Source organism: Flavobacteriales bacterium, from assembly GCA_016715895.1.
Lineage (GTDB): Bacteria > Bacteroidota > Bacteroidia > Flavobacteriales_F > PHOS-HE28 > PHOS-HE28.
Window position 1 is genome coordinate 1,607,313 of the sequence record JADJXH010000004.1, and the last position, 57,671, is coordinate 1,664,983.

Annotated in this window: 34 protein-coding genes (2 of these 34 cut by a window edge); 7 read left to right on the forward strand and 27 right to left on the reverse strand. The window is 66.9% G+C overall.

Features of this window, described 5'->3' with window-relative positions; all coding sequences use genetic code 11:
• The 3 genes in view from IPM49_15640 to IPM49_15650 are tightly spaced (at most 41 nt apart) and all read right to left on the reverse strand, a layout consistent with a single transcriptional unit that may run on beyond the window.
• Nucleotides 1–1,373, reverse strand: the 5' portion of a protein-coding gene (locus tag IPM49_15640) for an ATP-binding cassette domain-containing protein (protein ID MBK9275954.1). The gene continues 445 nt to the left of window position 1, outside the view; the window shows 1,373 of its 1,818 coding nt (coding positions 1–1,373); the start codon lies at nucleotides 1,371–1,373; its stop codon lies beyond the left edge, outside the window.
• Nucleotides 1,374–1,395: 22 nt separating this feature from the next.
• Nucleotides 1,396–1,797, reverse strand: a complete 402-nt coding sequence (locus IPM49_15645; GenBank protein ID MBK9275955.1) for a hypothetical protein — start codon at nucleotides 1,795–1,797, stop codon at nucleotides 1,396–1,398.
• Between the two features lie 41 nt (nucleotides 1,798–1,838).
• Nucleotides 1,839–2,492, reverse strand: coding sequence for an orotate phosphoribosyltransferase (locus IPM49_15650; protein MBK9275956.1), 654 nt, complete (start codon nucleotides 2,490–2,492; stop codon nucleotides 1,839–1,841).
• Here IPM49_15650 and IPM49_15655 point away from each other — a divergent pair.
• Complete coding sequence (locus IPM49_15655; protein MBK9275957.1) at nucleotides 2,491–3,132, forward strand: NUDIX domain-containing protein; 642 nt, start codon at nucleotides 2,491–2,493, stop codon at nucleotides 3,130–3,132. The genes IPM49_15650 and IPM49_15655 overlap by 2 nt on opposite strands.
• Here IPM49_15655 and IPM49_15660 read toward each other — a convergent pair.
• Genes IPM49_15660 through IPM49_15675 form a run of 4 tightly spaced genes read right to left on the reverse strand, consistent with a single transcriptional unit; the run spans nucleotide 3,092 to nucleotide 6,406 of the window.
• The gene (locus IPM49_15660; GenBank protein MBK9275958.1) at nucleotides 3,092–4,615 is read right to left on the reverse strand and encodes a redoxin domain-containing protein; all 1,524 of its coding nucleotides are present in this window, start codon (nucleotides 4,613–4,615) and stop codon (nucleotides 3,092–3,094) included. The two genes, IPM49_15655 and IPM49_15660, sit on opposite strands and share 41 nt — an antisense overlap.
• Complete coding sequence (coaD, locus tag IPM49_15665) at nucleotides 4,612–5,070, reverse strand: pantetheine-phosphate adenylyltransferase (GenBank protein ID MBK9275959.1); 459 nt, start codon at nucleotides 5,068–5,070, stop codon at nucleotides 4,612–4,614. Before coaD ends, IPM49_15660 begins: the two co-directional genes overlap by 4 nt.
• The gene (locus tag IPM49_15670) at nucleotides 5,067–5,609 is read right to left on the reverse strand and encodes an RsmD family RNA methyltransferase (protein MBK9275960.1); all 543 of its coding nucleotides are present in this window, start codon (nucleotides 5,607–5,609) and stop codon (nucleotides 5,067–5,069) included. The genes coaD and IPM49_15670 overlap by 4 nt, the downstream gene beginning before the upstream one ends.
• Complete coding sequence (locus IPM49_15675; GenBank protein MBK9275961.1) at nucleotides 5,597–6,406, reverse strand: DUF3822 family protein; 810 nt, start codon at nucleotides 6,404–6,406, stop codon at nucleotides 5,597–5,599. Before IPM49_15675 ends, IPM49_15670 begins: the two co-directional genes overlap by 13 nt.
• Nucleotides 6,407–6,487: 81 nt before the next feature.
• Between IPM49_15675 and IPM49_15680 the strand changes: the two genes are divergently transcribed.
• Nucleotides 6,488–7,903, forward strand: coding sequence for an AAA family ATPase (locus tag IPM49_15680; GenBank protein MBK9275962.1), 1,416 nt, complete (start codon nucleotides 6,488–6,490; stop codon nucleotides 7,901–7,903).
• Here the strand turns inward: IPM49_15680 and IPM49_15685 are convergent.
• The 4 genes from IPM49_15685 to IPM49_15700 all read right to left on the reverse strand — a co-directional run bounded on the left by IPM49_15685 (nucleotide 7,900) and on the right by IPM49_15700 (nucleotide 23,211).
• On the reverse strand, nucleotides 7,900–8,658 hold the full coding sequence (locus tag IPM49_15685) for a 4'-phosphopantetheinyl transferase superfamily protein (protein MBK9275963.1): 759 nt from the start codon (nucleotides 8,656–8,658) through the stop codon (nucleotides 7,900–7,902). The two genes, IPM49_15680 and IPM49_15685, sit on opposite strands and share 4 nt — an antisense overlap.
• A 2-nt stretch (nucleotides 8,659–8,660) precedes the next feature.
• Nucleotides 8,661–12,614 (reverse strand): amino acid adenylation domain-containing protein, encoded by a 3,954-nt coding sequence (locus tag IPM49_15690; GenBank protein ID MBK9275964.1) that lies wholly within the window; start codon nucleotides 12,612–12,614, stop codon nucleotides 8,661–8,663.
• A gap of 134 nt (nucleotides 12,615–12,748) precedes the next feature.
• On the reverse strand, nucleotides 12,749–16,705 hold the full coding sequence (locus tag IPM49_15695) for an amino acid adenylation domain-containing protein (GenBank protein ID MBK9275965.1): 3,957 nt from the start codon (nucleotides 16,703–16,705) through the stop codon (nucleotides 12,749–12,751).
• Between the two features lie 35 nt (nucleotides 16,706–16,740).
• Nucleotides 16,741–23,211 carry an amino acid adenylation domain-containing protein gene (locus IPM49_15700; protein MBK9275966.1) on the reverse strand — a complete coding sequence of 2,157 codons (6,471 nt, stop codon included), beginning with the start codon at nucleotides 23,209–23,211 and terminating at the stop codon, nucleotides 16,741–16,743.
• 361 nt (nucleotides 23,212–23,572) lie between these two features.
• Here IPM49_15700 and IPM49_15705 point away from each other — a divergent pair, with 361 nt between their 5' ends.
• Together IPM49_15705 and IPM49_15710 are read left to right on the forward strand one after the other, a co-directional pair.
• A complete protein-coding gene (locus IPM49_15705; protein ID MBK9275967.1) occupies nucleotides 23,573–29,278 on the forward strand; it encodes a thrombospondin type 3 repeat-containing protein in 5,706 nt (1,901 codons plus the stop codon).
• Nucleotides 29,279–29,680: 402 nt separating this feature from the next.
• Complete coding sequence (locus IPM49_15710) at nucleotides 29,681–37,276, forward strand: fibronectin type III domain-containing protein (protein MBK9275968.1); 7,596 nt, start codon at nucleotides 29,681–29,683, stop codon at nucleotides 37,274–37,276.
• Between the two features lie 46 nt (nucleotides 37,277–37,322).
• Here IPM49_15710 and IPM49_15715 read toward each other — a convergent pair whose 3' ends face one another.
• The 4 genes from IPM49_15715 to IPM49_15730 form a co-directional block, all read right to left on the reverse strand.
• Entirely contained in the window at nucleotides 37,323–38,384 is a 1,062-nt protein-coding gene (locus tag IPM49_15715) for a gliding motility-associated C-terminal domain-containing protein (GenBank protein MBK9275969.1), read from the reverse strand.
• Nucleotides 38,372–41,098: a hypothetical protein gene (locus tag IPM49_15720; protein ID MBK9275970.1), complete on the reverse strand. Its 2,727-nt coding sequence runs from the start codon at nucleotides 41,096–41,098 to the stop codon at nucleotides 38,372–38,374. Before IPM49_15720 ends, IPM49_15715 begins: the two co-directional genes overlap by 13 nt.
• 61 nt (nucleotides 41,099–41,159) lie before the next feature.
• On the reverse strand, nucleotides 41,160–42,380 hold the full coding sequence (locus IPM49_15725; GenBank protein ID MBK9275971.1) for an exo-alpha-sialidase: 1,221 nt from the start codon (nucleotides 42,378–42,380) through the stop codon (nucleotides 41,160–41,162).
• 51 nt (nucleotides 42,381–42,431) lie between these two features.
• Nucleotides 42,432–42,806: a hypothetical protein gene (locus IPM49_15730; protein ID MBK9275972.1), complete on the reverse strand. Its 375-nt coding sequence runs from the start codon at nucleotides 42,804–42,806 to the stop codon at nucleotides 42,432–42,434.
• Between the two features lie 125 nt (nucleotides 42,807–42,931).
• On the opposite strand from IPM49_15730, the gene IPM49_15735 reads away from it, so the two are divergent.
• From IPM49_15735 to IPM49_15745, 3 genes are read left to right on the forward strand one after another with little or no spacing between them, the layout of a single operon-like run.
• The gene (locus IPM49_15735; GenBank protein ID MBK9275973.1) at nucleotides 42,932–43,252 is read left to right on the forward strand and encodes a hypothetical protein; all 321 of its coding nucleotides are present in this window, start codon (nucleotides 42,932–42,934) and stop codon (nucleotides 43,250–43,252) included.
• A gap of 40 nt (nucleotides 43,253–43,292) precedes the next feature.
• Nucleotides 43,293–45,626 carry a TonB-dependent receptor gene (locus IPM49_15740; GenBank protein MBK9275974.1) on the forward strand — a complete coding sequence of 778 codons (2,334 nt, stop codon included), beginning with the start codon at nucleotides 43,293–43,295 and terminating at the stop codon, nucleotides 45,624–45,626.
• A gap of 41 nt (nucleotides 45,627–45,667) precedes the next feature.
• Nucleotides 45,668–46,279, forward strand: coding sequence for a L,D-transpeptidase family protein (locus IPM49_15745; protein MBK9275975.1), 612 nt, complete (start codon nucleotides 45,668–45,670; stop codon nucleotides 46,277–46,279).
• A gap of 3 nt (nucleotides 46,280–46,282) precedes the next feature.
• On the opposite strand, the gene IPM49_15750 is transcribed toward IPM49_15745, so the two are convergent.
• The 12 genes from IPM49_15750 to IPM49_15805 all read right to left on the reverse strand — a co-directional run.
• A complete protein-coding gene (locus tag IPM49_15750) occupies nucleotides 46,283–46,702 on the reverse strand; it encodes a DUF296 domain-containing protein (GenBank protein MBK9275976.1) in 420 nt (139 codons plus the stop codon).
• Nucleotides 46,699–47,202 (reverse strand): 5-(carboxyamino)imidazole ribonucleotide mutase, encoded by a 504-nt coding sequence (purE, locus tag IPM49_15755; protein MBK9275977.1) that lies wholly within the window; start codon nucleotides 47,200–47,202, stop codon nucleotides 46,699–46,701. The genes IPM49_15750 and purE overlap by 4 nt, the downstream gene beginning before the upstream one ends.
• The gene (locus IPM49_15760; GenBank protein MBK9275978.1) at nucleotides 47,199–48,311 is read right to left on the reverse strand and encodes an ATP-grasp domain-containing protein; all 1,113 of its coding nucleotides are present in this window, start codon (nucleotides 48,309–48,311) and stop codon (nucleotides 47,199–47,201) included. Before IPM49_15760 ends, purE begins: the two co-directional genes overlap by 4 nt.
• Before the next feature lie 72 nt (nucleotides 48,312–48,383).
• Entirely contained in the window at nucleotides 48,384–48,992 is a 609-nt protein-coding gene (locus tag IPM49_15765; protein ID MBK9275979.1) for a porin family protein, read from the reverse strand.
• Between the two features lie 118 nt (nucleotides 48,993–49,110).
• A complete protein-coding gene (locus IPM49_15770; protein ID MBK9275980.1) occupies nucleotides 49,111–51,216 on the reverse strand; it encodes a hypothetical protein in 2,106 nt (701 codons plus the stop codon).
• 82 nt (nucleotides 51,217–51,298) lie between these two features.
• Nucleotides 51,299–52,093 carry a class I SAM-dependent methyltransferase gene (locus IPM49_15775; protein MBK9275981.1) on the reverse strand — a complete coding sequence of 265 codons (795 nt, stop codon included), beginning with the start codon at nucleotides 52,091–52,093 and terminating at the stop codon, nucleotides 51,299–51,301.
• Nucleotides 52,094–52,175: 82 nt separating this feature from the next.
• Nucleotides 52,176–52,823: a ribulose-phosphate 3-epimerase gene (locus IPM49_15780; GenBank protein ID MBK9275982.1), complete on the reverse strand. Its 648-nt coding sequence runs from the start codon at nucleotides 52,821–52,823 to the stop codon at nucleotides 52,176–52,178.
• A gap of 101 nt (nucleotides 52,824–52,924) precedes the next feature.
• Nucleotides 52,925–53,791 (reverse strand): RNA polymerase sigma factor RpoD/SigA, encoded by an 867-nt coding sequence (locus tag IPM49_15785; GenBank protein ID MBK9275983.1) that lies wholly within the window; start codon nucleotides 53,789–53,791, stop codon nucleotides 52,925–52,927.
• A gap of 144 nt (nucleotides 53,792–53,935) precedes the next feature.
• Nucleotides 53,936–56,200: a polyribonucleotide nucleotidyltransferase gene (locus tag IPM49_15790; protein ID MBK9275984.1), complete on the reverse strand. Its 2,265-nt coding sequence runs from the start codon at nucleotides 56,198–56,200 to the stop codon at nucleotides 53,936–53,938.
• 136 nt (nucleotides 56,201–56,336) lie between these two features.
• Nucleotides 56,337–56,606 (reverse strand): 30S ribosomal protein S15, encoded by a 270-nt coding sequence (gene rpsO, locus IPM49_15795; GenBank protein ID MBK9275985.1) that lies wholly within the window; start codon nucleotides 56,604–56,606, stop codon nucleotides 56,337–56,339.
• An 80-nt stretch (nucleotides 56,607–56,686) separates the two neighbouring features.
• The gene (locus tag IPM49_15800; GenBank protein MBK9275986.1) at nucleotides 56,687–57,532 is read right to left on the reverse strand and encodes an acetyl-CoA carboxylase carboxyltransferase subunit beta; all 846 of its coding nucleotides are present in this window, start codon (nucleotides 57,530–57,532) and stop codon (nucleotides 56,687–56,689) included.
• A 101-nt stretch (nucleotides 57,533–57,633) separates the two neighbouring features.
• Nucleotides 57,634–57,671 carry the final stretch of a class I fructose-bisphosphate aldolase gene (locus IPM49_15805; protein MBK9275987.1) on the reverse strand. Its footprint extends 1,036 nt past the window's final position, so the window shows 38 of its 1,074 coding nt (coding positions 1,037–1,074); its start codon lies off the right edge, out of view; the stop codon is at nucleotides 57,634–57,636.

Consider the following 57,671-nt stretch of genomic DNA (forward strand, 5'->3'; position numbering starts at 1 on the left):
TCGCGGATGCTGCCGCCGAACAGCAGCACCTCTTGCGGCACGATGGCCATGCGGTCGCGGAGCGCGGTGAGCGGATAGTCGCGTGCGTCGCGGTCGTCGATGCGCACCGTGCCCTGCACCGGGTCGAAGAAGCGCAGCACCAGGGAGGCGACGGTGCTCTTGCCCGCGCCGCTGGGGCCCACGAGCGCGATGCGCTGGCCGGGTTCGGCGGTGAACGACACATCCCGAAGCACCGGCACATCGGCGCGGGTGGCGTAGTGGAAGCTCACGCCCTCGAAGGCGATGCGGCCCCGCAGCTCGATGCGCTGCTTGCGCGCGTCCAGGCTCACCGGCTCGCCGGGCTCGTCGTGCAGGTCCATCAGCCGTTCGGTGGCCCCGATGGCCTTCAGCACGGTGTTCACATGCTCGGGGATGCCGCCGATGCTGGCGCCCACGAACACGCTGTACATGATGAAGGTGACGAGCTCGCCGTTGGTGAGCAGCCCTTCGCGCTGCAGGTTCACCCCGCGCCACACCACCAGGATGATGGCGCCGAACATGCACAGGATGATGAACGAGACGAGGGCCCCGCGCCACCGTGCGCCGCGCATGGCCAGCGCGCGTGCGCTGAGGACGCTGCGGCCGTAGCGCACGCTCTCCCAAGCTTCATTGGCGAAGGCCTTCACGCTCTGGATGCCCTGCAGCGTCTCGTCCACGATCACGTTGGTGTCGGCGATGCGGTCCTGCACCTGGCGGCTGAGGCGGCCGATGAAGCGGCCGAAGAGGACGGCCACGAGCACCACCACCGGCACGGAGGCGAGCATGGTGAGGGTGAGCTCCGGCGACAGGCGCGCCAGGAGCACGATGCCCGCGGCGATGATGATCAGCTGGCGCAGCAGCTCGGCCAGCGTGGTGGTGAAGGTGTCCTGCAGCAGGGCCACATCGGCGCTGAGGCGGCTGTTGAGCTCGCCCACACGCCGCCTGGCGAAGAAGGACATCGGCAGCCGCAGCAGGTGGGCATAGGTGTCGCGCCGCAGGTCGGCCAGCATGTGCTCGGTGACGTGCGCGAAGAGAACGATGCGGAAGAAGCCGAGCACCGCCTGCACGGCGAAGACCAGCAGGAGCAGCAGGAAGATGCTGTCCGTGTTGGTGAGGTCGAACAGCGGCGCGCTGAAGGAGGTCTCGCCCTTGGTGGAGTCGATGAGCTTGCCCATCAACCCCGGGAACACCAGGCTGAGACCGCTGGTGCCGATCAGGAAGAGCAGGCCGGCCGCGAAGGTCCAGCGGTGGGGTCGCAGGTAGCGGAACAGGCGCAGGGCCTTGCGCAGCGTCGCACGGTCCAGCTTGGCCGGCTTCGCATCGTTGTAGCGGGAACGGTGGCGGCGGGAGGCCATGGTCACTGTCGCCGGCGGGTCCTCACCCGTGCAGCGCCACCATCTTGTCGGCGATGTGGTCGAAGAGGTTCCGCAGCGGGGTCTCCACCATCATCTTGATGAAGGGGTTCAGGTCCGCCTCGAAGACCTGCCAGGCGCGCGTGCCGCCATCGGCGGCCTGCAGATGCACGTCCAGCGTGAACGGGAAGGGGCTCCGGTCGGTGGCCTTCATGCGCACCAGCCCCGGTGCTTCGCCACCGGCCAGCTCCAGCCCGATGGTGGCCGCGCCCTGCACCTTGAAGGAGCACGACCGGCCGTCGCTCTTCCAGTCGCTGATGCGGTCCTGCGGCAGCAGCTGCTGGAAGTTGTTCATGTCCTGAAGGAAGGTGTACAGCTCGTCCGGGCCGCGGCCGATCGTCACCTGCTTGCTCTCGATGCGTGTCATGCCCATGGGTTCGTTCCGTCCGCTCGTTCCGTCACGCCCTCTTACGCCTGCACGGCGGCGTTCCAGGTGGCGGGATCCTTGCGCCACGCGTTCAGCGGGGCCAGGTCCTTTTCGGTGATGTAGCCCTCGCGCAGGGCCTGGTCCAGCAGGATGTTGTAGTTGGTGAGCGCGTGCATCTTGACGCGGGCCTCCTCGAAGGCCGCGCGGGCCACGTCGAAGCCATAGGTGAAGATGCTCACCATGCCCTTCACGTCGAGGCCCGCATCGCGCAAGGCGTTCACGGCCTGCAGGCTGCTGCCTCCGGTGCTCACCAAGTCCTCCACCACCACCACATTGCGGCCCACCGAGAGGTCACCCTCCACCTGGTTCCGCAGGCCGTGCTCCTTGGCACTGGTGCGCACATAGATGAAGGGCAGGCCCATGTCGTGGGCCACCAGCATGCCGTGGGCGATGCCGCCCGTGGCCACCCCGGCGATCATGTCCGGCCGCCCGAACTCGCTCTGGATGAGGTGCACGAACTGCTGCCGGATGAAGGTGCGCACCGACGGGTAGGACAGGGTTTTCCGGTTGTCGCAGTAGATCGGGCTCTTCCAGCCGCTGGCCCAGGAGAAGGGCTTTGAGGGGCTCAGCTTCACCGCCTTGATCTGCAGCAGCAATTCGGCAACTTTGAGGGCCGGATCAAGGCGGTCGTTCATGGCGCAAAACTACGAAGTCTCCATCGACGGGCTGGCCGTGGTGCTCACGCAACACGCGCCCGCAGCGGCTCCCCAAGCGGGAGGGCTGGTGGTGCAGGCCGCCGCGGCCGAGGGGGTGGACGCGCTGGTGGAGCGGGCGCGCCGCATCCCCGGCGTCGAGCGCCTCACGTTGGTGGTGCCCGATCCGGCGGCGACCTGGGACCGGTTCCGCAGCACCTGCGTTGTGGTGGAGGCGGCCGGTGGCGCGGTCACCGATGAGCACGGACGCCTGCTCGCCATCCATCGCCTGGGCCGTTGGGACCTGCCGAAGGGGAAGGTGGATCCCGGTGAGTCGCTGCCGGAGGCCGCCGTGCGCGAAGTGAAGGAGGAATGCGGGCTCCGCGAGGTGAGCATCGTGCGACCGCTGTGCGAGACCTGGCACACCTACGAGCGCGGTGGCGAACGTCACCTCAAGCGCACCTCCTGGTTCCTCATGCGCGCTTCCAGCGCGGAACGGCTCGTGCCGCAGCACGAGGAGGACATCCGCGAGGTGGCCTGGATGGACGCCGATGGCGTGCAGCGCGTCAAGGCCGGCACCTACGCCACGGTGCGTGCGGTGATCAGCGCCTGGGAGGAGGCGGTGCCTCGCTCCCGAACTTGATGCGGTCGCGCTCCTCCTGCTGGGTGCGCATCCCATGCAGCACCGCTGCGAGGCCCTGGCTCGGTGCTGGGGCGGGGCTCTGCGCCAGCGTGCGGTCGTTCAGCAGCAGGAAGGCTGGCGCGGTGGGCGCGCGCAGTTGCTCCCGGGCACGCTCCGGGTCGCGCGCCTGCAGCCAGGTCCAGCCTGTGCCGCCGATGCTGCGCGAGAGGCGCACCGCGGCACCCGCGTCGCTGTCGAGGACCAACACCACGTAGCGCACCACATCGCCGAAGCTCTCCTGCAGCTGCGCCAGCGCGCGGAGCTCCTGCTCGCAATAGGTGCAGCCCACCGTGGTGAGGACGAGGCAGACGGGTCCGCTGAACACACTGTCCAGCGGTACGGGCGTGCCCTGCAGGTCGTTCAGCGCCAGGTCGGGCAGGCCCGTGCCGGGACGCATGGCGGTGAGGTCCCACAGCATGTTGGCCGCCAGGGTGCGATGGCCCGGGTATCCGCTGCGTGCGGCCACATCGGCCAGGACGCGCTCGATCCCGCCGCGGTCCAGCACCTTGCCGGGACGGGCCAGGTACACCTGATCGATCAACAGCAGTTCGGCGAGCGCGCGGTCCTGCCGGAAGGGCGGGTGTTCCATCACGAGGGCGATCAGGCTGTCGGTGGCGGCCTGCTTCACCCCGTCCACCAGCCGGCGCTCGTCCGTGCGGAAGGGATGCGTCATCAGGTGGTCCTCGTACAGGCTGCGGAACAGGCGCACGAACTCGGGCTTGTCGATGTCGGGTTCATGACCGGAGAGACAGCGCACATGCAGGGCCTCAGGCTCCTGTTGTGGGCCGAGGTACAGGCCGCACAGCCCCAGCTCCACATTGCGCTGGAACCAGGGGTCGTCCACATCGGCGTAGAAGCGCTTCAGCTTGAAGGCGAAGCTGTCCAACCGGGCCTGCGACCAGCTCGGTGTGTAGAACAGCGTGGCCGGGCGCTTGACGCTGTCCGCCTGCAGGGTGCGGTCGCCCTCGCGGCGCAGCACGTCCACGGCCTGCATGCCGGCGGCCTCGTCGGTGGCCAGGTCCTCCGCCACGAAGCCATCGAGGCGCTCGTAGAGGTCGGTCATCAGCGCGTTGATGTCGAGCGGCGGCAGGTCGATGAACTCCAGCACGATGGGCAGGTGACCCTTCACCGGTCGGGCCCCGGGTGCGGGCGGCAGCGGCCTCACGCGGTAGGTGGCGCCGTCGCGCAGGAAGAGCTCGGCGCGGTGACCGCCCACGATGAGCAGCGCCTTCGTGGTGCCCTGCACCTCGGCCTTCAGCGTCGCACGCCCGTCCGCACCGATCAGCGTGCCGTCCACGCGTGTGGTGCGAAGGGTGAAGAGGTCGTCCATGCGGTGCAGCACCACCTGCTGGCCGGCGCGTTCGGGCGCTTCGATCTGCAGGGTGGCGATCGCCGGCGCGGCGTGCGCCAGCAGGGCGGTGAGGGCGGACAGGAGGGTCCTCATAGCGTGACCCCGGTCGGGAGGAAGGCGCGCACGTCGGCCTGGTTGGCGATCAGTTCGCGCACGATGGTGCTGCTGATGTGCGCGTGTTCGGGAAGGGCGGGCAGAAAGAGGGTCTCCACACCACGCAGCGCATGGTTCATCAGGGCGATGCTGCGCTCATTGCCATGGTCGGTGCTGTTGCGCAGGCCACGGACGATGTAGCTGGCGCCGAGCCGCTGGCAGAGATCCGCGGTGAGGCCCTCGAAGCGGATGATGTTCACCTGGGGCATGTCCTGGAAGGCCTGCCGCAACCAGGCCTCACGCCTGTCCAGGTCGAACATGCCGCGTTTGGTGGTGTTCACGCCCAGGGCCACGTGGATGGTGGCGAACAGCGGAAGGGCACGCTGCACGATGCTCCAGTGGCCGATGGTGACCGGGTCGAACGATCCGGGGAAGACGGCGATCGGGCGGCTCATGGCGGGGTGGGGCTGAAGAAGCTGAAATGTACGGAACCGTAGGTGCGTCGCTTGCGGAACCAGGGGTCGGCGTCAAGGTCGATCCCGCGCGGATGCTCCAGGATGAAGAGGCCGTCCGGGGCCAGCAGCCCACCATCGCGCACCAGCCCGGGCAGCATCTCCGTGCCGGGAAGATGGAAGGGCGGGTCGGCGAACACGATGTCGAAGGGGCCGGTGGCATGCCGCAGGTACTGGAACACGTCGGCGCGCACCTGGGACCAGCCCGCCTCGTTGAGCTCGCGGGCCAGGCGCTGCAGGTGGGCGAACAGGCGTGCGTCCTGTTCCACGCTGATCACCTGCGCGGCGCCGCGCGACAGGAACTCCGCGGAGATGCCACCGGTGCCGGCGAAGAGGTCCAGCACCCGGATGCCCTCGAGCGCGATGGAGTGCTGCAGGATGTTGAAGAGGCCTTCCCGCGCGAAGTCCGTGGTGGGGCGCGCCTCGATGCCCTTGGGCGGATCGATGCGCCGATTGCGGTGCCGGCCTCCTACGATGCGCATGCGGCCTGTTCGAGCAGCGCCCACAAGGACTCCGGTGATGGGGCGTCCAGTCCGACCAGCATCGCGTCCGTGCCGGTCACCGCCGGTGCCGCGTTCGGCAGATAGCGACGCACCAGTTCGGTGTCGGTCGGGGTCCAACCGGGCCCGCACCAGCGCACGGCCGGCACGGCGGGGTCTTGATGCATGGCGTCCAGTAGGTGCAGGAGGTAGTAGAGCGCATCGGTGCCGGTGGCGCAGTGGTAGGCGTTGCTGAGCTTCAGGCCGTCCCGGTCGGCCAGGGCCACGTCCATGCGCTTGCCCACGCGGTGCGCCACCAGCGCGGGTCCCTGGCGGCCCAGGGCGAGCACGGAGCGCACGAGCAGGCTGCGCAGGGCGATGGCGCGCGCTGCGGGGAAGCGCTCGAGCACCTGATGCTCCATGGCTTCGTCGTGCAGGTACACGCACCGGGCGCCGAGGTCTTCCACGGGTTCATCCCGCAGCAGCCCGGTGGGCAGGGGACCATGCACCAGGCTCAAGTGGTCCGCTTCGGTGCCGGGGCGCAGGGTGCTCTCGGGCACCAGCGTGCTCAGCTCGGGCATCGCGCAGAAGCTGACGGTGGCCGGATGGTGGGGCAGCTGCTCCTCCGCAGGCCAGGCGGCGCCCCGGCCCTGGGCCAGCATCAGGCATCGGCCGTCGGCCCGGTCATGCGCGCTCCACGCCAGCCCGTCCGGATGCACCACGATGCCCAGGTGAAGCCCGGCGGCCCCGCGGTCGTAACGCGGCAGGTGGTGTGCATCGGTGTCGGTGGTCCTCGCCATGTCGCGCTCTTCCGGAGAACGGGGTCAAAGGTGGATAATTTCACCCGCCGCCATGGTCCCGTGGCGCCGCCTCGCCACCCCATGCCTCCGCCCGAGCCCGGTCTTTCCGCAGCGCTGCGCGCCGCCCTCGGCCATACGCCCACGGCCGGTCAGGAGCGGGCGATCGCGGCGCTGGACCGCCTGCTGGGCACCACCAAGGAGCGGGCCACCCTCGTGCTGAAGGGCTACGCCGGAACGGGCAAGACCACGCTGGTGGGTGCCCTGGTGCGGGTGCTGCGCGCGCAGGGCCGTCCGGTGGTGCTGCTCGCCCCCACGGGCCGCGCGGCCAAGGTGCTGGGCGCATATGCCGGCGCCGCGGCCGGCACCATCCACCGGCGCATCTATCGGATGGACCCCGGCGGTGAGGGCTTCGCCGGCATGTCGGTGACGCCCAACCGCGATGCGCACGCCCTGTTCATCGTGGACGAGGCGAGCATGATCGGCGGCGAAGGCGGCTTCGGCGACCGCGACCTCCTGGGCGATCTGTTCACCCATGTGTTCTCCGCCCCGGGCACGCGGCTGCTCCTCATCGGCGATCCGGCGCAGCTGCCGCCCGTGGGCAGCGTCCACAGCCCCGCGCTGGACCCCGCCCATCTCCACGAACGCTTCGGGCTCACCGCCGGCGCCGTGGAGCTCACCGATGTGGTGCGGCAGGCCGAGGCCAGCGGCATCCTCGTCAACGCCACCGCCCTGCGGGCCGAGGTCGTGGCCAACGAGCCCGCGCCGCGGTTCATCCTGGGTCACCCTGACGTGGTGCGCATCACCGGCATGGAGCTTCAGGATGAACTGGAGGCCTGCTACGCCCGATACGGCGGCGAGGACGTGTGCCTCATCACACGCAGCAACAAACGGGCATACCAATACAGCCAGCAGGTGCGGGCACGGATCCTGGGCTTTGAGGAGGAGCTGTCGCCGGGCGACCGGCTGATGGTGGTGAAGAACGATTATTACTGGGCGGGGCGCAATGGGAAGGCGGAGCTCATCGCCAATGGCGAGCCCATGGAGGTGCTGCGTCGGCGCGATGTGGAGGAGCGCCACGGGCACCGCTTCTGCTGGATCGAGGCCGCCTGGTGGAGCGGCGACGAGCGGCGCGTGGGCGACTTCCTGGTGATGCTCGATGTGCTGGCCCTCGACGCGCCCTCCCTGCCGATGGCCCGTCGCCGGATGCTGAACGACAACGTGCTCGCCGCGCATGCGGTCACCGGCAAGGGCGCGCGCCTGAGCATCCTGCGGCAGGACCCGTTCGCCAACGCGCTCCAGGTGAAGTACGCCTACGCGGTCACCGCCCACAAGGCGCAGGGTGGACAGTGGCCGGCGGTGTTCGTGGACCAGGGCTACATCACCGAGGAGATGATCGACACCGAGTACGTGCGCTGGCTGTACACCGCCGTCACCCGTGCGAGCGACAGGCTCTACCTGCTCAACTTCCACCCGCGGTTCTTCGGGGAGGAGGATTAGTTGATCGCCATGCACGCGTCGTGCAGGGCGGGTCCGGCGTGCGGCCGCGGGGTGGCCAGGGCGATCAGGTGGTCGGTGCCCACGCTGAAACTGCTCACATGATAGACCGGGGCGGCCTCACGCACGAAGACCTCGTGGCGGATGGTGAGCACCTGCGTGCCGTCCAGTACCCGCAGGGCGTGCAGGTCCTCCATGATGCCCACACCGCTGGCTTTCAGCACGGCCTCCTTCCGGGTCCACAGCGTGAGGAAACGCCGCTTGCCTTCCGCACCACCGGCCTGGATGTGCGACACTTCGTCCGGCGTGAAGTAATGGCCGGCCACCAGCTCATGGTCGGTGCGGCGCTCCACGGTCTCGATGTCCACCCCGAGCTCATCGGTGCCGCCGATCGCCACCACCAGCGCGTCCTTGGTGTCGCTGAGGTTGAAGGCCGGACCTCCGTCGGGCAGATGGGGCTTGCCGTGCGCACCGCGCGCCATGCGGACCGCCTCGGGGGCCACGCCCAGGGCACCGCCCAGCAGCATGCGCAACAGGCCATGACCGGCGATGAAGCGTTCGCGGTCGGGGGCGAAGCGGAACCGCTCGGCACGCTGCCGTTCCTCGTCGTCCAGCACGGCGCCCAACCGATGCAGATGCGGCAGGAGTGCGGTGACGGTGGCGTACCACAGCCTTACGTGTGCGGAGGCCGCGAGCGGTGGTGTGCGCTCCAGCGTGCGCAGAGGCGCGCAATGCACGGTGAGGTCGCGTTCGCGCATGCTCACAGCACGACGGCGGAACCCGAGGTGGCCCGTTCCATCGTGAGGCGAAGTTCGTTCGCCAGGGCGCCCACGTTCGGCTCCTTGATGAGGTCGTAGTGGTCGCCGGGCACCATGCGCACCTCCAGGCCGCCTTTGGCCAGGTGTTCCCAGCCCATCTGCCGGGGGCCCCACGAGCGCTCGGCCTTCATCACGGTGAGCTTTCCCGCATAGGGCCGCGGCACATAGGCCATGGCCGCACGGTCATAGGTGTCGATGATATGGAAGTTCCTGAACCGCTCGGGCACGGTGCCATCGTTGCGCAGGAAGCGGGCCACCAGTGCACGCAGCACGGCCTTCTTGATGGGGTCGTAGAACTTCAGGTCGCTGGCGATGGCCTCGGCATGCAAGGCCGGCGAGTAGGCGTCGATCACGGCCAGGTAGGGCACCTCGTCGCCCATCGCCGTGAGCTGCTGCGCCATCTCGTAGGCCACGATGCCGCCGAAGGAATAGCCGCACAGCAGGTAGGGGCCGTGCGGTCGCGCCTGCTTCAGCTCGGAGATGAAGAAGCGCGCGATGTCCTCCACCGTGGTGTGATGGATGACCCTGCCGTCCTCGCCCTGGTGGAAGAAGGCGTAGAAGGGACGTTCGTTGCCGAGGTACCTGGGCAGGAAGTGGCTCGCCTCGTCGCCATGCACGCAGAACAGCGGCGGGGCCGCGCCTTCCGGTTGGATGAGGGAGAGGTTCTTCCAGTCGTCCACCGCGCCATCACCCCGGAGCAGTTCGGCGAACTGCGCGATGGTGGGCGCCTCGAAGAGCGACTTCAGGGGCAGCGTCCTGTTGAACTGCTGTTCCACGAGCCCGAGCAGCTGGATCCCGATGAGCGAATGGCCGCCGAGGTCGAAGAAGTCGTCGTGGATCCCGATGTCGGTCGCGTGGAGGACCCTGCCCCAGATCCCGGCCAGGGCGCGCTCGAGGTCGTTGCGGGGCGCGGTGCGTTCCTCCTTGCGGGCCCTGGGCTGTTCGGCCGGTGCGGGCAGTGCGCGTCGGTCGATCTTTCCGTTGGCGGTGAGCGGCAGGTCGGCCATCACCACGAACGCGGTCGGCACCATGTAGCCGGGCAGGCGGCCGCGCAGGTGCTCGCGCACGCGGTCGAGCAATGCGGCACGGCGTTCCGGGTCCCCATGGTCCCGGGCATCGGTGGGCACCACGTAGCAGACCAGCTGCTTCTCACCCGGGCCGTCCTGACGGGCCACCACCACCTTGTCCTTCACCGCGGCCACATCGTTGAGGGCGTTCTCGATCTCACCCAGCTCGATGCGAAAGCCGCGGATCTTCACCTGCCCGTCGGCCCGGCCGATGAAGGCGATGCTGCCGTCATCCTGCCAGCGCACGACATCGCCGGTGCGGTACAGTTTGACGCCGCTCCTCCCGCTGAAGGGGTCGTCGATGAACTTCTCCGCGGTGAGGTCGTCGCGCTTCCAGTAGCCCAGGGCCACGCCATCGCCGCCCGTGTACAGCTCGCCCTTTCGGCCCACGGGCACGGGAGCGCCCTGCTCATCGAGCACGTGCACCGTGGTGTTGTTCAGCGGGAAGCCGATGGGTACGCTGTCGGTGATGCCGGCCTCGCTATCAATGGGGAAGCAGCAGGTGAAGGTGGTGTTCTCCGTGGGGCCGTAGCCGTTGATGAGCACGTTCGGGCCGAGCGCCTTCAGGGCCTTCTTCACATGCGGCACGCTCAGCACATCGCCGCCGGTGAGGATGTGCTTCAATCCGCGCAGGCGGTCGAGCTGCTCATCCACCAGCATGTTGAACAGACCCACCGTGAACCACACGCTGGTGACCTTGTGTGCGGTGATGGTGTCGCAGATCTCGGGAAGGGTGGGCTTCTGTTGCGGCTGCAGCACAAGCCGGCCACCGTTCAGCAGCGCGCCCCAGATCTCCAGGGTGCTCGCATCGAAGCTGATGTTCGAGAGCTGCAGCCAGCAGAGGTCGGGGCCGAAGGCGACGAAGTTCTGCCCGCGCACCAGACGGATGATGGCCCGATGCGGCACCACGACGCCTTTCGGTGTGCCGGTGCTTCCGCTGGTGTACATGATGTACGCGGGGGCATCGGGCCGCACGGCCGGCATGACCGCATCCCCCTTCTCCATCACCTCATCCACGAAGATGTCCTTCGCCCGATGGCTGGGCAGGGCGTTCGCGAGATGCCGTTGGGTGAGCATCACCCGCACGTCGGTGTCGCTGAACATGAAGGCGAGGCGGTCGGCGGGATAGGCCGGGTCGAAGGGCACGAAGCAGCCGCCCGCACGCAGGGTGGCGAGCATCGCCACCACCATGTCGAAGCTGCGGTCCATGCACAGGCCCACCGGCTCGCCGGGCTTCACGCCCATGTGGACCAGGGCGCTGCTGAGCGCATGCACACGCCGCTGCAGTTCACGATAGCTGAGCTTCTGGTCGCGCAGTTCCACAGCCGTGCGATCCGCTTGCTTCGTGGCCACCTCGTCGAAGAGGCCGCCGACATCCACCTGCGGGAACGGGGTGGTGCGGCCGTGCCATTCGGGCAGCGGCATCCGCTGCGCATCGGCGATGTCCGCATCGCCCGCGAGTTCCGCGATCGTCGCGTTGGGATGGCCGATCACGCGCTTGATCAGCGTTACGAAGCGGTCCATCCAGCCCAGCACGGTGGCCTTGTCGAAGAGGTCGGTGTTGTAGCTCCACTCGAGCGTCAGGTGCCCCTCGTTCCCCGTGGCGTTCAGGAAGAGCTCGAAGTTCTCGAAGGCGCGCGGGTTCGAGATGAAGCGGTGCTTCAGGCCGTCGAAGGCCACCCCGTCGTCCATGTTCATGTCGATGTTGAACACGACGGGGCACAGCGGGATCCGACCGGGCTCACGCGGCACGTTCAACCGCTGAAGCAGCGTGCCGAAGGTGTATCTCTGGTTGTCGAACGCGTCGAGCACGCCGGTGCGCCGGCTGCGGAGGTGCTCGATGAAGGGCTTCTCCTCGTCGATGCGGCTGCGGAGGGCCAGGAGGTTCACACAGTGCCCCACGAGGTGCTTCATGCCCGTATCGCTCTGTCCGGCGGCGGGCAGGCCCACCACGATGTCGTCCGACCCGGTGACCCGGTGGAGGAGCACCTCGAAGGCGGTCATCAGGGTGGTGACGAAGCTGGCGCCACTGCGCGTGGCCACTTCCTTGAGCCCGCGCACCAGGTCCTGGTGCAAGGGCAGGTCGAGGCGGTCGCTGGTGTAGGTCTTGTGCTTCGGCCGGGGCCTGTCCGAGGGAAGGTCCAGCCGCGGGATGGGCCCCTTGTAGAGGTCGAGCCAGTAGCGCTCCACCGCCGCGTGCTCGGGGCTCGCGGCGAAGTCGATGGTGCCGAGGCTGTAGTCGCTGAAGGCGCTGGGCGGGGGCAGCTGGGGCGCCTCGCCGCTGCGCGCCGCATTGTACAGCGCGCTGATCTCGGCCATCATGATGCCCAGGCTCCAGCCGTCACAGACCACATGGTGGCCGGTGAGGCGCAGCAGGTGCGCATCCGCGGCGGTGCGGATCAGCTGCGCGCGGAACACCGGTCCGTTCCTCAGGTCGAAGGCCGTCGTCATGTCCGTGCGCGCGATGGCGTCCAGCCGCCGCGACCGTTCCGCGTCGGGCAGGTCGGAGAGGTCCGTGAACGGAAGTGCGAGGTGCAGCTCATCGGCGATGAGCATCCGCGTGCCACTGGCGTTCACCGTGGAGCGCAGCGCTTCGTGCCGCCGCACCAGGGCGTTCATGGCGTGCTCCAGCGCCACGCGGTCCATATGCCCCGTGAGCTCCAGGGATACGCTCTCGTTGTAGGCGCAACTGGCCTCCACGCCCATCTCCGCGGCGGCAAGCACCTCGCGTTGCGCCTCCGTGGTGGGGATCGCACGCTCCACCGCCGGCCCCGAGAAGGGGTCGAAGTCCACGGGGATGTACCGCGTCTCTGGAATGAATTTCTCCATGCGTGCGTCGTTGCGACGGGGCGCTCACCAACATCGACCGGTTCCGCCGGACCGTTTTCGCAGGGCGAAGGAACATCGCGTGTGGCACATGATCACGGGCATCCGGGACAGGTTTTCGGGGGCCGCCCTGTTCATTACGCCGCGGCCGTGCCCTGGAGGCTGCCGGCCACGGTGCCCAGCGCGCTGCGGAGCGCTTCGGCCAGGGCGCGCACCTGGGGTTCCTTGATCAGGCCATAGTGGTCGCCGGGAAGGGTCCGCACCTCCGGACCACCCTTCACCAGGGCGCCCCAACCCAGGTCCGCAGGGCCGGGGGAGGCTTGCGCCCGGAGCAGCAGGACGTTGCCCGCGTAAGGGCCGGGGGCATAGGCCCGGGTCGCCTTCCCATAGGTGTCGATGATGTGGAAGTGCCGGAGGGCGGGCGGTATGGTCGTCCCGCGCCGAAGATGGCGGGCGGTCAGGCGGCGCATCACCCAGCGCTTCAGCGGCATGTGCAGGCGCTCCTCGGCGGTGGCGCTGCGCAGGCCGTCCGCCGGGGCATAGGTGTCGAACAGCACCAGCAGGGGAACGGCCACTCCAAGCGCCACCAGCTGCCGGGCCATTTCGTAGGCCACGATGCCGCCGAAGCTGTATCCGCCGAGCACATAGGGCCCGTGGGGCCGTGCCGCACGGAGCTCCTTGAGGTAGGTGGCGGCGATGTCCTCCACGGTGGTGTGCTCGATGGTCTGGCCGTCCTCGCCCTGGTGCCCGAACCCATAGAACGGCTGGTCGTCGCCGAGCAGCTTCGGGAGGAACACATGGGCCTCGTCACCCTGCACGCAGAAAAAGGGGATGCGTGACCCCTCCGGGCGGATGGCCGACAGGTGTTTCCATCCCGTCGGGCCCACGGCCTCGCCGTCCAGGGCGGCGGCCAGTTCGGCGAGCGTTGGCGCCTGAAAGAGCGTGCGGATCGGCAGCCGCCGCCCCGTTCGCTTCTCCAGTTGCGCGAACAGCTGGATGCCCAGGAGCGAATGCCCACCGAGCGAGAAGAAGTTATCGTGCGCACCCACCTGGTCGAGTTTCAGCACGCGGCACCAGAGCTCGGCCAGCAGGCGCTGCGTGGGGCTGCTCGGCGCGGTGAACGAGGCGCGGTGGACCGTCAAGGCCGCCGGTCGGGGAAGGCGCTTGCGGTCGGGCTTGCCGGCCGCCGTCAGCGGCATCCGCGCGATCGGGTTCACGGTCGCAGGCACCAGGGCCTCGGGAAGGCGGGGCCTCACATGGGCGAGGACCTCCGCCGCGAAGGCCGCGCGGCGCGCCTCATCCCCGGCGACGGCTGGATCGCGGGGCACGACGTACAGATGCAGCTGCTTGTCCCCTCCGGGGGCATCAAGGGCCACCACGGTGCGGTCGGTCACGGTCGGCATGTCGTTCACGGCGGCTTCCAGCTCGCCGGGTTCCACCCGCTGCCCGCGCACCTTCACCTGGTCGTCGATCCGGCCCACGAATTCGATCGCGCCATCGGCGCGCCAGCGCACCAGGTCGCCGGTGCGGTACAGCCGCGCGTCCGGCGCGGTGGAGTACGGGTCGGCCACGAAGCGTTCGGCCGTCAGGTCAGGTCGGTTCCAGTATCCGATGGCCACACCGGGACCGCCGAGCCACAGCTCGCCCTTTCGGCCCACGCCTACGGGGCGTTGATACGGGTCGAGCACATGCACGGTGACGTTGCGCAGGGGGCGGCCGATCGGAACGGGAGCGTCCAGTTCGGACCGGTCGGTCACCGTGAACGTGGTGCTCATCACCGATACCTCGGTGGGTCCGTAGCCATTGACCAGCACGCCCGGGCCGACGATGTCGTAGGCGGCACGCGCCTGGGCAAGGGGAAGCACATCGCCGCCCACCATCAGGTGCCGAACGCCGCGCAGGGACCCGGGTTCCTCCTCGACGAGGAGCTTGAACAGCCCCGAGGAGGTGACCAGCGTGTTGACGCCCCGCGTGCGCAGGGCCTCTGCGATCTCCGCGATGCTGGGCCGCTCCGAGGTGCCGATCACCAGCGTGCCCCCATGCAGCAGCGCGCCCATGATGCTGATCTGGCAGGCATCGAACGAGATGCTCAGGTGATGGTGGAACACGAGTTCAGGACCGAACGTGAAGTAGTCCTGATCCGTGACCAGCCGCACGATGCCCCGGTGAGGCACCACCACCCCTTTCGGTGTTCCTGTGGAACCGGAGGTATGGATGAGGTAGATCGGGCCTTCGGGTGTGGTGCGGAACTCCGGTCGCCGATGCCTCACCGGCAGGTCCGCACTTCGCGCGAGGTCGATCACCGGCGGTTCGATCCCCCCCAGGAGGTCCTGTGTCGATGGATCGGCCAGGAGAAGATGCGGCCGCGCATCGTTCAGCAGCAGATGAAGGCGTTCCGCCGGGAGCCCGGGGTCCAGGGGGACGAAGGCGGCGCCGCTGCGCACGATGGCCAGCAGGCCGATGATGAGCTCCGGCGACGATCCGGCGCAGATCCCCACCCGGCCGCCCGGACCGGCGCCGAGCTCGATGAGGTGCGCGGCGAGGGTGTCCACCCGATCGCGCAGCTCGGCATAGGTCAGGCTCCGTTCGCCGTGCACGAGCGCGGTGCGCTGGGCATGGAGCCGTGCGGCCGCATCGAACATCCGGTCCACGGTGAGCGAGGCGTCCAGCGGGTGCGTGCGACCATGCCATTCGACCGGCACCGGTTCACCGGGGGGCTCCAACAGCTGAAGGATGGGTGCGTCGGGGGCGGCACAGGTGCGGTGCATCAGTGCGACGAGGTCATCGCACCACCGGCGGATGGTGGCGTGGTCGAACAGATCGGTGTTGAACGTCCACTCCAACACCAGGTCGTTGCCACCACCGGCCACGTTCAGCGTGAGCTCGAACTGTTCATAGGCGCGTGGTTCGCTGCTGAACCGGTGGCGAAGACCGGCGAACGACACCCCGTCGTCCATGTTCATGTCCACGTTGAAGATGACGGGGACCAGGGGAACGCGGTCGGGCGCTCGAGGCACGCGGAGCTCCTGCAGCAGTTCGCTGAAGGTGAAGCGCTGATGGTCGAAGGCATCGAGCACCTCGCTCCGTCTGCGGTTCACGTGGGCGCTGAAGGGGGCGTTCAGATCGACCCGGGCACGCAGGGGCAGCAGCGACACGCAATGGCCGGCGAGCCTCGTCATGCCCATGTCGCTCTGGCCGGCGGCGGGAAGGCCGACGATCAGGTCTTGCTGTTCGGTGAGCCTTGCGAGGAAGACCTCGAAGGCCGCGAGCAGGGTGGTGACGAAGGTGGCTCCGCATCGCGTGGCCAGCTGCCGGAGCTGATGGGCCAGCGCAGGGTCGAGCGGCACATCGATCCGATCGGCGGTGAAGCTGCGTTCCGGCCTGCGGGGATGATCGGTGGGCAGGTCCACCATGGGTGCACCGTCCGCGTACAGCGTCCTCCAATAGGCTCGTACCGCGTCACCTTCCGGCGAGCGGTGGAAGTCGTTCAGTGCTTCGGCGAAGGTGCTGTAGGCCTCGGCCACCGGGGCGGCCGGCGAAGCCGGGTCCAGGTTCGCATTGTACAACAGGCTCAGGTCGGCCATCAGGACACCCAGGCTCCACCCGTCGCATACGGCATGGTGCCCCACGATCCGCAGACGGTGCAGGTCGTCGCGCAGCCGGAGCAGCACGAAGCGGAACAGTGGGCCGTTCAACAGGTCGAACGGCCGCCTCATCAGGTCGGCGTCCAACCGGTCAAGCCAGGCCGAACGCTCCTGCTCGTCCTGGCCGCGCAGGTCGTGCAGGTCAAAGGGAAGCTGCACCGACTCCAGCACGAGCGCCCGTTGGCCGCTGCTGTCGAACACGGTGCGCAGGGCTTCGTGACGAACGCCCAGCTCGTTGAGCGCCGCGCGCATGGCGGTCTCATCGAGCGCTCCCTGCAGCGTGAGGCTCACGGACTCGTTGTATGCGCAGGAGGCCTCGTCGCCGAGCTGCGAGGCTGTCCATACCTCCCGCTGCGGCCCGGTGGTGGGGTAGGTCAGCAGCACGGACGGCCCGACGAACGGGTCGTGCTCGGTGCTGAGAAGGCGGATCTCGGGAACGAATTTCTCCATGTCATGACGCCGATGCCTCGGCGGGGGTGCTTCGATCAGTCCTCTTCGATCATCAGGTACTTGCCATGTCGCTCAGGGTCCGGCACGAACCACGCCGCATCACCTTTCGGTGTGCGACCCAGTCGGGCTCCGGGTAGCGGCGGCTTCCCGGCCACCTGGAGGCGCTCATGCGCAGGGCGGATCAGTCCGCCCAGCACGCTGTTCACCGTGGGGATCGGATAGGTGCGCTCCGGCATGAAGCCGCTCTCACGCAGCTCCTTGCAGGTCTTCTCCACCGCGTTGATGATGAACTCGATGTCCGCCGTGGTGTGCGCGGTGGTGATGAAGTGCGGGAAGTCCAGCACGTGCACGCCGTGGTAGCGCATCAGCATGAAGAAGAGCTCGGTGTAGTTGACGCTCTCGTCGTACTTCGTCTTGAAGGCGCTGCCGAAGTTCACCCAGCGGTAGGGGAGCTGGTACTGGTCGAAGAGCCCGTTCACGCGGGCCACCATGTCCTCGGTGATGGTGTTGAGGCGCTCCTGCAGAGCCGGGCCTTCGTTCTTCATGTATACCAGCGCGGCCTTCATCGCGGCCAGCGTCAGCGGGTGGCGCACGAAGGTGCCGGCGAAGTAGGTCACACCGGCGGGCGGCACGCTGTCGTCGCCATACTGCCAGTGGCCGCCGTCGAGGGCGTCCATCCATTCGCTCTTGCCGATCATGGCGCCCACGGGCATGCCGCCGCCGATCACCTTGCCGTAGGTGCCGATGTCGGCCTGGATGCCGAAGAGCGCCTGGGTGCCGTTGGGGTGCGTGCGGAAGCCGGTGATCACCTCGTCGAAGATGAGCGCGGTGCCGTTCTCCTGGGTGATGCGGCGCACCTCGCGGAGGAAGTCCACCGGACGGAACTCCATGCGGCGGCTCTGCACTGGCTCCACCAGCACGGCCGCTGCTTCGTGGCAGCGCTGCTTGATGATCTCCAGGCTCTCGGGCGTACCGTAGTCGAGCACGAGCATGTTCTGCACGGCCTCGGGCATGATGCCGGGCGCACCGGGATAGCTCTTCTTGCTCTTGCTGCCGCGGATGATCACCTCGTCGTTGATGCCGTGGTAGCTGCCGCTGAAGGAGATGATGAGGCTGCGGCCGGTCACCGTGCGGGCCATGCGCATGGCGCCGAGCACCGCTTCGGAACCGGTGTTGCACACCGCTGCACGATCTGCTCCGGTGAGTTCGCACAACAGTTTCGAGACCTCTGCGGCCAGCGGGTGCATGGGACCGATCTCGATGCCTTGCTCCAGCTGCTCATGGCAAGCCTTCTTGATGAAGTCGGGCATGTAGCCGAACATCGAGGAGCCGAAGCCGCTCAGGATGTCCACGTACTCGTTGCCGTCGATGTCCCACAGGTGGCAGCCCACGCTCTTGTCCACGACCACTTGGTAGATGAGCTCCTTGGTCTGCGGCTTGAAGCCGGTGACCACACGCGGGTCGGCCATCGGCTTGCGGTTCTCCTGGGTGAAGGCCTTGCTCTTCGCGGTCTTCGCCACGTAGCGCTTCACGAAGGCGTCGAACCAGGCGCGCTGCTGCGGCGTCATGTCGTCCACCTTCTCCTTGCTGATGCGCGCCTGGGCACCGAAGACCTTCTTCAGTTCGGGGGCGTCTTCGAAGGCAGAGGTGGCAGGGGCAGGCGCAGGAGCAACACCCGCGCTTTTTGCGCCTGCACCTGCTCCTGCCCCTGTATTCGTCCAATGCGGCAGAATGTAGTCCGCCAGTTTGTCCAGGTTCGGGACTTCCTCGTTCAATTGACGGAACGAGATCTTCACGCCGAACTTCTTGCTCAACGAGGTCGCCACCTGTGTGAGGAACAGCGAGTCGAGGCCCATCTCCAGGAAAGTCTCCTCGTTGCTGACCTCCGCCAGTTCAAGGCCGGAGCTCTCTTCCAGCAGGTGCTTGATCTGCGCGATCAGCGCCTCCTTGGGGCTGAGGTTGGCATCACCACTGTTGGGAACGGGGGCCTCGATCGTCGTGCTGGCGATCGCACGGCCGCCATCGGCCACCATGGTCACGGGGTCCACCCAGTGGCGGATGCGCTCGAATGCGTAGGTCGGCATTGAGATGCGATGACGCGTCTCGGTCTCGTAGAACTTCCTCCAGTCGATGAGTACGCCGCTCTGCCAAAGGCCACCGACCGCTTTGAGCAGTTGCGTCAGTTCATTGCCGTTGCCGGCGGAGTCGCCTAGAGATGGAACAGCCGCTTGCTTCTTGTTGTCGGTGCTCTGCTGACGAGCGAGCGTAGTTGCAGTCGTGCGAGGACCAACCTCCAGCATCACGCGGTCGGCATCGCTCCACGCGAACTTCACGGCTTGTGCGAAGCGCACCGTGGCGCGCAGGTGGTCGCTCCAGTACTTCGGCGAGGTGGCCTCGTCGTCCTTCATCCATTCCGCGGTCACCGTGCTGACGATGGGGATGCGCGGGGCACTGAGCTTCACGCCCTCCACCACCTTGCGGTAGGGCTCCACGATGGCGTCCATCATGGGGCTATGGAACGCATGACTGGTCACCAGCAGCTTGCAGGTGATGCCGTCCTTCTCCAGTTCAGCTTGCAGCTTGGCGATCGCCTCGTGCGGACCGCTGGCCACGCACAGCTGCGGACCGTTGTTCGCGGCGATGCTGCAACCGGCGGGGAGCTTCTTCACCACATCCTCTTCCGCCGCGCGCACGCTGAGCATGCTGCCACCGGGCAGTTCCTGCATCATGCGGCCCCGGTTGGCCACGAGCTTCACGGCATCCTCCAGCGAGAACACGCCGGCCAGGCAGGCCGCGGCGAACTCGCCGATGCTGTGGCCCATCATCGCATCCGGCGTGATGCCCCAGTGCATCCACAGTTTCGCGAGGCTGTAGTGCATGGTGAAGAGCGAGGCCTGCGTGTAGATGGTCTGCTTCAGCTGCTCGGCGGCCTTCTCCTCTTCACCGGCCTTCGGGAAGATGATGGCCTTGAGATCGGTGCCGAACTCCTTCGTGAAGAGATCGCAGCAACGGTCGAAGTGCTGCTTGAAGACGGGCTCGCTGTCGCAAAGGTCGCGGCCCATGTTCACGTACTGCGATCCCTGGCCGGGGAACATGAACACCACGCCGGGCGCGGCCTCGTGCAGCTCGCGCGTGCCGATCAGGTTGGTGTCCTTGTTGGCGATGGCCTCGATCACTTCGCCGTGCGAACCGCCTACGATCAGGCGACGATGCTTGAAGTGGCGGCGGCCCACCTGCAGGGTGTAGGCGGCGTCGGCAAGGTTGGCTTCGGGATGCGCTTCGAGCCACACGCGGAGATTCTCCGTCATGGCATCGAGACTGGTCTTGCTCTTCGCGCTGAGCAGGAGGAGCTGCTTGCTGCGCGATGCGCTGGAGGCCACGGCCACCGGCGGCTCCGCGAGGATCACGTGCGCGTTGGTGCCGCCCACGCCGAAACTGCTGACGCCGGCGATGCGCGGCTTGTCCGGCACACGCGGCCAGGCTTCGCTTTCCGTCAATACCCTGAACGGGGAATTAGCGAAGTCGATCGCGGGGTTCGGTGTCTCGAAGCCCACGTTCGCCGGGATCACTTCCTGTTGAAGTGCGAGGGCGGTCTTGATCACGCCTGCAGCACCGGCGGCCGGAGTCAGGTGACCGATGTTGCTCTTGATCGAGCCGATCACGCAGTGGTGGCCGTTGGTCTTGCCGCCGAACGCCAGCGTCAACGCCTCCACCTCGATCGGATCGCCGAGGGGGGTCGCCGTTCCATGGGTCTCCACGTAGGTGACCTCGCCCGGCGTCACGCCCGCATCGGCCTGCGCCATGGCGATCACTTCGGCCTGGCCGCGCACGCTCGGTGCGGTGAAGCTGGCCTTGTCGCTGCCGTCGTTGTTCAGCGCGGCGCCCTTGATCACCGCGTAGATGTGGTCCTTGTCGCGCACCGCGTCATCCAAGCGCTTCAGCACGATGATGCCGCACCCGTCGCTGAACGAGGTGCCCTTGCCGTTCGCATCGAAGGTGCGGGTACTGCCGTCAGGGCTGTACATGCCGCCCTCGTTGTACACGATGCCGCTGTTGATCGGCGCGGTGATCGCGATGCCTCCGGCCAGCGCCATGTCGCATTCGCCATCGCGCAGCGCATTGAAGGCCTGGGCGATCGCCACCAGCGAGGTGCTGCACGCCGTGTGGATGCTCAATGCCGGACCCCGCAGGTCGAACTCGAACGCGAGGCGCGTGGCGATGTAGTCCTTCTCGTTGGCCGTCATCACCGCGAAGTCGCCGACCTGCTCGATGAGCTCGGGGTGGCCGATGACGTTGCGGGTGAAGTAGGTGTTGTTGCCCATGCCGGCGTACACACCGATGAGCCCGGCAAACTGTGCGGGATCGTAGGCGGCATCCTCCAGCGCGGCCCAGGCGGTCTCCAGGAACACGCGTTGCTGCGGGTCCATCAGCGCGGCCACCTTGGGGTTCACGCCGAAGAAGGCGTGGTCGAACTTGTCGGCATCGGCGATCACGCCGCGGGCCTTCACGTAGTCGGGGTCGTTGCGCAGCTCGGCGGGGATGCTCGGGTCGAGCTCATCCACCGTCCACGTGCTGATGCTGTTCTTCTTCGCGAGCAGGTTCTTCCAGAGCTGCTCCACGTTCTCCGCACCCGGGAAGCGGCCGCTCATGCCGATGATGGCCACGTCCCGCTTTTCGGGCGAGACATGTCTCGCCCCTACGCGGGCTTTGGCCATGTCGGTGGGTGAAACAGCGCTCGCATCACCCTCAAGGAATGCTGCACATGCGCGGACCGTCGGGTGCTGGTAGAGCTTCACGATCGGCAGCTTCAGGCCATGGCTTTCCAGCTGCGCCACACATTGGATGCTCAGCAGCGAGTTGCCGCCGAGGTCGAAGAAGTTGTCGTCGATGCCCACGCGGTCGATGCCGAGCAGGTCGGCCCATACGTTCGCCAGCGTCTTCTGCACAGCGCTCGTCGGGGCGGCGAAGGCCACGTCGAGGTCGGGGCGTTTCACATCAGGTGCTGGTAGGGCCTTGCGGTCGATCTTGCCGCTGGGCGTGCGCGGTAGCTCCTTCACGGCCACGAAGGCGGAGGGCTGCATGTAGTCGGGGAGGAGGGAGGCGAGGTGCTTTCGCAGCTCGTTCGTGCTCAGTTCGTTGTTCGCGACATAGTAGCCGATGAGGCGCTTGAGGCCCGGACGGTCCTCGCGGACGGTGGCCACGGCCTGTTCCACCGCAGGGTGCTTTTCCATGGCCACCTCCACCTCGCCGAGCTCGATGCGGTAGCCGCGGACCTTCACCTGGCCGTCGATGCGGCCCTTGTAGTCGATCTCGCCGTTGGGCAGTTCCGCCGCACGGTCGCCGGTCTTGTACAGACGACCACCGGGGATGAAGGGATCCGCAAGGAAGCGCTCCGCCGTGAGGTCATCGCGGCCGATGTAGCCCTTGGCCACACAGGCGCCGCCGAGGTACAATTCACCTTCCTCGCCCTTCGCGACGGGCTTCATCTGCTCGTCGAGCACGTAGAGCTTCACGTTGTCGATGGCGGTGCCGATGTTGGGCAGGGCAGGCCAGGTGGAAGGATCGCCCTTCAGTTCGAGCTCGCTCACCACGTGGCCTTCGGTGGGGCCGTACTGGTTGCAGAAACGGCAGCCGGGCAGTTGCTTGAACAGGTTCGCGATGGCGGGCGTGATCTTCAGTTGCTCGCCGCTGGTGAAGACCTCTTTCAGCGTGGACGGCACTTCGCCGGTGCGCTCCACGGCCTCGGCCAGGTATTGCAACGCCACGAAGGGCACGATGATGCGATTGATCTTCTGGGCGATGATCTTCCGCAGGAGCTGCGAGCTGTTCAGGCGGTCCTCATCGGTGATCAGCACCAGCGTGCCGCCCTGGGCGAACGTGGTGAAGATCTCCTGGAAGCTCACGTCGAAGCTGATCGGCGCGAACTGCAAGGTCCGATCACCGGCCTTGCAGTTGCTGGTGCGCAGCTGCCACTCGATCAGGTTGGTGAGCGGCGCATGGTGCATCGCCACGCCCTTGGGGCGGCCGGTACTGCCGCTGGTGAAGAGCACATAAAGGAGGTCGTCCGGCGTGACGGGACATGGGCCTTCGAACAGGGGGCCGTTCTCCAGATCGACGTCCTCGATGAGGATGACCTTGGTCGAGGTGCCCTTGAAGAGGTGCTGGTGCGCCTTGCTGGTGATCACCACCGGCGGCTTGGCGTCCTCCAGCATGCCAGCGATGCGCTCAGCCGGGTAGGTGGGATCGATGGGCACGTAGGCGGCGCCGGCCTGCACGATGCCGAGGACGGATACGATGAGCTCGGGGGAGCGATCGAGGCAGAGGCCGATGGTGGTGCCACGGCCGGCACCAAGGCCCGTGACACGCCCGGCGATGCGCGACGCACGGGCACCGATCTCACCGGCGGTGAAGGTCAGTTCGTCGGAGACGAGCGCAACGCGTTCAGGATGGTCGGCGTGGGTGTTGACAATGCGGTCGATGAGGGTGCGTGAGCGGTCGGTGGACATCGGTGGTCGTGTTCGGGAGGGTGCGGGAGAAGGCAGGCGGTATACGACAAGCCCTGGGTTCGAGTTCGGATGTGCTTCAAGCCCACAGGATCAGGTGGTTAGCCTTGGCATGCGGGATGGTGGTCGGTCCGGTGGAGCAAAGATCGTCCTTCGTCGGCCGGATGTCCTGATCCATCGAATTGGTGGGCGCTTACGGCTTAGCGCGTGCCAGTTTCGTCGAACTTCGCGGCGTTTTTACCGCCCGAAGGGCGGAGATCTCCACATGCATCAGTTGAGCACGGAACGGGCGACAAGGGAGGGGGGCGAGGCGACGACACTCCCTCGTGCTGCTGGTGAGGGACTGATGGTCAGGTTCTTATGCGTGGTCCTCAGCTTTTGGTGGGCCATCCAGATCAGCCCTGGCCAGACCAACGGCGAGAACCGGTCCGTGCAGCTCTGGACCACCGTGACCTCCAGCCCGGCCGGCATCACCCTGAACTGGAAGTCGCACCCCAACACGACCGGGTTCACCGTCTTCCGGAAACTCAAAGGCGGCACCAGTTGGGGCAGCTCGATCGCCACACTGGGAAGCACGGCCACGCAGTTCACCGACAATGGGGTGCAGCTGAACACCTCCTACGAGTACAAGGTGGTGCGCACCACGTCCAACCTGGGCAGTGGGTACGGTTATGTCAACGCCGGCATCCAGCTGGAGATGGTCGAGCAGCGCGGCAAGGTGGTGCTGGTGGTCGACAACACCTTCACCGGGAGCCTCGCGGCGCAGCTCACCCAGTTGCAGAACGACCTGGAGGGTGAAGGGTGGAAGGTGATCCGGCATGACGTGAGCAGGACGGCGGCCGTGACGGCCGTGAAGTCACTGATCCAAGGCACCTACGCGGCGGATCCCTCCAACGTGAAGGCGGTCCTTCTGGTCGGACATGTTCCGGTGCCGCGGAGCGGGGCGTTGGCGCCCGACGGCCACAGCGACCACTACGGGGCCTGGAGCGCCGACGTGTATTACGGCGAGATGAACGGGGCGTGGACGGACAACTCCACGAACACCTCCACGGCGGCGTGGACCTTGAACCATAACGTGCCGGGGGATGGGAGGTTCGATCAGACCACGATCCCGACGGCCGTGGAACTGGCCGTAGGCCGGATCGACATGAGCGACCTGCCTGACATCGGCGTCAGCGAGACGACCCTGCTGTCGAACTACCTCACCAAGCTCCACAACTGGAAGGTGAAGGCGCTTACAGCCGATGTGAAGGGTCTGGTGGACGACAACTTCACCGGCTATTCGGAGGCGTTCTCGCAGAACGGCTGGCGTGGCTTCGGCCCGCTGGTGCATCCCAACAATGTGGCGGCTGCTGATTATTTCGGCACGCTGGCCACCCAGAGCCGCCTGTTCAGCTACGGGTGCGGGGGAGGCTGGTTCAACAACTCCAACGGTGTCGGCAACACGGCCCAGTTCGGCACCACCCAGGTGAGGACCATCTTCACCTTTTTGTTCGGAAGCTATTTCGGGGACTTCGACACGCAGAACAACTTCCTGCGGGCCCCGCTGGCCTCCGGCCATGCCCTGACCAGTGCGTGGGCCGGGTTCCCCAACTGGTTCATCCACCACATGGGCATGGGGGAGACCATCGGCTACAGCCTGGTGCTGGCGCAGAACAACAGCACCAACCACTATGAGCCCACCAACGGGCAGACCTCGCGCGTCCACATCGCCTTGATGGGCGATCCCACCTTGCGCATGCATGTGGTGGCCCCGGTCTCGCAGGTCACCTGCAACCAGACCGGTGGGAGCACGGCGAACATCAGCTGGACGGCCTCCCCGGATGCGGTGATCGGGTATCACGTCTACCGCTACGATACCAACACCCAGAACTGGGTGCGTCGGACGTCCACGCCGGTCACGGCCACAAGCTTCATCGATAACATCACCGGTCTGACCGGAACGGTGCGGTACATGGTGCGCGCACTGAAGCTGGAGGTGAGCCACAGCGGGAGCTACTACAACCTGAGCCTCGGCATCGTGGGCACCCTGAGCATCGCCGGTCAGGTGGCGGACTGTCTGGGCGTGGTGGGCGGGAGCGCGCTGCCGGGCACCGCGTGCAACGACAACAACCCGAATACCATCAACGACACATGGACCAGTGGCTGCCAGTGCGCGGGCCAGCTGCCTGCGGATTGCCTGGGTGTTCCGGGAGGCACCGCCCTGCCGGGCACGTCGTGCAGCGATGGCAACGCCTGCACCACCGGGGATGTCTGGAACAGCAACTGCCAGTGCGTGGGCACCCCCATCGTCTGCAATGACAACAATCCGTGCACCACGGACCAGTGCAGCAACGGGGTCTGCGTGTTCAGTGCCGTTCCCGACAGCGATGGCGATGGCATCTGCAACGCGACGGACAACTGCCCGAACACACCGGGCCAGGTGGGCAGCGCGTGCAATGACAACGACCCCTGCACGACGAACGATGTGCTGAACGCGAGCTGCCAGTGCGTGGGCACGGCGAGCCCGGACAGCGATGGGGACGGCATCTGCAACGCGACGGACAACTGCCCGAACGCGCCGGGCCAGGTGGGCACCGCCTGCAATGACAACGACCCCTGCACGACGAACGACGTGCTGAACGCGACCTGCCAGTGCGTAGGGACAGCGCTTCCGGACAGCGATGGCGACGGCATCTGCAACGCACAGGACAACTGCCCCAACGCCCCGGGCCAGGTCGGGAGTCCCTGCAATGACGGCAACGCGCAGACCGTGAACGACGCGCTGAACGCCAGCTGCCAGTGCGCGGGGATCCCCTTGAACCTGGACTGCCTGGGTGTGCCCAATGGCGGGGCCTTGCCGGGTACGCCTTGCAATGACGGGAACGCCTGCACCACCGGGGACACGTGGAACGGCAACTGCCAGTGTGTCGGTGTTCCGTTGGTCTGTGATGATGGGAACCCCTGTACCAACCAGCAGTGTCTGGGCGGCACCTGCATCTACATCCCCGTTCCGGACAGTGATGGCGACGGGCTTTGCAACGCGATCGACCCCTGCCCGGCCCTGCCCGGGGTGCCCGGAACCCCTTGTGACGACGGCGATCCGACGACGGGTGAGGATGCGATAACCGCCGACTGCACCTGTGCGGGACTTCCCATCGATTGCAACGGGGTCCCGGGCGGAGGAGCGGTGCTCGACCTGTGCGGGGTGTGCGGCGGGACCAACGACTGCTTCGATGCGCTGGTGTGCTACACCGCGGGTGGTACGAGCGATCCCGATGTGGAGCAGGCCGTGAACGGTAACGTGTACCACGATGTCGGACCGCTGGACCTGGTCTACGATAGCGAGCCCACGCATTGGAGGGGTGATCAGCTCATCGGTATCCGCTTTGAAGGGGTTGAGGTGCCCGTGGGCGCCACCGTGGTGGCCGCCAGCCTGCAGTTCACGGCCAGGACGAACGAGAACGTCGATCCCTGTGTGCTGACCGTCCGTGCGGAGGCCGTGGCCAACGCCGCACCCATCGGCTGGTCCCAGTTCGAACTGACCTCCCGCACCCCGACGGCCGCTTCCGTGGTCTGGTCGCCCCAGCCATGGCTCATCGCCGACGAGGAGGGCCTGTCGCAGCGCAGCCCCGACCTCGCCGCCGTGATCCAGGAGGTCATCACCAGACCCGGTTGGCAGTCGAACAATGCGGTGCTCATGATGGTCGAGGGCATCGGCGGTCGGTCCGCTTACAGTTGGAACCAGGATCCGGCGAAAGCCCCGCGCCTTTGCATCGCGTTCACGGAGCCACCACCGCCGGTCATCGACTGTCAGGGCGTGCCGAACGGTCCGGACCTTCCAGGTTCACCCTGCGATGACGGCGATGCGGGAACGGGCAACGACCTCTGGGACACGAACTGCTCCTGTGCGGGACTGCCGATCGACTGTCTTGGGGTGCCGGGCGGTGGCGCGGTCCCGGGTTCCGCCTGCGATGACGGGCTCTCCTCCACGGGCAACGACACCTACACCGTGGATTGTGAATGTGCAGGTCAACTGATCGACTGCCTCGGCGTGCCCGGAGGTCCGGCGTTGCCGGGGACCGCTTGCGACGACGGTCAGTTCCTCACCGTGGATGATGTGTGGGGAGTGGACTGCATCTGTGCAGGGATACCCACGGGGATCGACTGTCAGAACATCCCTGGTGGCTCCGCGCTGCCGGGTTCGTCTTGCGATGATGGGGATGTGCTGACGGTCAATGACGTGTGGTCGGCGAACTGTCAGTGCATCGGCTCGGTCGTGGATTGCCTCGGCCTGCCGGGAGGCCCCGCACTGCCGGGAAGTCCATGCGACGATGGCGACCCGCTCACCGGCGCGGATGCCTGGGGCACGGACTGTTCATGTGCTGGTCTTCCGCTGGATTGTCTGGGACAACCGGGCGGAGCTGCGCTACCGGGTGCCTCCTGCGATGATGGCGACCCGGACACCGGGAACGATGCATACGACGGGGCGTGCCAATGCGTCGGCGTTCCGCTGGATTGCCTGGGCGTTCCCGGTGGCCCGGCGACCGTGGGAAGTCCGTGCGATGATGGTGACGGGGCGACCGGTGACGACACATGGACCGCGGGTTGCGATTGTGCGGGGCAGCTCATCGACTGTCTCGGCCAGGTGGGCGGCTCCGTGCTCCCGGGGACACCCTGCGATGATGGCGACCCCACGACGGGGGATGACGTCTATGATTCGAACTGCACCTGTGCCGGCCTGCCGTTCGACTGCACCGGGCAGCCCGGAGGGAACGCCGTCCCGGGCGTCGGTTGTGACGATGGCGATGCCGGTACGGGCAATGATGTGTGGGGAGCGGACTGCCTCTGCGCGGGGCTGCCCTTCGACTGCGAAGGCGTGCCCGGAGGTGGCGCTCTTGCGGGGACCCCGTGTGACGATGGCGACCCGACGACCGGGGACGACCGGTATGGTCAGAACTGCATCTGTGCCGGTCTTCCGTACGACTGCGAGGGAACACCCGGTGGTGCAGCGTTGCCGGGGACCGGTTGCGATGACAACGACGCTTCGACCGGGGACGACCGTTGGACGACCGACTGCACCTGCGTCGGCCTGATCCTGGATTGCCTCGAGGCGCCCGGTGGTGCAGCCCTGCCTGGCACCCCCTGCGATGACGGTGATCCCGACACCGGTGACGATACCTGGGGTGTGGATTGCACCTGCGTTGGTGCGCTCATCGACTGCACGGGCATCCCTGGAGGCCCTGCGCTTCCGGGTTCACCGTGTGATGATGGCGATCCGGGCACCGGCGACGATCAGTGGGGGGGGGGATGCACCTGCGCAGGCCTTCCGATCGATTGCGCCGGCGTACCCGGTGGTCCGGCCTGGCCCGGCGTTCCCTGCGACGATGGCAATTCCGGCACCGGCAATGACCAATGGACCAGCGCCTGCATCTGCGTGGGCGAGGCCTACGATTGCGCAGGGGTGCCCGGAGGTACCGCCTTGCCCGGCGTGGGCTGCGATGACGGGAACGCAGGCACCATCAACGACACCTGGACATCCACCTGTGAGTGCATCGGCATCGCGGTGGACTGCGCGGGGGTGCCGGGGGGGGAGGCCTTCATCGATGCGTGCGGCGTATGTGCCGGCGGAACCACGGGGGTCGATCCCGATCCGGATGACGACCTCGACGGGGTGCTCGATTGCACGGACAACTGTCCGGGCCTGCAGAACGCTGCCCAGTCCGACCTCGATGAGGATGGTCTGGGTGATGCGTGCGACAATTGTCCTTGGGTGTACAACCCGGGTCAGGAGGACAGCGATGGCGATGGGGTGGGCGACCCCTGCGAGGTAATCTCCGTCCCTGAACACCCGGATGGCATCATCGGAATTCTGGTCCATCCGAACCCCACCAGCGGCTTGGTCCGCTTCGATTGGGACGGGCCTCGTCCTGACCGTTTGGTGGTGTACGATGTGATGGGCGCCCGGGTGCTGGACCTGCCCTATGCGGCCGTGCTGGACCTTTCGGGACTAAGCACAGGCACCTATGTGCTGGAGCTTCGGGACGACCGGGGGCGGACCATGGCCCGCGCGCGCGCCGTGCGTGACTGAGCGACCGGTGGCGGACCCGGTCCCCAGGGTCGGCGTGGGATCTTTTCCAGGAACCTCTCCTCCGTGATCGGTGGATCGCGTGACCGGCCGGTGGTACCGGTCGGAGGGGTTCGTGATGCACCCCGGCCTGTGGTCATCCACACCGGGCAGTGCCGCTGGAACAACCTCGGTGAACAGTGGTCATGTCGGTGTGCCGGTTCATCCTCGGCAGGCTGACGCTGGTCGATCGGGGTTGACCGCCGGGAAGGCCATCAACGTAACCCGGAGCAGGCAGGAACCGATACAAGGGCCACCTGTAGATGGACCACCAGGCATTCGACCACGCCAAGACCCTCGCGGGTTCCGGTTTGCCGACCGGAGCGGTCCGGACACAGGGCATCCTTCCAACCCTGCTCCACGCCCATGCTCCGCTCCACCCTTGCCGCCGTTGCGGTCCTGTCGATCGCCCTTAGCGGTCATGCCCAGACGGCCTCCCAAACGAGCGCCGTCCAGCTGCAGGCCACCGTGCAGGCCAGCCCGCCGAGGATCACCCTCAGCTGGCCGGCCTTCTCCAACACCACCGGCATCACGATCTACCGGAAGTCGAAGGCCGCCACCTCATGGGGAAGCGCCATCGCCACCCCACCCGCGTCGTCCACAAGCTACCAGGACAATGCCGTCACCGTTGGGACCTACTATGAGTACCGCCTGGTGCGCACGGCCAACGCCGGCACCGGTCAGGGATACATCGCCACAGGCATCGAGGTGCCCGCCACCGAGTACATGGGCAAGCTGGTGCTGCTGGTGGACAACACGTTCAGTACGAGCCTGAGCACCGAGCTGGCCGTTCTTGAACAGGACCTGAAGGCCGACGGATGGACGGTCCTCCGGACGGACGTCAGCCGCACCGCCTCGCCGGCGAGCATCCGCAGCATCATTCAGACCGCCTACAACGCCGATCCCACCAACGTGAAGGCGGTGTACCTCGTCGGCCATGTACCCGTGCCCTACAGCGGGAATATCGCACCGGACGGCCACAATGAGCATCAAGGCGCCTGGCCCGCCGACACCTACTACGCCGATGTGAACGGCAGCTGGACGGACAACTCGGTCAACATCGTGACGAGCCAGCGCGTCGAGAACCGGAATGTGCCGGGGGATGGCAAGTTCGATCAGAGCGACCTGCCCACCCCTGCTGAGCTACAGGTCGGCCGGGTCGACCTGTACGACCTGCCCGCGTTCGGGCAGACGGAGACCGAACTGATGCGGGCCTACCTCAACAAGGCCCATGACTTCAAGATCAAAGGCTTCACCCCGCAAGTGCGGGGCATCATCTTCGACAACTTCCAGTACACGGGGTACCCGTTCGCCGCCGGTGGCATCCGCACGATGGCACCGCTGGTGGGGGCCTCCAACCTGACCTTCCCGAACCAGAACGGCCCCTCCTTCTACACCCTGGTCAACAACCAGAGCTACCTGTGGACGTACAGCTGCGGCGGCGGTCTGCAGCAGACGGTGAACGGTGTGCTCACGTACAATGGGGCCAACAACGTCGCCACCACCCAGAACCTCGCCGCCAGCCAGTTCGACGGTGTCTTCAACCTCTCCTTCGGCAGCTACTTCGGGGACTGGGACAACAAGAACAATTTCCTGCGCGCCTTTCTCGCCAGTGGCAAGGCCTTGAGCAGCTGCTGGTCGGCCATCCCGCACTTCGCGTTCCACCACATGGGTCTGGGCGACAACATCGGGTACAGCGCCCTGGCCACCATGAACAACACCACCAGCCTCTATGCACCGATGCACGGAGGCTGGCAGGGCAGCATCGGTAAGTCACACCTCGCGTTGATGGGCGACCCATCACTGCGGATGACCATGGTCGCTCCGCCGTCGAACCTTCAGGTCACCAACGTCGGTGGCAACGCGAGCTTCGCTTGGACGGCCTCCTCGGAAACGGTGCTTGGCTACTACATCTATGCCTTCGATCCCGGGACCGGGGCCGTGTCCCGCGTGGTACCCGGACTTGTGACCGGAACCTCGTATACCAGCCCGACGGTGCCCTTCATCGCCGGCCGCCAGTACATGGTGCGTGCCGTCAAGCTCCAGACCTCGACCAGCGGGAGTTATTTCAACCTGAGCCTGGGGGCCATCGCCACGGCCTCCGGCACTCCGCAGCCCGATTGCCTGGGTGTCCCCGGTGGTTCCGCCGTGCCCGGCTCGGCCTGCAACGACAACAACCCCTGCACGACGAACGATGTACTGAACGCGAGCTGCCAGTGCGTGGGCACCCCGAGCCCGGACAGCGATGGCGACGGGATCTGCAACGCGACGGACAACTGCCCGAACACGCCGGGCCAGGTGGGCAGCGCGTGCAACGACAACAACCCCTGCACGACGAACGATGTGTTGAACGCGAGCTGCCAGTGCGCGGGTACCCCGAGCCCGGACAGCGATGGCGACGGGATCTGCAACGCGACGGACAACTGTCCGAACACGCCGGGCCAGGTGGGCAGCGCGTGCAACGACAACGATCCCTGCACGACGAACGATGTGCTGAACGCGAGCTGCCAGTGCGCGGGTACCCCGAGCCCGGACAGCGATGGCGACGGGATCTGCAACGCGACGGACAACTGTCCGAACACGCCGGGCCAGGTGGGCAGCGCGTGCAACGACAACGATCCCTGCACGACGAACGATGTGCTGAACGCGAGCTGCCAGTGCGTGGGCACCCCGAGCCCGGACAGCGATGGCGATGGCATCTGCAACGCGACGGACAACTGCCCGAACACGCCGGGCCAGGTGGGCAGCGCGTGCAACGACAACGACGCGAACACCATCAACGATGTGGTGGGCGCCAACTGCGTGTGCGCCGGTACGCCGGTGACCCTGGACTGCCTGGGTGTGCCGAACGGCACGGCCCTGCCTGGCTCGGCGTGCAATGACAACAACGCGAACACGATCAACGACCAGTGGGACGCGAACTGCGTGTGCGCCGGTACGCCGGTGACCCTGGACTGCCTGGGTGTACCGAACGGCTCGGCCTTGCCCGGCACGGCGTGCGATGACGGCAACGCGAACACGGGCAACGACCAGTGGGATGCGAACTGCGTGTGCGCCGGTACGCCGGTGACCCTGGACTGCCTGGGTGTACCGGGCGGAAGCGCCCTGCCTGGCTCGGCGTGCAATGACAACAACGCGAACACGATCAACGACCAATGGGATGCGAACTGCGTGTGCTCCGGCACGCCGGTGACGCTGGACTGCCTGGGCGTACCGAACGGCACGGCCCTGCCGGGCACGGCGTGCGATGACGGCAACGCGAACACGATCAACGACCAGTGGGATGCGAACTGCGTGTGCGCCGGCACGCCGGTGACCCTGGACTGCCTGGGTGTGCCGAACGGCTCGGCCTTGCCCGGCACGGCGTGCGATGACGGCAACGCGAACACGATCAACGACCAGTGGGATGCGAACTGCGTGTGCGTGGGTCAGGCGATCGACTGCCTGGGCGTACCGGGCGGAAGCGCCCTTCCTGGCACGGCGTGCAATGACAACAACGCGAACACGATCAACGACCAGTGGGATGCGAACTGCGTGTGCGCCGGCACTCCGGTGACGCTGGACTGCCTGGGCGTACCGAACGGCACGGCCCTGCCGGGCACGGCGTGCGATGACGGCAACGCGAACACGGGCAACGACCAGTGGGATGCGAACTGCATGTGCGAGGGTGAGCTGCTGGACTGCCTGGGTGTACCGGGCGGAAGCGCCCTTCCTGGCACGGCGTGCAATGACAACAACGCGAACACGATCAACGACCAGTGGGATGCGAACTGCGTGTGCGCCGGCACGCCGGTGACGCTGGACTGCCTGGGCGTACCGAACGGCACGGCCCTTCCGGGCACGGCGTGCGATGACGGCAACGCGAACACGGGCAACGACCAGTGGGACGCGAACTGCGTGTGCGCCGGCACGCCGGTGACGCTGGACTGCCTGGGTGTCCCGAACGGCACGGCCCTTCCGGGCACGGCGTGCGATGACGGCAACGCGAACACGATCAACGACCAATGGGACGCCAACTGCGTGTGCGCCGGCACGCCGGTGACGCTGGACTGCCTGGGCGTACCGAACGGCACGGACCTGCCGGGCACGGCGTGCGATGACAACAACGCGAACACGATCAACGACCAATGGGATGCGAACTGCGTGTGCGCCGGCACGCCGGTGACGCTGGACTGCCTGGGTGTGCCGAACGGCACGGCCCTGCCGGGCACGGCGTGCGATGACGGCAACGCGAACACGGGCAACGACCAGTGGGACGCGAACTGCGTGTGCGTGGGTGAGCTGCTGGACTGCCTGGGTGTACCGGGCGGAAGCGCGCTGCCGGGCACAGCGTGCGATGACAACAACGCGAACACGATCAACGACCAGTGGGACGCGAACTGCGTGTGCGCCGGTACGCCGGTGACGCTGGACTGCCTGGGCGTACCGAACGGCACGGCCCTGCCGGGCACAGCGTGCGATGACGGCAACGCGAACACGATCAACGACCAGTGGGATGCGAACTGCGTGTGCTCCGGCACGCCGGTGACGCTGGACTGCCTGGGTGTACCGAACGGCACGGCCCTGCCGGGCATGGCGTGCGATGACGGCAACGCGAACACGGGCAACGACACATGGGATGCGAACTGCACCTGCGTGGGTCAGCTGCTGGACTGCCTGGGTGTACCGGGCGGAAGCGCCCTGCCTGGCTCGGCGTGCAATGACAACAACGCGAACACGATCAACGACCAATGGGATGCGAACTGCGTGTGCTCCGGCACGCCGGTGACGCTGGACTGCCTGGGCGCACCGAACGGCACGGCCCTTCCGGGCACGGCGTGCGATGACGGCAACGCGAACACGGGCAACGACACGTGGGATGCGAACTGCACCTGCGTGGGTCAGCTGCTGGACTGCCTGGGCGTACCGGGCGGAAGCGCCCTTCTTGGCACGGCATGCAATGACAACAACGCGAACACGATCAACGACCAGTGGGATGCGAACTGCGTGTGCGCCGGCACGCCGGTGACGCTGGACTGCCTGGGCGTACCGAACGGCACGGCCCTTCCGGGCACGGCGTGCGATGACGGCAACGCGAACACGGGCAACGACGCGTGGGACGCGAACTGCACCTGCGTGGGTCAGCTGCTGGACTGCCTGGGTGTACCGGGCGGAAGCGCGCTGCCTGGCTCGGCTTGCAATGACAACAACGCGAACTCGATCAACGACCAATGGGATGTGAACTGCGTGTGCGCCGGTACGCCGGTGACCCTGGACTGCCTGGGTGTGCCGAACGGCACGGCCCTGCCTGGCTCGGCGTGCAATGACAACAACGCGAACACGATCAACGACCAGTGGGACGCGAACTGCGTGTGCGCCGGTACGCCGGTGACGCTGGACTGCCTGGGGGTACCGGGCGGAAGCGCACTGCCGGGCACGGCGTGCGATGACGGCAACGCGAACACGGGCAACGACCAGTGGGATGCGAACTGCGTGTGCGTGGGTGAGCTGCTGGACTGCCTGGGTGTACCGGGCGGAAGCGCACTGCCGGGCTCGGCGTGCGATGACGGCAACGCGAACACGGGCAACGACCAGTGGGATGCGAACTGCGTGTGCGCCGGCACGCCGGTGACGCTGGACTGCCTGGGCGTACCGAACGGCACGGCCCTTCCGGGCACGGCGTGCGATGACGGCAACGCGAACACGGGCAACGACCAGTGGGACGCGAACTGCGTGTGCGCCGGCACGCCGGTGACGCTGGACTGCCTGGGTGTCCCGAACGGCACGGCCCTTCCGGGCACGGCGTGCGATGACGGCAACGCGAACACGATCAACGACCAATGGGACGCCAACTGCGTGTGCGCCGGCACGCCGGTGACGCTGGACTGCCTGGGCGTACCGAACGGCACGGACCTGCCGGGCACGGCGTGCGATGACAACAACGCGAACACGATCAACGACCAGTGGGACGCGAACTGCGTGTGCGCCGGTACGCCGGTGACGCTGGACTGCCTGGGGGTACCGGGCGGAAGCGCACTGCCGGGCACGGCGTGCGATGACGGCAACGCGAACACGGGCAACGACCAGTGGGATGCGAACTGCGTGTGCGTGGGTGAGCTGCTGGACTGCCTGGGTGTACCGGGCGGAAGCGCACTGCCGGGCTCGGCGTGCGATGACGGCAACGCGAACACGGGCAACGACCAGTGGGATGCGAACTGCGTGTGCGCCGGCACGCCGGTGACGCTGGACTGCCTGGGCGTACCGAACGGCACGGCCCTTCCGGGCACGGCGTGCGATGACGGCAACGCGAACACGGGCAACGACCAGTGGGACGCGAACTGCGTGTGCGCCGGCACGCCGGTGACGCTGGACTGCCTGGGCGTACCGAACGGCACGGCCCTGCCGGGCACAGCGTGCGATGACGGCAACGCGAACACGATCAACGACCAGTGGGATGCGAACTGCGTGTGCTCCGGCACGCCGGTGACGCTGGACTGCCTGGGTGTACCGAACGGCACGGCCCTGCCGGGCATGGCGTGCGATGACGGCAACGCGAACACGGGCAACGACACATGGGATGCGAACTGCACCTGCGTGGGTCAGCTGCTGGACTGCCTGGGTGTACCGGGCGGAAGCGCCCTGCCTGGCTCGGCGTGCAATGACAACAACGCGAACACGATCAACGACCAATGGGATGCGAACTGCGTGTGCTCCGGCACGCCGGTGACGCTGGACTGCCTGGGTGTACCGAACGGCACGGCCCTGCCGGGCACGGCGTGCGATGACGGCAACGCGAACACGGGCAACGACCTGTGGGATGCGAACTGCGTGTGCGCCGGCACGCCGGTGACGCTGGACTGCCTGGGTGTGCCGAACGGCACGGCCCTGCCGGGCACGCCGTGCGATGACAACAACGCGAACACGGGCAACGACCAATGGGACGCGAACTGCGTGTGCGTGGGTCAGGCGATCGACTGCCTGGGCGTACCGGGCGGAAGCGCCCTTCCTGGCACGGCATGCAATGACAACAACGCGAACACGATCAACGACCAGTGGGACGCGAACTGCGTGTGCGCCGGCACGCCGGTGACGCTGGACTGCCTGGGTGTCCCGAACGGCACGGCCCTGCCGGGCACGGCGTGCGATGACGGCAACGCGAACACGATCAACGACCAATGGGATGCGAACTGCGTGTGCGCGGGCACGCCGGTGACGCTGGATTGCCTGGGTGTGCCGAACGGCACGGCGCTGCCAGGCACGCCTTGCGATGACGGCAACGGCATGACCAGCAATGACATCTGGGACGCGGATTGCAACTGCTTCGGGTTCCTCGTTCTGATGGACTGTGCAGGTGTGCCGAACGGGAACGCATTCCCTGGAACGCCGTGCGACGATGGCGACGCGAGCACGGGCAACGACCTGTGGGATGCGAACTGTGCCTGCAACGGACAGGAGTATGACTGTGCGGGGGTACCGGGAGGCACGGCCTATGTGGATGCGTGCGGCGTCTGCGCGAGCGGCACCACGGGCATCGTCGCCGACCCGGATAGCGATGCGGACGGGCTGCTGGATTGCATGGACAGCTGCCCCTTCGCTTACGATCCCGGCCAATTCGATTTCGACCAGGATGGCATCGGTGATGCCTGCGACAACTGTTCCTGGATCGCGAACCCGGACCAGGCGGACACCGATGGGAATGGCATCGGTGATGTCTGCGATCAGGCCAACGCGATCGCCGAAGCCGCAGGGATGTCCCACTTCACCTTCGCCCCGAACCCTGCACGGGAGGAGGTGCTCCTCACGGCCGTTCCCGCGAATGCGCGCCGTGTGAAGCTGGTGGCGTTGACGGGCGCCGTGGTGCTCGATGTCGATGTGACGCAGCGAAGGATCGCGTTGGACGCGGTTCCTGTGGGCGTGTATCAACTGATGGCGCTTGACGCGGACGGAAGACCGCTGGCGCAGGGCAGGCTCGTCCGGCAATGACGCGTCCTGCTTGGAAGGAAGGCCCGGCCGGCAAGCCGGGCCTTTTTCATTTCACCAGGGTGACGTGACCGAAATACTCCCGGCGATCGGCACTGAAGGCGTCGCGCACGATCATCCTCCACGTGTACACGCCATCCGGAAGCAGCTCCGCGGAGCCTTTCAGCGCACCGTTCCACGATAGGCCCGGTTCAGCCGCAGAGAACACGAGCTCTCCCCAGCGGTCAAAGATCCAGAAGCCGAAGTCCTCCGTGTCCGCACCCACGAGCACCGGCTGGAACGTGTCGTTGAACCCATCTCCGTTCGGGGTGAAGGCGTTGGGAACATGCACGATGAGCACATCGTCCACCAGCACCATGGCGCAGGCTTCGGCGGCACAGCCCAGGCTGTCGGTGGCCAGCACGCAGACCAGATGATGCCCGGCCAGGGGAGGGTCGAAGCGGTACCGCAGTTCGACGGTGGTGTCCACCGGGGTTCCGTCCACCGCCCACAGATGGGCGCGGCACACATCACCGACCGGCCATGCCTCAACGACCGCATCATCCAAGGGGATCACGGTGCGTCGCACTTGAACGCCCACGTTCGGAGGCGGCAGCGCGGTCACCAGTGCGATGGACGAGGTCTCCCACGTACAACCGGCCGTATCCGTGTATTGAACGCTTGGAGCGTATGTGCCCGCTTGCGCATAGGTGTGGTCCACGGGGCCGTTCTGTACGATCACGGTCCCATCGCCCAGTTGCCATGTGAGGTCCACCACGGCCGTCCCGTACTGCGGGATCAGGGTCACCGCCAATGGAGCGCACCCGGATGCGGGCACCACGGTGGCGATGAGGTCGGGACGGGTGGCGATGTCCACCTGCACGGCTGCGGTATCCGAGCTTCCAGCGCACGCGCCAAGGCCTTGCACGGCGTACAGGTACATACCCTCCTCGGCGACCGCAGGGTCGACGAGCGAACCGCTCGGCGTGCCATCCGGTGCGGACCAGGACCCGCCGGTCTGGGCCGATGGCCCCAGCACGGGGATCATATCCACGGGCGCCTGGGAAGCACAGAGCACAAGGCTTCCGTCCAGGCCTGCCTGTGGGAGAGGGTCGATGTTCACCGTGAGCACGGCCGTCGCGTTCGGACAGGGGGAGTTCCTGTGACCGTGTAGGAATACGCACCGGAGACCGCACTGCCCGGATCGATCGGCGGGATCACGACCGCTCCGCCTGGGGCGGTCCAGGTCCCGCCGGAAGCAGGGTTGCCACCCAGGACGGACAAGGGGTCGAACGGGGGGGCGTCGGCGCATACCGTATGGATGGCAGCGGCTCCGGCGTCGACGGGGGGCACCTCATCCACAAGGACCGTGGCGGAATCGGCCGGGCAGGGACCGACCCCGCCAAGCAGGTACTGGTAAGCGCCGGGCGCATCGGTGGGTGGATCGTAGTCCGGCCCCTGGGTGTTGCCGTTCGGGTCCGTCCACGCACCGCCGGGATCGGGACTTCCACCGAGCGCGGTGAACAGGGCGGTCGGTGCGCCGTTCGCGCACACGGTGAGCGATCCAGGTACGCCCGCGTCGGGTGGCTCAAGCAGGCTGAGGTTCACCGTGTGCGTACCATCCGTGCAGGGGGGAATGGCGGCAAGCGTGTAGGTGTAAGTGCCCGCGATCGCAATGGATGGATCCACGAGGCCCGTGCTGGAACCTCCGACCGGATCGGTCCATGACCCGGTGGCCGGAAGTCCGCTGAGCAGGGAGAGAAGGTCCACCGGCGGTGCGCTCGTGCAGGCGCTGAGCGAGGCTGATCCTCCTGTGGGCGGGGCGGGCACCACGGTCAGGTCCACCTCCGCGGAGGCCGGTGAGCATGGAGCCGGTGCGTTCACCAGATAGGTGTAGGTGCCCGCCGTGGCCGTTCCCGGCACGATGATCCCGGTGATCGGCAGACCGAACGGATCCGTCCAGGTTCCTCCTGGGTCCGGCGAACCTCCCAGCAGCAGGAAGAGGTCCGCTGTGGGCAGATCGTCGCACAGATCGACCACCGCATCGATGCCGGCGTTCGGTTGGTTCACCTCCGTCACCTGAACAGTGGCGCTTGCGTCCGCACAGGCCGGACCACCCGGCACCGTGTAGGTGTAGCTGCCCGGTCCGTTCAACACCGGATCGTAGGTCCCGCTGAACACGGCCCCGTTCTGGTCCGTCCAGGTCCCTCCTGGCTGGGCCGATGCGCCCAACGTGGTGAAGAGGTCGGTAGGACCACCCGCGGCACAGAGGGTCACCGCGCCGTTCGTTCCCGCATCCGGCGCAAGCTCGGTCGACATCGTCACCGTGGCGCTCACCGTCCCGCAGGGCGGGCCAGAGCCGACCGTGTACGCATAGGCACCATCCGGGCTTGACCCGGGTGTGAACGTGCCGCCGAAGACCTGTCCGTTCGGGTCCGTCCAGCTGCCGCCGGGTTGCGGGGTTCCGGTCAACAGGGTGTACAGGGTGATCGCGGCATCCGAGGAGCAAACGGTGAAGGATCCTCCCGTCCCGGCATCGGGCTCGGCAGCTACGCTGATGGTGATCGTCGCCACGGCATCGACGCAGGGTGGCGTGCCGGACACCGTGTAGCTGTATGTGCCGGCGGGGTCGACGGCGGGATCGAACTGGGTCCCATGAACAGCTCCATTGGGGTCGGTCCATGATCCTCCGGCATCCGGTGCACCGCCCAGTTGAAGGAACAGGTCCACCGCAGGGCTTATGTTGCACACGGACAGTGCACCGTCCGCGCCGGCATCAGGGGCCGCCGATACCTGCACGGTCACCGTGCTCTGTGCATCGATGCACGGCGCCGTGCCAGTGAGGGAGTAGGTGTACTGACCGGCCGTCCCGGTGGAGGGATCGAAGAGGTTGCCGGACAGCGCCCCCGGCCCGCTCCACGTGCCGCCGAGATCGGCGTTCGGGCCCAGGAGCGCGAACAGATCGATGGCGGCCGCATCGCTGCAGGTCGTCACGCTCGTTGAAGTTCCGGCTTGTGGCTGGGCATTGATGGTCACGGTCACAACGGCCTGGTCCGAGCAACCACCGTTGGCATCGACCACCTCATAGGTGTAGGCACCCGGAGGCGCGGTCGCAGGGTCGAGTGTACCGGACATCGCGTTGCCGAACGGATCGGTCCAGGCGCCACCGGGCTGCGCCGAGCCGCCCAGCAGCGTGAGCAGGTCGATGACCGGTCCCTGATCGCATGTGGTGATGGACGCATCCACCCCGGCTTCGGCATTGCAACAGGCGGCGGTGGCGGGGGCACTGGCCACCACGGCGTCCCCGGTGCATCCTGAACTGCCCCAGCCGCCCGTTTCGCTGTCCCCGTAGGTATTGACCGTCATTCCCAGGTCCGCACCGTCCACGCAGTCCACCCCACTGGCGACGGTCACGGTCCAACAGAACTGCCAGTTGGTGGCCCCGTTGCAGAAGTCGCCGAAGTTGTTGCCGGGGTTCCCGTCGTTGTCAAGGTCGAAGAAGAATCCGGGCCCCACAGTGCCGATCGCGGTGGCCGCGGTGCCGGTGCAGGTGGGATACCATCCCCAGCTCCCGGTGCTGGGTCCGCAGGTCGGGGGGGGTGGTCCCGGGGTCAAGGTGCTCGCGTCCCATCCCGGACCGGGCACCGGGACCAGGCCGTGGAACCAGTTGGCGTTCGTCGTGTTCCAGAAGGTGACCGTGAAACAAAAGGTCACCGACTGGCCGCCGGCGTAGGTGCCGTTCACCGGAGGGGGCGCGGCGGTATAGGTGTAGGTGACCAGGCAGGGCTGGGCAGCCAGCAGGGCCGGGGTCGCGATGCCGACGAAAAGGAGGGCTCGGAGGGCCACTGCCGCAGGGAGTTGCTGCGGGAAGATAGCGGCTCGGAGCGTTCGACGCCAAAAGCCGCGCTCAGCGGGCGATCACGGTGCCCACGCGGCCTTTGCGCGAGCCATCGGCACCCTCCACCACGCAGCGGTAGGTGCCGGCCTTCAATCCGCCACGTTCGATGCGGTGCTCGCCGGCGCCAAGGCCGTCCACGCGCAACACCTCCCGCCCCTGGGCATCGAACAGCACAAGGGACACTTGGGACTGCCCCTCCGGCATCACCGCCGTGAAGCCGCTCTCGAACACCGTGGGATAGAGGTAGGCCGAGGGGGCCGGGCTCGCCTCCTCCACGGCCACCGTGCTGCCGGCCACGGAGTAGATGTCCGTGAACGAACCGACATACAACAGGCTGCCATCCGCGAAGAACTCCTCCAGGCTCACCAGGTCGATCACGGAAACCCCGCCGTTGTAGGCCGCGAAGGTGACCCCGTTGTCGATGGAGCGGTAGATGCCCGTTTGGTTCGGGAGGATCAGGTACACCTTGCCGTCGTAGCCGATGATCTCACCGTCGGCGAGGCTCGTCGGTGTGCCGGTGGCGTCGTTCCACGTTGCACCGTTGTTGGTGCTGTACCGCACACCGAAGGTGGAGACCATGACGAGGTTGCTTCCCGCGGCGGCCACGCCGAACACGGTGTAGTTCACACCGGGCATCGCGGTCCAGTTGAGCCCGTTGTTCGCGCTGGTGTAGATGCCGGTGTTCGTCGCCGCATGGAGCAGCCCGCCCACCTGCGTGAGGTGGTACACGATGGTGTTGGAGCCCATGCCCGAGTGCCCCACGTTCCAGGTGCCACCGAGGTTATCGGTCTTCCAGATGCCGCCCCCCTGGCTCACCGTACCGGTGAACACGGCGAAGAGGTCGTTGCCGAAGGAGAAGAACTTGTTCGCGTAGACCTGATTGCTCGCGGTGAGGCTCCCGTTGACGCTCGTCCAGGAGGTTCCTCCATTGTCCGACCGATGGATGCCGGATTGCGTGCCGGCGAAGAGGCTCGTACCCTTCCGTCCCACGGACTCCACGAAGTAGTTCCCTCCGTTCTGCGGAAGACCTGTGTTCACCGCGGTCCAGCTCGACCCTCCATTGGTGCTCTTCTTCACTCCGGTGGGATAGGTCACCGCGTAGAGCGCCCCCCCTTCGGAGGTCATGCTCCGGGTCTGTTGCTGACCGCTGGCCAACGCTGTCCATTGGGCCGGCGAGACGAAGGGGAGGAAGGCGAGCAGGGCGAGCGGAGCGGTCGGAAGGAGGCGCATGGCGTCGGATTGGGACCGCAAGTTGGGGCGGGCCTCCGCTGTGCCGTCCGTTCACGTGCTGCCCTTTTTCAACAGCTGGGCATCATGAGCCTGGCGAAGCCGGTCGCGGACCGCGGTGAAGGCCTCGCAGGTGCGGTCGAGCGCCTCGCCGAGCACCTGGCCCAGCTTGTAGCCCGCGCTGATGTCCGCACCGGGTCGTTCCAGCATCCTGCGGGCCCCTGACGGATGGCGGAGGACCGCCGCCTCCAGGCATCCGCGCACCTGCCGCTCCAACAGGCTGTTCGATGCACCAAGGTCCACGGCCCCCACACAACCACAGAGGTCCTCGATCAAGGCCTTCTCGTCACTTCGTGCCGGTGCGGATTGAGCGGCCGACGGCGACCCGGTCGCGCCCAGGCATAGCAGCAGCCCCATGCAACGGATCACCCAATGCACTCCGAAAGGTAGCGCGACCGGTGATGGATGTCCGGTCTTGTGACCAGCGGTGATGTGCGCGGGGTGAACGGTGATCCTCGGAGCGGCCGGGTCAACAGGCTACCTTTACATTCCTCATGGCCGCCCCCCTTCGCCTGTTCCTCGCGTGGATCGTCGTGCTCGGTATGGGGGGCTCCATCCTCCCGCCCGAGCTCGGTGCGCTGCACACCTGTGCCGGGCATTCGGGCCATCAGCACGATGCCGAGCGCCACCCCGGCGATGGGGGCGATTGTGCGGGCTGTGCGCTCGCCATGGTGGAGGCCCTTGTTCATCGTCCATTGCAATGGACGTGCGTGGAGGATGGGGTGGTGCGGGCGGTCGTGAGCGGACAGGGCGCAGCACCTGCCGGGTCAGCTGCTTGCGGCACCACCGACCGCGGACCACCCTCGCGTGGCTGATCTCCGAGGTACGTGCTCCTTCATTCCCAGCCCACCTGCCATGTCCTTCCTCCGGCCCTTGGCGGCCGTGCTCATCCTTCTGAACAGCGCCATGCTCCAGGCCCAGGAGCCATGCACGCTGGTGCTGTCCGGCATCGTCGTGGATGACCATGATGGGGCGCCCTTGGGTTTCGCCCAAGTGATGGTCGTGGGCACCTCGGTGGGCGTGGTGGCCGATGCGGAAGGACGGTTCAGGATCGAGGGCCTCTGCCCCGGGCCGGTGGAGCTGCGCCTGGAACATCTGGGATGCCAGCCGGTGCAGCGGAAGCTGGACCTTGCGACCGATCGCTCCATCACCGTGCGGCTGGAGCACCATGCGGAAGAGCTCAAGCAGGCCGAGGTGGTGCGTGAGCGGCCGGATGAGAACGTCGGCATGTCGCGGGCCGTCATCGACAGGGTCGCCATGGAACGGGCCTCGGGCCGCTCCCTCGCCGATATGGTCGCGACCGTTCCGGGTGTCACCGTGCTGCGCTCCGGACCGGTCATCGCCAAACCGGTCGTTCAAGGCCTCTCCGGCAACCGCGTGCTGACGCTCAACCAAGGGGTGCGGCAGGAGGATCAGCAGTGGGGCGGCGAACATGCCCCGGACCTGGATCCGTTCAGCACGGACCGCATCGAACTCGTGAAGGGGGCCGCATCGGTCCAGTACGGGAGCGATGCCTTGGGCGGGGTCATCATCACCTCGCCGGTGGAACTGCCGCGGCAGGGCGGGGTGGGCGGTGCCGTTGGTGTGGTGGGGATCAGCAACGGTCTGGGGGGGAGCGCGCAGGCGGTCCTCGAAGGCGGGTTCGGCCACCTGAACGGACCTGGATGGCGGCTCCAGGGTTCCGGACGCCTGCTGGGCGATGGCCAGGCACCAGGCCATGTGCTCAGCAACACCGGCCTGCGCGAAGGGGCCGGTTCAGTGGCCATCGGACATCATCGTCCACGCGGCGGTGTCGAGCTCTACTACAGCTACCTCGCCCGCGAGGTCGGCATCCTGCGCGCGGCCCACATCGGCAACCTCACCGACCTGCAGAACGCCATCGAACGCGACGAGCCCTGGTACCAGGCCCCGTTCACCTACGCCATCGACGCCCCCCGGCAAACGGTGCAGCACCACCTGATGAAGGCGCACGGTGAGCTGAGGTTGTCCAGGCGGGGACAGCTGGAGCTCACCTACGCCTACCAGGCGAACGACCGGCAGGAGTATGACATCCGACGCGGTGGACGCAGTGCCCGACCGGCCCTCGACCTGTTCCTGGCCACGCATTCGGCCGACCTCGTGCTGAAGCATCACGTGGGTCCCCGCCTGCACGGCAAAGTGGGCGCCAATGGCCTGGTGCAGACCAATGTCAACATCCCCGGAACCGGCGTCAGCCCGCTCATCCCGGACTTCCGGCGGCGCACGCTGGGGGTGTTCGTCCTGGAACACTACCCGATCGGTGAACGGCTGGAGCTGGAGGCCGGTGCCCGGCTCGACGGCGCGGGCCTGGTGGTGTACACCTTCGATGAGGCGGATCGACCGTTGAGCGTGGAGCATCGCTTCATCAATGGAGCGGGCAGCCTGGGCGCCAACTGGACCGTGGGCGACAGCCTTGCCTTGCGCATCAACGTGAGCTCGGCCTTCCGGCCACCTCATGTGAGCGAGCTCTACAGCGCAGGTCTGCATCACGGGGCGGCGGCCATCGAAGAGGGCGATGCCGGCCTGGGCAGCGAGCGGATGTACAAGGGCACGATCGACCTGGTCGGAAGCGTGTGGGGAGGCCGCCTTACCGGCATCGTTTCGGCGCATGCCGGACGTGCGGATGGCTTCATCCAGCTCCGGCCCGAAGGCGTGGCCCTCACCATCCGCGGCGCGTTCCCCGTGTTCCGCTACGCGGCCACGGATGCGTTCCTCTGGGGCATCGATGGGCGTGCGCAACTGCAGATCGCCCGGCATTGGTCCACGTCCTTCGAATGGAGCCTGGTGCGGGGCCGCGATCTGCGCCGTGAGGAGTGGCTCTACATGATGCCCTCCGATCGGGGCTCCCTGGTCCTGGCCTGGCGGGGAGCGGACAAGGGGGCGTGGGCACGACCCGAACTGGCCTTGCGCTCGTCCCTGGTGCTGCGGCAGTCCCGCTTTCCGGAGGACCTTGACCTGGTCGACCCACCTCCGACCTATCACCTGCTGGGCCTCAGCGCGGCGGTGGAGCGACGCATGAAGGGCGGTGTGCTGCGCATCGGCCTGGAGGGCAACAATGTGCTCAATGCGCGGTACAGGGACCTGTTGGACCGCTTCAGGTACTATGCGGACGCGCGTGGCGTGGAGGTGCTGGTGAGGCTGGGGTATACCTTCGGAAGGCGGGCCACATGAGGCGGACATACGCCGCAGGTCCGGGCCTTCGTTCACCGGGCATGACCTTCCGTTGGGCCATCGTTGCGTGGGTAGGCCTGCCTGTCTGGGCGGCCTGCACGGACCCGCCACGCCGTTCCGATCGTGGACCGGTCGTTCAGGAGCGTTCCGTACCGATGGCCGAGGATGTGCCGCTGAACGCGCTCCTCGACAGTCTGGGTATCGATGCGGACGAGGTGGCCATCCATGTGGACAAGAGCGAGCGGCGACTCTGCCTGAAGCACGCCGACGCGACGGTTCGCTGCTACGATGTGGTGTTGGGCGGATCACCGGAAGGGGACAAACGCATGCAGGGCGATCAGCGGACCCCGGAGGGGAGCTTCACCTTCCGCGACAAATACCCGCACCGGGAGTGGCACCGCTTCGCCTGGATCGACTACCCGAACGCGGAAAGCGTTCGGCGGTTCAAGGCGCGGCGCGCCGCCGGGGAGATCCCGGCCGATGCGCGGATCGGCGGAGAGGTGGGCATCCATGGCGTTCCGGCGGGCATGGACCTGCTCATCTCCACGGGTGTGGACTGGACGCTGGGTTGCATCGCCATGCGGAACGACGATCTCGATGAGGTGTACGACATCATTCGGCCCGGCCGGACGATCGTCCACATCGGGCCGTGAGGCTCAGCGTCCGGTCGGGAAGAGCTCGTTGGAGCCCGTCAGCGGGTCGTGAGGACGATGCAGGACGACCCCCTCGATCTCCAGGATGACGATCTCCAAGGTGGTCCGCACCACACAGCCCGCTGGTACGTGGCCTCCGCGGACCGCCCCATCCGGGTCGGAAACGGTGGCGTGGAGGTGTGCCCCGTCGGGCCCGATGGTCCCACTGAGCGTCACCACTTCCTGGTCGTCGGGCAGGATCGTGGGCTCGGTGCGGCCGGCGAAGCGGAGCGCGCAGGGCCCGAGGCTGCCCACGGCCGCGATCACCGCGCCGCCACCCACGCCGGTGTGTCGGGCCCAGGCCTCAAGTCCAAGGCGGACATCCTCGCCCGGGGCCATGCGGAGGGCATGCACCGCACCCGCCCGGCCCGTGGCGTGCTTCACTGGTCGAAGCGGTTCGGGAACTGCTGACGGAGCACACCGATGCCGTCGTGGATCTTGGCCTGCTGGTCGTGCTTGAACCGCTCCAGGGCCTCGGCGATGGCCGCATCGTGGGCGCCCAGCAGCTGCACCGCCAGCAATCCCGCGTTGCGGGCACCATTGATGGCCACAGTGGCCACGGGGACCCCCGCAGGCATCTGCACGATGCTCAGCAGGCTGTCCCATCCATCGATGCTGTTGCGGCTCCGGATGGGCACGCCGATCACCGGCAGGGTGGTGAGGCTCGCGACCATGCCCGGAAGATGTGCGGCGCCCCCGGCGCCGGCGATGATGGCCTTCAGTCCACGGGAACGGGCCGTTCGCGCGTAATCGAACATGCGCTCCGGTGTCCGGTGGGCGCTCACCACGGTGAGCTCATGCTCCACCTGGAACTCCTTGAGGGTGTCCGCGGCCTCGCGCATCACTTCCAGGTCGCTGCGGCTGCCCATGATGATCCCGATCATGTCCGTGTGGGTGTTGTGGTCGTGTTCGCAGAAGCCGGCACCACGCGCCCATGCAGCCGGGTGACGGCGATGCCCTGGTCCAGCGCGGCATGGTCCTCGGCAAGCAGGGTCACATGGCCCATCTTCCGGCCATCGCGCGTTTCGCGCTTGCCGTAGAGGTGCACGAACGCGCCGGGCACATGCACGATGTCGGAAAGACCGGTCAGCACCGGCTCGCCGCTCCCCTGTTCACCCACCAGGTTCACCATGGCCGCATGGGCCCGCAACCGGGCATCACCGATGGGCAGGTCGAGGTAGAGCCGCAACAACTGGTCGAACTGGCTGCTCGCGCAGGCTTCGATCGTATGGTGGCCGGAGTTGTGCGCACGGGGAGCGGTCTCGTTCACCAGCAGTTCGCCGTGGGTGGTGAGGAAGAGCTCGACGGCATACAGCCCGGGCGCATGGAACGCATCCGCCACCTTCACGGCGAGCCTCCGTGCATCCTCCAGCGTTCGCGCGTCAAGGCGCGCGGGTGCACGGAGGTGGTCCACCAGATTGTAGCGCGGGTCGAACACCATTTCCACCGGATCGTAGGCCAGAGTGTTGCCGGCGGTGTCGCGCACCACGAGCACGGCGAGTTCCAGTGCAACGGCCACCTGTGCTTCCACCACGCTCGGTCCTTCGAAGGCGAGCGGGAGGTCCGTCGGCCCCCGCAGGGCCATCACGCCCTTTCCATCATAGCCGCCCGTACGGGCCTTCAGGAAGACGGGGAAGGCCGGAGGCGCTGCGCGCAGGGCCTCGCGACCGTCCACCAGGGTGAAGGGTGCGGTCGGCAGCCCGTGGTCGCGGTAGAAGACCTTCTGGGTGCCCTTGTCCTGGATGGTGCGCAACACGGCCGGATCGGGGATCACCCGCTTGCCCAATGCCTGGGCCGCTTCCAAGGCGGTCACGCTCACGTGCTCGATCTCGATGCCCACCACATCGGCGTCGCCCACGAACCGCAGCACGGTGTCGTGGTCGGCGAAGGAGCCTTGCACGAAGCGTTCGGCGATCCCCGCGCAGGGGCATTGCGGATCGGGGTCGAGCACATGCACCCGGGCGTCGTAGCGCAGGGCGTTCTCGATGAACATGCGGCCCAGCTGGCCGCCGCCCAGCAACGCGATGATCGGCCGTTGGCGCACGGGCCAAAGATAGCCGCGCGCTCAGCGCCGGCGGGCGTACCGGCGCTTGAAGGGCTTGAACCGATACCCCACGGTGAACTGGAGGGTGTTGTTGCGGGGGTAGACCGTGCTGTCATCGGCGAGCGTCGGGGTCACGCCTCCGTAGTACCGCAGCGTCAGGTCCGTGCCACTGATCAGGTCCAGCCCCAGGCCGGCGATGATCCCGGCGTCCAGCGGAACGAACCGGTCGGTGGTGTTGATCGCCCCGTCGTCCGTTTCGGTGCGCGCCAACAGGAGCCAGCCCAGCTGCCCGCCGATGTGCAGGTTCAGCGTATTGCTCACGAAGAACTTCACGGACAGGGGAAGGTGGGCGTACAGCTGGCGGTCCACCCAGCGGTCGTCGTTCTCACCCACCGCGTAGGAGGCGCCGTTCAGGCTCACCAGCAGTTCCGGTTGCAGTTCGATCCGGTCGCTCACCCCGAAGGCCGCATAGGGGCCCAGCGTGGCACCTGGCACCAGCCCGTATTGCACAAGTGCGGACCGCGCCGTGCCCAGCACGATGCCGCCCTTGAAGCCGATCGCAGATCGTTGGGCATGGGCCAAGACGGTGGTCAGGAAGAGGGCGAGGGTGGCGGCCGTCCGGAAGCGCATGGCTGCAGGTCTGTACGGACGCGTACGAACTGCAGCGCTCGAGGTTGCGGCGGCCTGATGCGGATCCGCCGACCGCTACCGGACCATCGACGAACGCGGACCGGGGAGCGATGACGGACTATTCGCCGGTGAGCACGAACCGCAGGACGACGGGTCTGTCCACATCGCCGATCAGCACCACCTGGTAGGTGCCTGCTGAAGCACCGGCGGCCAGGATGGTGGTCCGGTCCGCCTGGATCCGGCCTTCGGCCACCGGCCTGCCCGTCCCATCGTACACCCGATAGGTCCATCCCTTGGCAGCCGGGCCGATCAGATCGGCCTGGCCGTTCCGGACAAGCACCTGATGCTCCGCCGCGACCCAGGGGTTCATGCTGGTGGATGTCGTGATGTCCACGGTATAATCCTCCGTTTCGCCCCAGGAATAGTCAAAGCAGGGGTCCACCGGATCGGGCTCGCCGGTGTTGACGTACACACAGCGAACGCGCATCATGGTGCCGCCCAGTGTGGCGCTCATCGGCACCATGAACGGGATGGAGAGGTTCTGGAGCGGGGCGCTGTTGGTCTCCTCGCCGAGTTTCTCGGCCACCTCGAACTGTCCGTCCTGGTCCATATCGATCCACGCGGCGATCCGGTCGGGCACATAGGTGCCGCCGGTCACCTGCAGCGTGTAGGTGTCACCTCGTACCAGATCGGTGCTCAGGGCTGTGTAGTCCGTGTAGGTCGGCATGGACGTGCCACCCGTGCCGATGTTCTGGATGGAGCCGAGCTGCACGCTTTCGATGAAGTCCCCGTCGGAGGTGCCGTTCACCGATGTGGGGATGCACGAGCCTCCCGGTGTGGTGATGACCACCGTGTAATCCTCCGTCTGGCCCCAGGTGTAATCGAAGCAGGGGTCCGTGGGGTCGGGCTCGCCGGTGTTGAGGTACACGCCCCGCACCCGCATCCGGGTCTGGCCCAGCGCAGCGCTCACGGGAACGATGAACGGGATGGACATCACCTGCCCGGCCGAGGTGTTCGTCACTTCGCCAAGCTTCTCCCCGGTCTCGAAGACCTCGTCCTGGTCGTAGTCGATCCACACCGCGAAGGCGTCGCCCACATACGACCCGGCCGTCACCTGAACGACCTGACCGGTGCCGCGCTGCAGCGTGGTGCTCAGGCCGGTGTGGTCCACATAGGCCGCACCGCCGACGCCACCCGTTCCCGTGTTGTTGATGGAACCGAGCTGCACCCCATCGATATAGTCGCCGTCAGCGGTCCCCTGCGCGCTGGTGGGGATGCAGGGACCCGACGGTACGGTGCCACAGGCCGGGCTGTTGAGCAGGGAGGCCCTGACCCCGTTGAGGACACCTTGCATCGAAGCGGCCTGCTGGTCGGTGAACATCACGCTGCACGACGCGTAGTCCATGAAGTTCTCGTACTGGGTCAGCACGCCGCACTTCATCAGGTTCGTGTTGCTGCAGCTGAAGGTGGGGCTGTTGGTCGTGGGGGTGTCGGAGAAGCCGTCCGAATCGGTGCAGTTGCCGTTGTCGAAGGGATGCAGCAGCCCGAAGTAGTGGCCGATCTCGTGGGTGGCCGTTCGCTCACCGGCGCCCAGACCGTAGTCGTGGTCGATGACCAGGCCATCGATGCCCGACCCGACCACACCGCCCACGGGGAGGTAGGCATAGCCCACGGTCACCGTACCCCCGGTGGCTCCGCTGGTGATGTCGCAGACCCAGATGTTCAGGTAATGGTCGGGGTCCCACGGGCTGATCCCTTTCGGCGGTGACTTCATGTCATCGGTCTCGGTGTCCGGATCGAACCACGTCTCCGAGGTCTGGGTGCGGGTGATCCCGGTGGTCGGGTTCCCGTTCGGGTCCACCGTGGCGAGGCAGAACTCCATGCCCCCGTTGCCGATCACGCCCGTGAAGGCCGGGCGAACGGTGTTGAGGTCGGCGTTCACCTGCTGGTAGTCCTGGTTCATCTGGTCGATCATCTGGGTGATCGAGGCGTCAGGCACGTTCTCGGCGGGGGTGTTCCACACCACATGGACCACCACCGGCACCGTCTGGAGGCCACCGCGGAAGCTGCCGCGCGGCACCTGCCGCAGGGCTGAGGCCAGGTCGCCCGTGCCTCCGTTGGCGATCAGGTGCCGCTGGGTGATCACTTCGGCCATGCAGTGCTCCTGGGCGGTGGCGGTGCTGAGGATCGCGGGCAGGCAGATGGTCGTCAACAGGAGGCGCATGGGATGGGTCCGTGGTTTTGGGCCGCGAAACTAGACCCGTCCGTTGCGATCGGGCGGGTGGTCCGTCGAATGTTGCCAACGATCACCGCCGGCGTTCCAGGTCGATCAGGTAGTGATCGGCGTAGCGCGCCGTCCAGCGCCAGCCCGCGACCAGCTCGTCCAGCCTGGACAGGCGCTCCAAGGTCTTCGGCCGGTGGCCGTACCGGTGGACCAGCTGCGTGGGCGGAACGAAGAGCCCCACCGGTCGGATGTTCACGGTCCTGAACCAGGGCGCGGTGAGCCGCTCGAGCGTGGCCGGAGCATGGTTCCAGCGCACCACGCCGGTGCCGCTCAGACCGGCGAGCTCCGTGCGCTGTCGCCCACGTTGGAAGGCCTCCCGCCATTGCAGCCGCACGAGATGATGCAGGGTCTCGCGGACGCAGCGGTCGGGTTGGATCACCGCCACGAAGCGCCCACCGGGACGGATCCGCTCAGCCACGGCATGGATCACGGCCACCAGGTCGTCCTCATCGTACTGGTTGAGACCGCCCATGTCGGACAGCACCAGGTCGAAGAGCATCGGCCATACCTGCCCGTGCAGCCCCGACTTCGGCAGAAGTTCGAGCAGGATGCGGTCCTCCAGCCCGTATTGACGGACGCGCTCCCTGGCCCGGCGGATGAGCTCGGGGCTCTGGTCGGTGGCGATCACCCGGTGGCCCTGGCGGGCCAGATGCACCGCGTCGGTGGCATCCCCTGTGTTCAGCTCGAGCACGTGCATCCCCGGGTTGCGCAGCAGGGCTTCGAGATAGGCCCAGATGGCACGGCGCTGCACCAGCCCGATGCGATTGTGCACGAACTCCGTGTCGTACACCGAACGGCCGTGTCGAAGGGGCTCCATGATCGAAGGCAAGGTATGGCGACCGTGGGGAGGTCCGCCAGTGCGGGGTGGACGTATGCCAGTGCTCCGGCGCTGCTTCGCCTCAGGAAAGCAGGGTGGTGATCGCCGCGCGCGGGTCCGGGGCGCCGAACACGCTGTTGCCCGCCACGAGCACATCGGCGCCATGCTCGATCAGCTTGCGGTGGTTGTCGGCAGCCACGCCGCCATCCACTTCGATCAACGCGCCGGAGCCGGTCCGCTGACGCAGCTCGCGCAAGGCCTCCAGCTTGCGGTATGTGCCTTCGATGAAGCGTTGCCCGCCGAATCCGGGGTTCACGCTCATCACCAGCACCAGGTCGAGGTCGGGCAGGATGGCCTCCAGGGCGGACACGGGCGTGTGCGGATTGATCGAAACACCGGCCTTCATGCCCTGTGCCTTGATCGCCTGCACGGTGCGGTGCAGATGGGTGCAGGCCTCGAGGTGTACGGTGAGCACGTCCGCGCCGGCCTCCTTGAACGCCGTGACGTAGCGGTCGGGGTCCACGATCATCAGGTGCGTGTCGAACACCTTGCGCGTGAGCGGGCGGATGGCCTTGATGACCGGGATGCCGTAGCTGATGTTGGGCACGAAGACGCCGTCCATCACGTCCAGGTGCAGCCATTGCGCCGGGCTGTCGTCCACCAGTCCGACGGCGGAACGCAGGTCGGTGAAGTCGGCCGAGAGCAGGGATGGGGCGAGGATGTGGGGCATCAGGGGCGAAAGTAGGGGCCTCCCGGGCATGATGGCCGTGGGGGGTGAACGGGAAAGGCCGCCCCGGGGACGGGGCGGCCTTCCATGGATGCGTCGATGGTTCAGCCCAGGTAGGCGCGCAGGGTGCGGGAGCGGCCGGTGTGCTTCAGCCGGCGGATCGCCTTCTCCTTGATCTGGCGCACGCGTTCCCGCGTCAGGTCGAACTTCTGGCCGATCTCCTCCAGGGTGTGGGGCTGGTTGCCCTTCAGCCCGAAGTAGAGGCGGATCACATCGGCCTCGCGGCTGCTGAGCGCGTCCAGGCTGCGCTCGATCTCCAGCCGCAGGCTGTCGGTCATCAGGGCCTCCTCGGGGTCGGGCAGGTCCTGGTTCTTCATCAGGTCGAGCATGGTGCCGCTGTCCTCGCCCTCGCGCAGGGGAGCGTCCATGCTCAGATGCTTGCCGGTGTTGTTGAGGCTGGTCTTCACCTCCTCGAGGGTCATCTCAAGCACCTCGGCGAGCTCGTGCGCGGTGGGCGGACGTTCGTGCTCCTGCTCCAACCTGGCGAAGGCCTTGTTGATCTTGTTGATCGAACCGATCTTGTTCAGGGGCAGGCGCACGATGCGCGCCTGTTCGGCCAGGCTCTGCAGGATCTGCTGACGGATCCACCAGACGGCGTAGCTGATGAACTTGAAGCCGCGGGTCTCGTCGAAGCGTTTCGCCGCTTTGATCAGGCCCAGGTTGCCTTCGCTGATCAGGTCGGGCAGGCTGAGCCCCTGGCCCTGATACTGCTTGGACACGCTCACCACGAAGCGCAGGTTGGCCTTGCAGAGGGCTTCCAAGGCGTCGTTGTCGCCTTCCTTGATGCGGCGGGCCAGTTCCACCTCCTCTTCGGCCGTGATCAACTTCACTTTCCCGATCTCCGTCAGGTACTTGTCCAGGGACGGCGTGTCCCGGTTGGTCACCTGCTTGGTGATCTTCAATTGCCGCATGCGTGCCATATGTGAGCTGGGGGTGTTTGGCGAAGAGCACGCTGTTCAACGGCACATGGGCCGCACTGGTTACGGGGGATACGCGGGGGCCGAAAGCGGCAGGGCCGCCTTTTCGGGCGGCCCTGCGGTCCTCGGATGGTCGGGTCAGTTCTGTTCGGGAGGCGCATCACCGTGGTCGCGCCGCGGACGATCCTCGCGGCGGGGACGGTCGTCGCGGCGGGGACGATCGCCGCGGTCGCGACGCTCACGCCCTGCGCCTTCCATGGCGGGCTCGCGCTCCACCCAGCCTTCGGGCTTGGGCAGCAGCACGCGGCGGCTCAGCTTCAACTTGCCGGTGCGCGGGTCCTTGCCCACCACCTGGAAATCGATCATCTCGCCCTCCTTGAGCACGTCCTCCACGCGCTCGATGCGTTTCCAATCGAGCTCGCTCACGTGCAGCAGGCCGTCGGTGCCGGGGAAGATCTCCACGAACGCACCGTAGGGCATGATGGTCTTCACCTTGCCGCGGTAGTTCACGCCGATCTCGGCCTGGGGTGGGAAGGCGATGGCCTTCACGCGCGCCACGGCGGCCTCGATGCTGGCCTTGTTCTCGCTGGCGATCTCCACCACACCGCGACCCTCCACCTCGTCGATGCTGATCTGCGCGCCGGTCTCGGCCTGGATCTCCTGGATCACGCGGCCACCCGGGCCGATGATGGGCCCGATGCTCTCCTTGGGCACCTCGAAGGTGACGATGCGCGGGGCGTGGGGCTTGTAGTCCTCACGGGGCTTGTCGATCGTCTTCAGCATCTCGCCGAGGATGTGCAGACGACCCTGTCGCGCCTGTTCGAGCGCCTGGGCCAGCACCTCGTAGGGGAGGCCGTCCACCTTCATGTCCATCTGGGTGGCCGTGATGCCCTTGGCCGTGCCGCAGATCTTGAAGTCCATGTCGCCCAGGAAGTCCTCGTCGCCCAGGATGTCGCTGAGGATGGCGTGGCGCGTGCCGTCGCTGATCATGCCCATGGCGATGCCGCTCACGGGGGCCTTGATCTGCACGCCGGCGTCCATCAGCGCAAGGGTGCCGCTGCACACGGTGGCCATGGAGCTGCTGCCGTTGCTCTCCAGGATGTCGCAGTTCAGGCGGATGGTGTAGGGGTTCCCGGGCGCGGGCGGGATCACGGGCTTCAGCGCGCGCAGCGCCAGGTTGCCGTGGCCCACTTCGCGGCGTCCGGGGCCGCGGATCGGTTTCACCTCGCCCGTGCTGAAGCTGGGGAAGTTGTAGTGCAGCATGAAGTTCTCGCTGCCCTTCCGCGTGGCCAGGTCGATGGTCTGCTCGTCGAGCGAACTGCCCAGGGTCACGGTGTTGATGGCCTGGGTCTCACCACGGGTGAAGATGGCACTGCCGTGCGTGCCGGGCAGCATGTCGATCTCGCACCAGATCGGGCGGATATCGGTGGTCTTCCTGCCGTCGAGGCGCACGCCCTTGTCCAGCACGGCGTTGCGCACCGCCTTCTTCTGCACCTTCTTGAAGGTGCGGGCCAGCATGGCCTTGTCGGCCTTCTCCTCGTCGCTCAGAGTGGCGAGGCACTCGTCCTTCACGGCGCCGAACCTGGCGCTGCGGTCCTCCTTGCCGCTGGGCTGCAGGGCCAGGTCGTAATAGCGCTGGTAGCAGAAGTCGGCGATCTTCTTCTCCACCTCGGGGTTGTTCTTCTCATGATCATAGGTGCGCTTCACATGGCTCTTGGCCACGGCGGCGCTGAGCTCGTTCAGCACCTTGCAGTGCACCTTGATCGCTTCGTGCGCCACCTTGATGGCCTCGATCATGTCCGCTTCCTGCACCTCGCTCATCTCGCCCTCCACCATGAGGATGTCGCGCTCGGTGGCGGCCACGATGAGGTCGATGTCGGCGCGTTCCACCTCCACCATGTCGGGGTTGATCTGGAAGCGCCCGTCGATGCGGGCCACACGCACCTCGCTCACCGGACCGCCGAAGGGGATGTCGCTCACCGCCAGTGCGGCCGCACCGGCCAGGCAGGCCAGGCTGTCGCTGTGGTTCTTCTTGTCGTGGCTCATCAGCATCACCTGCACCTGGGTATCCCCGTGGAAGTCGTCCGGGAAGAGGGGGCGCAGCGCACGGTCCACCAGGCGGCTCACGAGGATCTCGTGGTCGCTGGGCCGGGCCTCACGCTTGAAGAAACCGCCGGGGAAACGACCGGCGGCGCTGAATTTCTCGCGGTACTCCACCTGCAGGGGCAGGAAATCGATGCCCTCCCGGGCCTCCTTGGTGGCCACCACCGTGGCCAGCACGATCGTATCGCCCATCCGTACCGTCACCGATCCGTCCGCCTGTTTGGCCAGCACCCCGGTCTCGATGGTGATGGGGCGGCCATCGCCCATGTCGATGGTCTTCTTGATCCCTTGTGGTCTCATGTTCTTGTCTTCTTTTCCTCGTGTTGTTTTCCTCTCGTTGCCTCAGCGAATGAAAAAGGGCGACCGTGCCGCACGATCGCCCTTGGTTCAGAATTGATGTCCAGGCGCCGCCGTATGCCCGGCGGTCGCGCAGGGGTCACTTGCGCAGACCAAGCTCCTGGATGATGGCGCGGTAGCGCTCAAGATGCTGCTCCTTCAGGTAACCCAGGAGCTGTTTCCGCTTACCCACCAGGCCCATCAGGGCCATCTCCGTGGCATGGTCCTTCTTGTTGACCTTCAGGTGCCCGGTGAGGTGATCGATGCGCTTGGTGAAGAGCGCGATCTGGCTCTCGGCCGCACCGGTGTTCATCTCGGTGCCACCGTGCTTCTTGAAGATCTCGCGCTTGGCCTCTTTCGTCAGGTACATGGTCGTCCGCGTTGGTCCAACACGGCATTTCCCCGTGTTGAGGCGGCAAAGATAGATGTTTTCAGGACCCGGGCAGCCCTTCAGGCCTGAAAGAAGGTGATGAACTGCGAGAGCCTGGCCTTCAGGTCCTTACGTGGCACGATCTTGTCCAGGAAGCCATGCTCGAGCACGAACTCGCTCGTTTGGAACCCTTTGGGCAGGTCGGTGCCGATGGTCTCCTTCACCACACGGGGGCCGGCGAAGCCGATCAGCGCCTTCGGTTCGGCGATGTTCAGATCGCCCAGCATGGCGAAGCTGGCCGTCACCCCTCCCGTGGTGGGGTCGGTGAGCACGCTGATGTAGGGCAGCCGCTTGGCGGCCAGCTGGGTGAGCTTGGCGCTGGTCTTGGCCATCTGCATCAGGCTGAAGCCGGCCTCCATCATGCGGGCCCCTCCGCTCTTGCTGATGATGATCAACGGACACTTCCGTTTCATGGCCTGATCGGCCGCCAGGGCGATCTTCTCACCCACCACGCTGCCCATGCTCCCGCCGATGAAGCGGAAATCCATGCAGGCGATCACCACCATGCGCTTGTCCAGCTTCCCCTCCGCGGCCCGCAAGGCATCGTTGAGGCCGGTCTCCTTCCGGGTCTTCTGCAGCCGGTCGCTGTACGGTTTGGTGTCCTCGAACTTCAGCGGGTCACCGGCCACCAGATCGGCATGCAGTTCCGTGTACTTCTGATCGTCGAACAGGATGGCGAAGTACTCCGCGCTGCCGATCTTTTCGTGGTGCTCGCACTTGGCACAGACCCAGAGGTTGTTCTCGTGGTCCTCCGAGGTCATGATCTCATCGCACTCCGGACACTTGTACCAGAGCCCTTCGGGCGTCTCCTTCTTCTCCTCGGTGGAGGTGGTGATGCCTTCCTTGGTGCGAGTGAACCAGCCCATGGGTGCAAAGGTGGAATGCGAAAGCTGAACGATGAAACCGGAACGATGAAGGGCGGAACCGGGGTCTCGTTCCAGCTGTCAGCCTTCCCCTTTCAGCGTGCCTAAGCGATGGTGACCTTCGGGTCGAGATACACGTCCT

Coding starts and splice junctions, on each gene's coding strand:
- IPM49_15645 (MBK9275955.1), bottom strand. CDS start 1,797: ATGACACGCATCGAGAGCAAGCAGGTGACGATCGGCCGCGGCCCGGAC.
- IPM49_15655 (MBK9275957.1), top strand. CDS start 2,491: ATGGCGCAAAACTACGAAGTCTCCATCGACGGGCTGGCCGTGGTGCTC.
- IPM49_15650 (MBK9275956.1), bottom strand. CDS start 2,492: ATGAACGACCGCCTTGATCCGGCCCTCAAAGTTGCCGAATTGCTGCTG.
- IPM49_15660 (MBK9275958.1), bottom strand. CDS start 4,615: ATGAGGACCCTCCTGTCCGCCCTCACCGCCCTGCTGGCGCACGCCGCG.
- coaD (MBK9275959.1), bottom strand. CDS start 5,070: ATGAGCCGCCCGATCGCCGTCTTCCCCGGATCGTTCGACCCGGTCACC.
- IPM49_15670 (MBK9275960.1), bottom strand. CDS start 5,609: ATGCGCATCGTAGGAGGCCGGCACCGCAATCGGCGCATCGATCCGCCC.
- IPM49_15675 (MBK9275961.1), bottom strand. CDS start 6,406: ATGGCGAGGACCACCGACACCGATGCACACCACCTGCCGCGTTACGAC.
- IPM49_15680 (MBK9275962.1), top strand. CDS start 6,488: ATGCCTCCGCCCGAGCCCGGTCTTTCCGCAGCGCTGCGCGCCGCCCTC.
- IPM49_15685 (MBK9275963.1), bottom strand. CDS start 8,658: ATGCGCGAACGCGACCTCACCGTGCATTGCGCGCCTCTGCGCACGCTG.
- IPM49_15690 (MBK9275964.1), bottom strand. CDS start 12,614: ATGGAGAAATTCATTCCAGAGACGCGGTACATCCCCGTGGACTTCGAC.
- IPM49_15695 (MBK9275965.1), bottom strand. CDS start 16,705: ATGGAGAAATTCGTTCCCGAGATCCGCCTTCTCAGCACCGAGCACGAC.
- IPM49_15700 (MBK9275966.1), bottom strand. CDS start 23,211: ATGTCCACCGACCGCTCACGCACCCTCATCGACCGCATTGTCAACACC.
- IPM49_15710 (MBK9275968.1), top strand. CDS start 29,681: ATGCTCCGCTCCACCCTTGCCGCCGTTGCGGTCCTGTCGATCGCCCTT.
- IPM49_15725 (MBK9275971.1), bottom strand. CDS start 42,380: ATGCGCCTCCTTCCGACCGCTCCGCTCGCCCTGCTCGCCTTCCTCCCC.
- IPM49_15735 (MBK9275973.1), top strand. CDS start 42,932: ATGGCCGCCCCCCTTCGCCTGTTCCTCGCGTGGATCGTCGTGCTCGGT.
- IPM49_15740 (MBK9275974.1), top strand. CDS start 43,293: ATGTCCTTCCTCCGGCCCTTGGCGGCCGTGCTCATCCTTCTGAACAGC.
- IPM49_15745 (MBK9275975.1), top strand. CDS start 45,668: ATGACCTTCCGTTGGGCCATCGTTGCGTGGGTAGGCCTGCCTGTCTGG.
- purE (MBK9275977.1), bottom strand. CDS start 47,202: ATGATCGGGATCATCATGGGCAGCCGCAGCGACCTGGAAGTGATGCGC.
- IPM49_15760 (MBK9275978.1), bottom strand. CDS start 48,311: ATGTTCATCGAGAACGCCCTGCGCTACGACGCCCGGGTGCATGTGCTC.
- IPM49_15765 (MBK9275979.1), bottom strand. CDS start 48,992: ATGCGCTTCCGGACGGCCGCCACCCTCGCCCTCTTCCTGACCACCGTC.
- IPM49_15770 (MBK9275980.1), bottom strand. CDS start 51,216: ATGCGCCTCCTGTTGACGACCATCTGCCTGCCCGCGATCCTCAGCACC.
- IPM49_15775 (MBK9275981.1), bottom strand. CDS start 52,093: ATGGAGCCCCTTCGACACGGCCGTTCGGTGTACGACACGGAGTTCGTG.
- IPM49_15780 (MBK9275982.1), bottom strand. CDS start 52,823: ATGCCCCACATCCTCGCCCCATCCCTGCTCTCGGCCGACTTCACCGAC.
- IPM49_15785 (MBK9275983.1), bottom strand. CDS start 53,791: ATGCGGCAATTGAAGATCACCAAGCAGGTGACCAACCGGGACACGCCG.
- IPM49_15790 (MBK9275984.1), bottom strand. CDS start 56,200: ATGAGACCACAAGGGATCAAGAAGACCATCGACATGGGCGATGGCCGC.
- rpsO (MBK9275985.1), bottom strand. CDS start 56,606: ATGTACCTGACGAAAGAGGCCAAGCGCGAGATCTTCAAGAAGCACGGT.
- IPM49_15800 (MBK9275986.1), bottom strand. CDS start 57,532: ATGGGCTGGTTCACTCGCACCAAGGAAGGCATCACCACCTCCACCGAG.